Source organism: Kitasatospora sp. NPDC004614, from assembly GCF_042873675.1.
Classification (GTDB): Bacteria; Actinomycetota; Actinomycetes; order Streptomycetales; family Streptomycetaceae; genus Kitasatospora.
Map to the genome: position 1 here is coordinate 1 of NZ_JBIALR010000022.1, position 57671 is coordinate 57671.

General features: G+C 72.6%; 35 protein-coding genes (1 of these 35 running past the window's edge). 17 read left to right on the forward strand and 18 right to left on the reverse strand.

The window, feature by feature from the left end; genetic code table 11:
• Positions 1-469: 469 nt before the first annotated feature.
• Positions 470-1423: an acyl-ACP desaturase gene (locus ACFYST_RS31310; protein ID WP_387649170.1), complete on the reverse strand. Its 954-nt coding sequence runs from the start codon at positions 1421-1423 to the stop codon at positions 470-472.
• Between the two features lie 262 nt (positions 1424-1685).
• On the opposite strand from ACFYST_RS31310, the gene ACFYST_RS31315 reads away from it, so the two are divergent.
• Positions 1686-2150, forward strand: a complete 465-nt coding sequence (locus tag ACFYST_RS31315; protein ID WP_387867218.1) for a calmodulin-binding protein — start codon at positions 1686-1688, stop codon at positions 2148-2150.
• A gap of 477 nt (positions 2151-2627) precedes the next feature.
• On the forward strand, positions 2628-4040 hold the full coding sequence (locus ACFYST_RS31320; RefSeq protein ID WP_387867220.1) for a multicopper oxidase family protein: 1413 nt from the start codon (positions 2628-2630) through the stop codon (positions 4038-4040).
• A 75-nt stretch (positions 4041-4115) separates the two neighbouring features.
• On the opposite strand, the gene ACFYST_RS31325 is transcribed toward ACFYST_RS31320, so the two are convergent.
• Positions 4116-5678, reverse strand: a complete 1563-nt coding sequence (locus tag ACFYST_RS31325) for an MFS transporter (RefSeq protein ID WP_387867222.1) — start codon at positions 5676-5678, stop codon at positions 4116-4118.
• A 246-nt stretch (positions 5679-5924) separates the two neighbouring features.
• Here ACFYST_RS31325 and ACFYST_RS31330 point away from each other — a divergent pair, with 246 nt between their 5' ends.
• Entirely contained in the window at positions 5925-6854 is a 930-nt protein-coding gene (locus tag ACFYST_RS31330) for an SDR family oxidoreductase (protein WP_387867224.1), read from the forward strand.
• Between the two features lie 97 nt (positions 6855-6951).
• Here ACFYST_RS31330 and ACFYST_RS31335 read toward each other — a convergent pair whose 3' ends face one another.
• From ACFYST_RS31335 to ACFYST_RS31370, 8 genes are all read right to left on the reverse strand, one after another.
• A complete protein-coding gene (locus ACFYST_RS31335) occupies positions 6952-7782 on the reverse strand; it encodes a methyltransferase domain-containing protein (protein ID WP_387649156.1) in 831 nt (276 codons plus the stop codon).
• Positions 7783-7961: 179 nt separating this feature from the next.
• Positions 7962-9566 (reverse strand): FAD-binding oxidoreductase, encoded by a 1605-nt coding sequence (locus ACFYST_RS31340; protein WP_387867226.1) that lies wholly within the window; start codon positions 9564-9566, stop codon positions 7962-7964.
• 106 nt (positions 9567-9672) lie between these two features.
• Complete coding sequence (locus ACFYST_RS31345; RefSeq protein WP_387649151.1) at positions 9673-10725, reverse strand: methyltransferase; 1053 nt, start codon at positions 10723-10725, stop codon at positions 9673-9675.
• Between the two features lie 100 nt (positions 10726-10825).
• Positions 10826-11896, reverse strand: coding sequence for a methyltransferase (locus ACFYST_RS31350; protein WP_387649148.1), 1071 nt, complete (start codon positions 11894-11896; stop codon positions 10826-10828).
• Between the two features lie 69 nt (positions 11897-11965).
• Entirely contained in the window at positions 11966-13009 is a 1044-nt protein-coding gene (locus ACFYST_RS31355; RefSeq protein ID WP_387867227.1) for a hypothetical protein, read from the reverse strand.
• Between the two features lie 4 nt (positions 13010-13013).
• Positions 13014-13742 (reverse strand): GPR1/FUN34/YaaH family transporter, encoded by a 729-nt coding sequence (locus tag ACFYST_RS31360; RefSeq protein WP_387867230.1) that lies wholly within the window; start codon positions 13740-13742, stop codon positions 13014-13016.
• An 83-nt stretch (positions 13743-13825) separates the two neighbouring features.
• On the reverse strand, positions 13826-23014 hold the full coding sequence (locus ACFYST_RS31365) for an amino acid adenylation domain-containing protein (RefSeq protein WP_387867232.1): 9189 nt from the start codon (positions 23012-23014) through the stop codon (positions 13826-13828).
• 85 nt (positions 23015-23099) lie between these two features.
• Positions 23100-25052 (reverse strand): AMP-binding protein, encoded by a 1953-nt coding sequence (locus ACFYST_RS31370; protein ID WP_387867235.1) that lies wholly within the window; start codon positions 25050-25052, stop codon positions 23100-23102.
• 382 nt (positions 25053-25434) lie between these two features.
• Here ACFYST_RS31370 and ACFYST_RS31375 point away from each other — a divergent pair, with 382 nt between their 5' ends.
• The 8 genes from ACFYST_RS31375 (at position 25435) to ACFYST_RS31410 (ending at position 42225) form a co-directional block, all read left to right on the forward strand.
• Positions 25435-26226 (forward strand): thioesterase II family protein, encoded by a 792-nt coding sequence (locus ACFYST_RS31375; RefSeq protein ID WP_387867237.1) that lies wholly within the window; start codon positions 25435-25437, stop codon positions 26224-26226.
• Complete coding sequence (locus ACFYST_RS31380; protein ID WP_387867240.1) at positions 26223-29294, forward strand: condensation domain-containing protein; 3072 nt, start codon at positions 26223-26225, stop codon at positions 29292-29294. Before ACFYST_RS31375 ends, ACFYST_RS31380 begins: the two co-directional genes overlap by 4 nt.
• 52 nt (positions 29295-29346) lie before the next feature.
• On the forward strand, positions 29347-29547 hold the full coding sequence (locus tag ACFYST_RS31385; RefSeq protein WP_387649134.1) for an MbtH family protein: 201 nt from the start codon (positions 29347-29349) through the stop codon (positions 29545-29547).
• A gap of 69 nt (positions 29548-29616) precedes the next feature.
• Positions 29617-34077 carry an amino acid adenylation domain-containing protein gene (locus tag ACFYST_RS31390; protein ID WP_387867243.1) on the forward strand — a complete coding sequence of 1487 codons (4461 nt, stop codon included), beginning with the start codon at positions 29617-29619 and terminating at the stop codon, positions 34075-34077.
• Positions 34074-35078, forward strand: coding sequence for a guanitoxin biosynthesis L-enduracididine beta-hydroxylase GntD (gene gntD / locus ACFYST_RS31395; protein WP_387867246.1), 1005 nt, complete (start codon positions 34074-34076; stop codon positions 35076-35078). Before ACFYST_RS31390 ends, gntD begins: the two co-directional genes overlap by 4 nt.
• Positions 35079-35122: 44 nt before the next feature.
• Positions 35123-37612 (forward strand): amino acid adenylation domain-containing protein, encoded by a 2490-nt coding sequence (locus ACFYST_RS31400; RefSeq protein ID WP_387867248.1) that lies wholly within the window; start codon positions 35123-35125, stop codon positions 37610-37612.
• Positions 37613-37877: 265 nt separating this feature from the next.
• Positions 37878-39857 (forward strand): BTAD domain-containing putative transcriptional regulator, encoded by a 1980-nt coding sequence (locus tag ACFYST_RS31405; protein ID WP_387867250.1) that lies wholly within the window; start codon positions 37878-37880, stop codon positions 39855-39857.
• On the forward strand, positions 39838-42225 hold the full coding sequence (locus ACFYST_RS31410) for a M20/M25/M40 family metallo-hydrolase (protein WP_387867253.1): 2388 nt from the start codon (positions 39838-39840) through the stop codon (positions 42223-42225). The genes ACFYST_RS31405 and ACFYST_RS31410 overlap by 20 nt, the downstream gene beginning before the upstream one ends.
• Before the next feature lie 64 nt (positions 42226-42289).
• Here the strand turns inward: ACFYST_RS31410 and ACFYST_RS31415 are convergent, their stop codons facing one another.
• Genes ACFYST_RS31415 through ACFYST_RS31435 form a run of 5 tightly spaced genes read right to left on the reverse strand, consistent with a single transcriptional unit; the run spans position 42290 to position 47113 of the window.
• A complete protein-coding gene (locus ACFYST_RS31415) occupies positions 42290-42784 on the reverse strand; it encodes a hypothetical protein (protein ID WP_387867255.1) in 495 nt (164 codons plus the stop codon).
• A 51-nt stretch (positions 42785-42835) separates the two neighbouring features.
• Positions 42836-43867, reverse strand: coding sequence for a 3-oxoacyl-ACP synthase III family protein (locus tag ACFYST_RS31420; RefSeq protein WP_387867258.1), 1032 nt, complete (start codon positions 43865-43867; stop codon positions 42836-42838).
• Positions 43864-45909: a 2-oxo acid dehydrogenase subunit E2 gene (locus tag ACFYST_RS31425; protein WP_387649114.1), complete on the reverse strand. Its 2046-nt coding sequence runs from the start codon at positions 45907-45909 to the stop codon at positions 43864-43866. Before ACFYST_RS31425 ends, ACFYST_RS31420 begins: the two co-directional genes overlap by 4 nt.
• The gene (locus ACFYST_RS31430; protein ID WP_387649111.1) at positions 45906-46142 is read right to left on the reverse strand and encodes an acyl carrier protein; all 237 of its coding nucleotides are present in this window, start codon (positions 46140-46142) and stop codon (positions 45906-45908) included. Before ACFYST_RS31430 ends, ACFYST_RS31425 begins: the two co-directional genes overlap by 4 nt.
• Positions 46143-46171: 29 nt before the next feature.
• Complete coding sequence (locus tag ACFYST_RS31435; RefSeq protein WP_387649108.1) at positions 46172-47113, reverse strand: thiamine pyrophosphate-dependent dehydrogenase E1 component subunit alpha; 942 nt, start codon at positions 47111-47113, stop codon at positions 46172-46174.
• 300 nt (positions 47114-47413) lie between these two features.
• On the opposite strand from ACFYST_RS31435, the gene ACFYST_RS31440 reads away from it, so the two are divergent.
• Complete coding sequence (locus ACFYST_RS31440) at positions 47414-48883, forward strand: FAD-dependent monooxygenase (protein ID WP_387867260.1); 1470 nt, start codon at positions 47414-47416, stop codon at positions 48881-48883.
• Positions 48884-48902: 19 nt separating this feature from the next.
• A complete protein-coding gene (locus ACFYST_RS31445; protein ID WP_387649102.1) occupies positions 48903-50057 on the forward strand; it encodes a metallophosphoesterase in 1155 nt (384 codons plus the stop codon).
• Positions 50058-50104: 47 nt separating this feature from the next.
• On the opposite strand, the gene ACFYST_RS31450 is transcribed toward ACFYST_RS31445, so the two are convergent.
• Entirely contained in the window at positions 50105-52582 is a 2478-nt protein-coding gene (locus ACFYST_RS31450) for an excinuclease ABC subunit UvrA (protein WP_387867262.1), read from the reverse strand.
• Positions 52583-52788: 206 nt separating this feature from the next.
• Positions 52789-53307 (reverse strand): winged helix-turn-helix transcriptional regulator, encoded by a 519-nt coding sequence (locus ACFYST_RS31455; RefSeq protein WP_387867264.1) that lies wholly within the window; start codon positions 53305-53307, stop codon positions 52789-52791.
• A gap of 107 nt (positions 53308-53414) precedes the next feature.
• Here ACFYST_RS31455 and ACFYST_RS31460 point away from each other — a divergent pair, with 107 nt between their 5' ends.
• Positions 53415-53918: a hypothetical protein gene (locus ACFYST_RS31460; RefSeq protein ID WP_387867267.1), complete on the forward strand. Its 504-nt coding sequence runs from the start codon at positions 53415-53417 to the stop codon at positions 53916-53918.
• 1 nt (position 53919) lies between these two features.
• On the opposite strand, the gene ACFYST_RS31465 is transcribed toward ACFYST_RS31460, so the two are convergent.
• Positions 53920-54858 (reverse strand): DMT family transporter, encoded by a 939-nt coding sequence (locus tag ACFYST_RS31465; RefSeq protein ID WP_387867365.1) that lies wholly within the window; start codon positions 54856-54858, stop codon positions 53920-53922.
• Between the two features lie 82 nt (positions 54859-54940).
• Between ACFYST_RS31465 and ACFYST_RS31470 the strand changes: the two genes are divergently transcribed.
• The 3 genes from ACFYST_RS31470 to ACFYST_RS31480 form a co-directional block, all read left to right on the forward strand.
• Positions 54941-55882, forward strand: a complete 942-nt coding sequence (locus tag ACFYST_RS31470; RefSeq protein WP_387867269.1) for a LysR family transcriptional regulator — start codon at positions 54941-54943, stop codon at positions 55880-55882.
• 225 nt (positions 55883-56107) lie between these two features.
• Entirely contained in the window at positions 56108-57337 is a 1230-nt protein-coding gene (locus tag ACFYST_RS31475) for a hypothetical protein (protein WP_387867272.1), read from the forward strand.
• Positions 57321-57671, forward strand: the 5' end (the start) of a protein-coding gene (locus ACFYST_RS31480; protein WP_387867275.1) for a hypothetical protein. It continues 426 nt past the right edge of the window; 351 of the gene's 777 nt are visible here — the first part of the coding sequence; the start codon lies at positions 57321-57323; the stop codon falls past the right edge of the window. Before ACFYST_RS31475 ends, ACFYST_RS31480 begins: the two co-directional genes overlap by 17 nt.

Sequence of the window (57671 nt, forward strand, 5' to 3'; positions counted from 1 at the left end):
GTTGACTTTTGGCACGCTGTTGAGTTCTCAAGGAACGGACACTTCCTTCGGTCTGCCTTCCAGCAGGCCCTCCGGGCGCTTCGTTCTTTCGTGTTTCCAGCTTATCAGATGTTTTCCGCTCCGTTTTCCGGAGTTTCATTCGATCTGACTCGCTTTCGTCTTCCCGACCTGACGGCCCGTCCGACGTTTCAAACTCTAGCCGATCCCCGCTCCGAAAAGCGAATCCGCCGCAATCTCCGAAAAAGCGCACAGCAAATACGAACGGAGACGCGAAAAGGACGCGACCCGCCACGGATCTACTGGGTGGTTCTCAGGGATTGGCCGCCCCGGGACCGTCCACACAGATTGCGTGTCCGGTGCTCCCTGCCGAGCGACCAGTGAACACTACGCCGGATCCGCCCCAGGTGCAAACCTCGCAGCCTCCGCCGGCGTCTGCGGGCGAAGGCTGCGGGCAACCCAAGCGCCGGCGTCAGCCCTTCGCGGCGCGCCGGGCCCGGATCGCCGCCTGTCGTTCGTCGAACCGGGTGGCCTGGGCGGCGAGGCCGTCGAGCATCAGGCCGAGCTCCATCTGGGCCCGGACGCCGTCCGGGCCGAAGCCGCTCATCTCCATCACCTTGAGGTGGCGCAGCACGGGGAGCAGCACGTCGTCGAGGTGGACGCGGAGGTTGTAGACGCCGTCGACGGCGATCCGTGCGGCGGCCCGTTCGAAGCCGGGCATGCCGTGGCCGGGCATGCGGAAGTTGGTGACGACCTCGTTGACGGCCTGCATGGCCTGGTCGGGGGCGAGTTCGAAGGCGGCCTTGAGGAGGTTCCGGTAGAAGATCATGTGCAGGTTCTCGTCGTTGGCGACCTGCGCGAGCATCCGGTCGCAGACGGGGTCGCCCGAGGCGTGTCCGGTGTTGCGGTGGGAGATGCGGGTGGCGAGCTCCTGGAAGGCGACGTACGCGACGGTGTGGAGCGGCGAGTGCCGGTTGTCGGAGACGAAGCCGTTCTGCATGTGGGTCATGCGGGCGCGCTCGAGTTCCACGGGGTCGACGGCACGGGAGGCGATGAGGTAGTCGCGCAGCACCATCGAGTGCCGTGCCTCTTCTGCTGTCCACTGGTGCACCCAGGTGCCCCAGGCGCCGTCGCGGCCGAAGAGCGTCGCGATCTCGTGGTGGTAGCTGGGCAGGTTGTCCTCGGTCAGCAGGTTCACCACGAGCGAGACCCGGCCGACTTCGGTGAGCGGCGACTGCTCTATTGACCATGCTTCGCCGCCGAGCGGCCCGTCGAAGTCCCGTCCGCGGCTCCAGGGGACGTACTCGTGGGGCATCCACTCCTTGAAGACGCTCAGGTGGCGGTTGAGTTCGCGCTCGACCACCTCTTCCAGGTCGTGCAGGAGGCGGGCATCGGTCCACTGGGCCGGGGAGGAGGTGCTGCTCACGGGTCCAACTCTCGATCGACGAACAAACCTACGGTCCCGTAGGTAACGCAACCGTAGGTTGGCGACCCCGACGCTGTCTGGGGCCATTCGGCCCCATTCGCCGTGGCCGGTGAGGACCATCTGCGCGGTCGGTGAGGACCACCGGCGAGAACCACCCGGACGCGAGCCGCATCGCCCGCACGGTGACCGATCGTGACTGATTCAATGCGCACGGTGCTCAGTCGTGATGTGCACGACACCCGGACAGAAAGAGAGAACCCCCATGCCACGTGTGTTCACCAAGGCGGTCGGCCTCGCCGCCGTCGGTGTGCTGGCGTTCGCCACCGCGCAGCCCTCGCAGGCCGTGGCCCCGACAGGCTCGCCGGTCCGCGCGGCCGCCGCGGACCGGGCCTACTTCGTGATGACCGACGTCACGCATGAGGAGTTCGTCATCGAGCTGACGAAGAGTGAGGAGATCGAGCACGCCCGGAGGCTCATCAGCGGGGAGACCACCGACCGTCCGCATGTGATGGCGCGGATCGTCCCACGGCCGGCTCCGTACAACCCCCGCTGGAGCTATCACACCAACCCCGAGAGCACGGAGTTCTTCGACTTCGCCACCGAGGTCTGCGACGCGACCATTCCGTATGTCGAGGAGCACCTCGACGAGGCCGGTGGCGCATTCCTGCCCGGTTACCGCTGGTGCGACTGGTCCTCGCGCCTGGTCAGGGAAATTCCCGTCCGGTAGTCGTCGGCGCCGCCGTCACAACGCCGGTTCTCCGCAGGGCTGTTGGGGTCGACTGTCACGGTCGGCCCCGTCCTCGCCGGAGCTGCCCCTTCCCGATACCGGTGCGGTACCGGTGTGATACCGGCCTGATACCGGGACTTTGCCGACGGCGGGTCAGGTCATTGCCGACGACAGGTCGGTCATTGCCGTCGCCCGGACATATCCAAGGTCTTGTCTGGTGCAGGTCAATCGGCGAGGCTTGGGCTCGCAACGCTCTGTTCGCCCAGACAGTCTGGATATGGAGAGCCGATGCCCCACCCAACCGGAACGGCCGCCGAATCACAGCGGCAGCAAATACGGCGCACCAGGCGCATCATCCACGTGTTGACTGCGGTCTCGATGCTTTTCTCGGCCGCCGTCTTAGGCACCCGGGCCCTCGCGGCCCCGGCGCCGACCGATCCTCCGCAGCCGCCGACGACCGCCCAGCAGGAGGCGGGGATGCGGACGGGTGACCCGTTCCGCGATCCCGTGACGGCCGACGCGACCGGCGACAACCAGAACCTCAACATCACGCTGGACGTCGGCCAGAGCGTGTTCGACGTGTCCGGCCGCCCGGTGGCCGGGCAGGTCTACAACAACGGCACGGTCGTCGCGCCCACGCTGAAGGTCTCCGCCGGGTCGACCGTCACCATCAAGCTGGTCAACCGGCTGCCGGTCGCCACCAACCTGCACTTCCACGGCATGCACGTCTCGCCGACGGACGACTCCGACAACTCCTTCAGCTGCGTCTCCCCCGGCGCCACCATCACCTACCGGCTGGCTGTCCCGGCCGATCATCCCCAGGGCACGTTCTGGTACCACAGCCACGCCATGGGCACGATGTGCGCGGCCAACGGGGCCCACAACATGTCCGACATGGCCTTCGAACCGGGCCAGACCCAGAACCAGATCTTCGCCGGCCTCTCCGGCGCCATGATCGTCGGGGACAACCGCAGCCTGCTGCCGGTCGGCCTGCGCAACGCCACCGCGCACACCCTCGTCCTGAAGGACGCCCAGATCGACGCCGCCGGGCGCATCGTGCAGAACACGATCAGCCCGGCCAACCCCACCGTGCGGCTGGTCAACGGGCAGCTCCGGCCCACGCTGACGCTGAAGCCGAACGAGACCCAGCTGTGGCGGCTGGTCAACGCGGGAGCCGACATCCCGTACCAACTCCGGCTCGACGGCTACCGGTTCACCGTCGTCGCCGAGGACGGCATTCCGGTCGCGCAGGTGAGCACGCGCGACACCCTGGTGCTGCCGCCGGGCAAGCGCTTCGACGTCCTGGTCACCGCCTGCGCCGTGCCGGGCCAGGCCGTGCTGCGCACCACGACCTACACCAACGGTCCGCAGGGCGGCACCTATCCGGACACCCAGCTGGCCACGATCAAGGTCGACGGCTGGCCCGTCACCCGCCAGCCGGCCGTCACCGGCGCCATCCCCGGTGCCCCGGCCGACCTCGCCCCGGCCGCCGTCGCGGGCCGCCGGACGGTCGAGCTCGGCGAGCTCCAGGAGGGCGACAACTTCTACTTCGTCCTCAATGGACGGAAGTTCGCGGCGGACAGCTCGCTCTTCGACACCCCGGCCCGGCTCGGGACCGTCGAGGAGTGGACGATCGTCAACACCACCGAGGAGAACCACCCCTTCCACCTGCACACCAACGCGTTCCAGGTGATGTCCGTGAACGGGGTGCCGCAGCCCTACACGCACCGCGAGGACACCGCCATGGTGCCCGCCTCGTCCGGCGGGGTGCCGGGGAAGATCGTGATCCGGATCCCGTTCGCCGACTACCCGGGCAAGTGGATGTTCCACTGCCACATCGCGGCCCACGAGGACCTCGGGATGATGAGCTACCTCGACGTCGTGCGCTGAGGTCCCGTCAAAAAGACAACCGCCGCCCGGCCCGTGGGAGGTTCCACGGGCCGGGCGGCGGGCGTCCACGGGGGTTCAGGTCTTCTGCGGGTCCGCGGTCTTCAGGAGCGGGGGCACCGCCTCGTCGGAGTCGGCGCTCTCGGCGCCGGTGCCGGGCGGCACCGAGCGGAGCAGCAGGGGTGCCATCAGGACGGCCAGCGCGGTGAGCACCAGGCAGATGGTGCTGACGTACTGGAGTGCGTGGGTGAAGGCCTCGCGGGCGGTGGACAGCGCCTGGGCGCCGACCTCCTGCGGCAGGCGGGAGACCTCGGCGACGGCGGAACCGATGGTGTCGCGGATGGCGGACTCCGACTCCGGGGAGAGCCCGTCGGACGCGAGGCCGTCGGCGACCTGGGTGCGGTAGACGGCCGTGCCGACGCTGCCGAGGATCGCGATGCCGGTGCCGAGGCCGATCTCCTGGAGCGTCTCGGAGACGGCGGAGATCGCGCCGGCCCGTTCCGGCGGTGCGGAGGCGATCATCATGTCGGTGCCGAGCGCGATGGTGGGCGCCACACCGAAGTTGAGCAGTCCGAGCGCGACCATGACGGTGACCAGGCCGCTCCCGGCGGAGACCTGGGTCAGCACGCCGAAGCCGACCAGGGCGATCGCCAGGCCGATGGTCATCACGTACGCCGAGCGCATCCGGGTCAGCGCGAGCGGGGCGAGCAGCGAGCCGACCACGCCACCGATGCTGGCGGGCAGCGAGCTCAGGCCGGCCTTCAGCGGGGACAGTCCGACCACCATCTGCAGGTACTGGGCGACGAACAGCTGCGAGCCCGACATCACGAACAGGGCGATGCCCATGGTGGTCATGGAGGCGGAGAAGCTGCGTTCGCGGAACAGCTTCAGGTCGATCAGCGGGTGGCTCAGCCGGCGCTGCCGGACGGCGAACACCGTGCCGGTGGCGAGGCCGAGGAGGAGCGCCGCGACGGACAGCGGCGCGAAGCCGTCGGCGGCGAGCTTCTTCAGGCCGAAGACGGTGGCCAGCAGGGCGAGGGTCAGCAGGCCGACGCTGGCGAGGTCGATCCGGCCGGGGTTCGGGTCGCGGTACTCGGGCAGCAGGATCGGGCCGAGGATCAGCAGCAGGACCATCGCGGGCACGCCCAGCAGGAAGACCGAGCCCCACCAGAAGTGTTCCAGCAGCGCGCCGCCGACCAGCGGGCCGATCGCGCCGCCGACCAGGAAGCAGGCGATCCAGATGCTGAAGGCCAGGGCGCGCTGCTTGGCGTCGAAGAACATGTTGCGGATCAGCGACATCGACGACGGCATCAGGGTCGCCCCGGCGATGCCCAGCAGGGCCCGGCTGAGGATCAGCATCTCGGTGTTCCGGGAGAACGCCGTGAGCAGCGAGGCGGCGCCGAAGCCGGCGGCGCCGAGGAGGAGCAGGCGACGGCGGCCGATGCGGTCGCCGAGGGTGCCTGCGACGATCAGCAGGCCGGCTATCAGGAAGCTGTAGATGTCGACGATCCACAGCAGTTGGAGTCCGCTGGGGTGGATGTCGGCGCTGAGGTGCGGCACCGCGAGGTGGAGCACGGTGTTGTCGAGGGTGATGAGCAGCGCGGGTAAGGCGAGGACGCCAAGGGCCGTCCACTCGCGCATTCCGGCACGCTTCACGGGCGGCTGGGATGTCGAAACGGGAGTCATATGAGCAGCCTATTCACTCGTGAACCACGTCATGTCCGGTTGAGCCCGAAGTGGCTGAGGAACGGCCCCGACCCGTCGATCGTCGGTAAATGTGGTGAAAAGTCCAGCACAAGGCACCGTCTTTTGAAAGGATCGTGGCGTCATTGGCCGGCCCGTCGATGACGGACGCGGGCCTGGTTGTTCTAATGGACGAGGAAGTCAATGGAACTCGACACATCGGCACCGGACCTTCACGGAAAAATCGTGTTGGTCGCGGGTGCCACCCGGGGAGCCGGGCGGGCCATCGCCGTTCAGCTCGGCGCGGCGGGCGCGACGGTCTACGTCACCGGCCGCACCACCCGGGAGAAGCAGTCGGAGTACAAGCGCTCCGAGACGATCGAGGACACCGCGGACCTGGTCACCGCGGCGGGCGGCAAGGGCATCGCGGTGCCCACCGACCACCTGGTGCACGAGCAGGTCCGGGCGCTGGCCGAGCGCATCGACGCCGAGCAGGGGCGGCTCGACGTGCTGGTCAACGACGTCTGGGGCGGGGAGAAGCTGTTCACCTTCGACCAGTCGGTCTGGGAGCAGAACCTGGACAACGGGCGGCGGCTGTTCGAGCTGGGCGTGCAGACCCACGCGATCACCAGCCACTTCATACTGCCGTTGCTGGTGCGCAACCCGGGCGGACTCGTGGTCGAGATGACCGACGGGACGGCCGAGTACAACGAGACGCACTACCGCAATTCGTTCTTCTACGACATGGTCAAGAACGCCGTGGTGCGGATGGCCTTCGCGCTCGCGCACGAGCTGAGGCCGCACGGCGGGACGGCGGTGGCGCTCACCCCGGGCTGGATGCGTTCGGAGATGATGCTCGAAACCTTCGGCGTCACCGAGGAGAACTGGCGCGACGCGCTGGCGGTGGAACCGCATTTCTGCATTTCGGAGAGCCCGGCGTTCGTCGGCCGTGCGGTCGCCGCGCTGGCCGGTGACCCGGACGTCGCCCGCCGGAACGGCAAGTCCGTCTCCAGTGGGCAGCTGGCCCGCGAGTACGGCTTCACCGACCTCGACGGCTCGCAGCCCGACTGCTGGCGGTACCTGGTCGAGGTCCAGGAGGCCGGCAAGCCGGCCGACCCGGCCGGCTACCGGTAACCGGCAGGCGGCACCGGTAACCGCCACGCGGGGCCGGTGCCGCCCAACTCCCGCCGTCAGGAAGGGAGTCGGGCGGCACCGGCTCGGCAGCACCGAATCAGGCGCCGCGCGTCGCGACGATCACCAGGTACCCGATGTCCGGGCTGGCCGCCGCGCGTCGCATCAGGTCGATGTACTGGTCGACCGGTTCCGGGCCGTCGATCCGGGCGAGTTCCTCGCGCCGGGCCGCAACGGCGTCGGCCATGATCGACCCGGTCCGGACCACCTTGTCGCTGATGTCGCGGATCTCGACGTCGACGAACCCGTTGCCGGCCAGCAGCCCGGCGTACTCGTCCGCCGTGGCGTACGGGCTGACGTGGTAGGCGGCGCGGATCTCGTCCAGCACCTTGCGGCCCTCGGGGCTCATCGGCGGGCGCTCGACGGTGTCGGCGATCACCAGCCGCCCGCCGGGGCGCAGCACCCGGGCGGTCTCGGCGAGGGCCCGGTTCCGGTCCGGCACGTGGAGCAGCGATTCGAGCGCCCACGCGCCGTCGAACGAGCCGTCCTCGAACGGAAGGTCCGTCACGTCGGCGTTGCGGAAGGTGGCCACGTCCGAGCGGCCGGCCTCCTTGGCGCGTTCGTTGGCCTGCTCCACCTCGACGTCGGCGATGGCGATGCCGGTGACGCGCACGTCCCTGGCCGCGACGAGCTGGAGCGCGGGCTTGCCGACGCCGCAGCCGATGTCGAGGATCGCGGCGCCGGGGGCGGGGTCGAGCAGGGTGACCATCAGGTCGTTCAGCCGGGCGGTGGCGACCTCGACGGTGCTGGTGTCGGCGTCGTCCTCCCAGTAGCCGTAGTGCAGGTTCTCGCCCCACACGTTGTTGAGAACCTGGGCGAGCCCTTCGTAGAAGCTCGCGACGCCTTCAACACCCGATAATTCCGCAGCCATCTTGGTCTCCCTGTCGTATCTGCGGCACTGTGCCCCCGGCAATTTCGAACCGGCCGGTAACACCGCGGCGGCCGTGGCGGTCCGCGGTGGAAGAACGGCCGGGAAGCTCCCCCCGGGGTTGATCGGAATCCTGCCCTCGCGCAGGAGCAAACTCAAGACCCGGACAGTGCCGGTGCCGATCAGACGGGTCGGATCGACAGGGCGTGGCGGAACACATTGCGCGGATCATAGGTGTTCTTGACCTGTTGCAGACGTGCGTAGTTCAAGCCGTAGTACAGCGTGGACCACGGGGTGCCGGAGGTGTTCCACGCTGGGTCGGCGAGGTCGGAGTCCGCGTAGTTGATGTACGCCCCGGCGTTGATGGCGTTGGGCGCCGGAACGCCGCCGGTCGTGGCGTAGACGTCCCGGTAGATGTTGCGGATCCACGCCGTGTGGACGGCGTCCTCCGCCGCGGTACGCCAGATGCCGGGGGTGAAGTAGACGCGCAGGATCGAGTCGCGGTGCGAGTAGGCGGTGGCGTCCGTGGCGACGCTGTTGATCTTCCCGCCGACGGCGGCCAGGTTCACCTGGGCGCCCGGGTTACTGATCGAACTGTCCGTCAGGTACTGGTAGATCGTTCCTATCTGCGCGTCGGTGTAGCTCTTCTTCAGGTCCGCGGTCTTGTCCTTCTGCCGCCCGGCGCCGCCCCAGTACCAGTTGTCCCGGTCGAGCCACGCCAGCGAGTACTTCTCGTCCGAGGCGACCGTGAGGGCGGCGCCCGCGGTGACGGTCGCGAAGAACGCGTCGAGCATGGCCTCGCCGCCCACGACGGTGTCCTCGATGCCGGCCATCAGGCCGATCACGCCGGCCGCCTGGTGCGAGGCGGAGAGCGACGCCCAGATCTGGACGCCCGGCATCCCGGGGGCGCTGTTGTACTCGAACCACTGGCTGTAGTTGCGGACGAGGGTGGTGAACGCCTGCTTCGACAGGTTGTTCCACGACCACTGCACGTTCCGGACCTTCTGGTTCCCGGCCCGGGGCATGATCTTGCTCGGGTCGGTGGAGGTCACGCCCGGCGAGCGCAGCCAATACCGCGTCACCACACCGAAGTTGCCGCCGCCACCGCCGGTGTGCGCCCACCACAGGTCCCGGTTCGGGTCGTTGGCCTCACGCGTCGCCACGATGGTGCGGGGCAGCCCGTCGGCGCCGACCACGACCACCTCGACGGCGTAGAGGTGGTCGACGGCGATCCCGTGGATCCGGGAGTAGAAGTTGTAGCCGCCGCCGAGGATGTGCCCGCCGAGGCCCACGTCCGAGCAGCCCGCGGACGGGATCTGCACGCCCCATCCCATGAAGAGGGTGTGCTGTGTCGGCGACACGATCGCGCCCGGTCCCACGCAGAACGCGTTGCGCGAGGCGTCGTAGTAGACGTCCGACATCTGGGAGAGATCAATCAATTCCTTGATGTCGGAGTTCGCCGTGAAGTTCTCCAGGCAGTGGCCCCCGGAGCGCACCGCGACCCGCCGGCCGGCCGCGACGGCGTTGCCGAGCGCGGTGGCGACGTGGTCCTTGGTGGTCGCGATGGTCACCCGGTCCGGCTGGCCGACGAACCGGGTGTTGTGCGCGCGCAGGAAGCTGTCGTACCGGGCGTCCCCGGGCTGAACGAGGGTGGACCCGAACGGCGGTGTGCAGGCTCCCGCGGCGGCTGCGGGCCCGGCGCCGGCGACGAGGTCCGCCGTGACCAGGCCGGCCCCGGCGATGGCGGCGGCACCGGTGAGCAGTCCCCGGCGGCTCAATCCAGACATGGCTGCGACTCCTTGCTGTGTGGTGACGTTCCTGTGTGGTGACGTTCCTGTGGTGACGTTCCTGTGTGGTGACGTTCGTGATGGCGGATGAGAGGTGCGGCGGCGGTCAGCGCCGGCGGGCCGTGATCACGGCCATGCCGCTGGGCAGGACCTTCGTCTCCTCGGCCTCCAGTCCGGCGTCGGCGAGCAGTGCGGCAAAGGCGGCGCGGGTGCGTTCGCGCCCTCCGGAGGCACCGAAGAGGGAGAGCATGTAGAGGTCCATGACGGCGGGCAGCCGGTGCGGTACGGACTGCCCGGTGCCCGGGTCGACCGTGGTGGCGTCGGTGACGAGGTCGACGACCATCAGGCGGCCGTGGTCGGGCATCGCGGCGGCGCAGGTGCGCAGGATGTCCGTCGCCCGGTCCTGGCCCCAGTCGTGCAGGATGTGGCTGAGGATGTACAGGTCCGCGCCCGGCGTGACGTGCGCGAAGAAGTCCCCGGCGACGGCCGTGCAGCGGCGGGTGAGGCCCTCCTCGGCGATCCGCTTCTCAGCGAGCGGGACGGTGCCGGGCAGGTCGAGGACGGTGCCGGTGCTTCCCGGGGTGCGCTTGAGGAGTTCGCACAGCAGGTGGCCGTTGCCGCCGCCCACGTCGACGATCCACGGGTAGCGTTCGAAGCCGACCGCGTCGAAGACCTCGTCCAACTCCAGCCGCAGGCCCGCCTCCTGGGAGCGGTCGAACACCTCGCGGCGGTCGGGCCGCTGTTCCAGGTGGTCAAAGAGGTCGCGGTCGAAGTGCCGGCGGAACGCCGAATCGCCGGTCCGGACGGTGTGTTCGAGGTCGGTCCAGGTCAGGCCGACCTCCTGCGCGAGCAGCAGGGCGGTGGGCTGCGCGGTGCCGGGGGTGGTCGGCAGCAGGGTGGCGCCGAAGGGCGTCAGGGAGTAGCTGCCGTCGGTCTCCTCGGCGAGGACGCCGAACGGCACCAGGCCGCGCAGCAGGCGGTCCAACGCGACCGGGTGGGCGCCGAGTTGGTCGGCCAGCTGCTCGGCGGAGCGGGCCCGGCCGGCCAGCGCCTCGGGGACGCCGAGGCTGACGGCCGTGCAGAGCGTGCGCGACACGAGCTGGCCGTAGAGCAGCATGCGCATCCGGGTGGCGTTGTCGTGCGTCGTGGGGTCGAGCATGCCGTCACCTCGATCAGGGGGATGGGGACTTGGGTACGGCCGGGCCGGGGCCGCCCCGGGAGGGCGGCCCCGACGGATCCGGGCTTCGGGCGGGCGGTGGCTACTTGGTCGCCACGATGACGCCGTGCGGGGTCCAGCCCGGGAACGCGATGCGCTCGACGGTGCTGAAACCGGCGTCGAGCAGGCACTTCTCGTGCTGCGCCCAGGAGTAGATCATCCCGCCCTCGGCCGGGATCGCGGCGAAGTAGACGCTGTCCAGGGCGGCGACCACGGGGCCGTCACCTTCGTCGTTGGACATCGAGTTGAAGATCACCAGCTGGCCGCCCGCGGGCAGGGCGTCGTAGGCGCGGCGGAGCAGCTCGGTGTTCTCGTCCAGCGTCCAGATGACCAGCTGGTGGGCGAACATCACCACGTCGCAGCCGGTGGGCAGCGCGTCGACGAACATGTCGCCGGTGATCACCGAGACCTGGTCGCTGACGCCGGCCTGGGCGATCTTCTTCTCCGCGATGGTGCCGGAGGCGGGGATCTCGAAGACCGTGACCTTCAGGTCCGGGTTGGCCTTGGCCAGCGCGATCGCGTTGACCGCGTCGCCGCCGCCGCAGTCCAGCAGGTGCTTGCGGCCGGACAGGTCGAGCTCGGTCACCAGGTGCTTGTTCGCCAGCTCCGACCAGGACCGCATGTACTTGTAGAAGACCTGCTCCATGTGCGGGTTCTCGGCCAGCCGGTGGTACAGGTCGCGACCGGAGCCGCGCACCCGGCGCAGGCCGACGTTGCGGTTCTCGCGCAGCGAGTCGGTGAAGTCGAGCTGGCCTTCGTAGACGATGTACTGCTCGAACGCGACGGTGTCCTTGAAGCGCTCCCAGTCGCCCTCGTCCATCAGGTCCAGGACGACCTGGGCGAGGCGGTAGCGGCCGTTCTCCTTGACGACGATGCCGAGGGAGGTGCAGCCGAGCAGCAGGATCTCGACCGCGCGGTCCTGGAGTTCGAGCGCGTCGCGGATCTCCTCGCGGGTGAGGTCCGTCCGCTCGGCGAGCAGGTCGGGCAGGCCCAGCTCGCAGGCGGCGTTGAGGTACTGGAAGGCCGCGTGGCCGAAGAGGATCCGGGACAGGCCGTCCATGTCCAGTGCGGGGACGGAGGTGGTGCCGTGCGTTTCGGGCGCGGTGGTGGTCATGGATACCTTGCCTTTCGGGGACGGGTCGGAACTGCTCGGGTCTTGTTGATCGGATCGGATCGGGTCGGGTCACGCGTCCGGGGCGTCCGGGAGCGAGCCCGCCCGGAGGCGGTGGAACTGCTCGATGACGCCCACCGCGGGGCGGCTCGAGCGGCTGGTGGCGAGGAGACTCGGCGACTGGCGGCCCACGAAGTGCTCGCACACGCCCTTGTGCGCGTCGTAGGTGTCGTCCAGCGCCGACCGGAAGTCCGCCAGGGTCTCCGGGCGGCGGGCGGCCAGCCAGGACCACGCGTCCCGGGAGTCCGTCAGGTCGGCCACCAGGGCCTCGTGGTCGCGCCAGCGCAGTCCGCTCATCTGCGGGGGTGCGACCGGCGGCATCAGGGTGGGCCGGATCTCGGCCTGGTACTGGTCCGCCGTGGCGTCCCCCGCGAAGCGCAGGGCGGCCCGGCAGGCCCGCATCACCCGGGTCGCCACGGCGGCTGCGGTGGCGGCGAGTTCCTCGTCGCCGGCGTCCGCGGCGGCCCGCAGGCTGCGCAGGGCGATGGTGCCGCCCTGCGCGAACACCATGAACACGTGGTGTCCGCGCACCCAGCGCCGCAGGCCGTCCAGCGGCGCCGGCTCGCCGGGGCTGTCGGGCTCGGGCGTGGCGAGCTGCGCGGGGAGGCGGGCCGGGTCGGCCAGCCAGCCGTGCAGGACGTCGAAGCCGTCGATGAGCTCGCCCCAGTCGGGTGCGTCGAGGTTGGTGCCCCGCTCGTCGGCCAGTTCCAGGACGCCGAGTTGGGCGTTCAGCAGCGCGGCGGAGAGCAGCGCGACCGGCTCGCCGTGGTGGCGTTCGATGCCGAACGCCAGGTCGTTGTCCCGGTTCGGCCGCGACTCGCGCGGGTCGTCGCCGACCGGGTCGCTCGGCACCGTGCCGAGCAGTTCCCGGGCCGCCCGGGCGGCGGCGTGCAGCCCCGCCGACCCGGCCCGGTTCGCCGGGTCCGCCAGCCGGGCGGCCACCTCGGCCAGCACGGCCGGGCGGGCGGCCACGAGGGCCGGCGCCGAGTCGGGAAGCTCCTCCGGGCAGGCCATCGGGAACGGGACGGTGGCGACCTCGGGCAGGTAGTCCGTCATCGGTTCACCGGGACTTGAGCAGCGGCTTGCCGAGCGGGAGGCGCTTGGCACCGGTCGCGCTGTGCATGGCGCTCGCGAAGATGTACATGCCGAGCGCGATGAACAGGAACATGGTCCCGATGCCGATGTAGACCAGCCACGGGTCGCTGGGCTTCAGCGGGTGGTTGATGGTCTGGTCGATGGCCTGCTCGATGGCGCCGAAGATGACCATCAGCGTGAGCGAGACGACGATGAAGAGGAAGGTGAACGCCCGCGGCAGGCGCAGCGTCGTCACCGTCAACAGGATGATCACGATCGCCCAGACCAGCACGAAGTTGGCTGTCGCCTGGCGCTGTTCGACGTTCTCGAAGGTGCCCATCCAGTTGTTGTTCAGCGCGATGCTGAGCACCGAGAAGCTCAGCCAGAACGTCCCGAACAGGCCGTAGACCGCGGCGAACACACCGTCGCCCAGGCGCATCGACCAGGCGGCGGCCATCAGCAGAAGGATCGCGCTGCTGAACACCATGGTCGGCAGCGAGGCCACCAGGGAGTTGGCCGGGATGCTGACGTCCTTCAGGTAGAACGCGAGGGAGAGCGAGCCCAGCAGGAAGCCGCCGAAGCCGATCATCGCGGCCTGGGGCGAACGGGGGCCGGTCGACGACTCGTCCTCCGGTGCGGGGGCGGGCGTCACAGCGGCGGAAACGGAGGCGGAGGCGGATACGACCGCCTCGAGGGTCGGGTTTTCCTGCTTCATCGTCGGTTGTCTCCTGGTCGTGGTCGTCTGGTCGTGGTTCGTCGGGACCGCGGACGTGGTCGAAGCCGCCGGGTGGCAGCAGGTCAGCCGGCGCTGCCGCCGAGGACCCGGCGCACCCGCGGGATCGCCGCCGGGGCCTGCCAGGACGCCGGCTCCGGTAGTCGGCGGGCCAGTTCGGCGAGGACGGGGTGCTCGAAGATCAGGTCGAGCGGGACGTCCGTGCCGGTGCGTGCGGAGAGCCTGGAGGCGACCCGGGTGGCGAGGAGGGAGTGGCCGCCGAGGTCGAAGAAGTCGTCCTCGGCACCGACCTCGGGGACGCCGAGCAGCTCGCGCCAGATCTCGGCGACCAGCTGTTCGGACGGCGTCTGCGGTGAACGGCCGCTCCGCCTGAGGGAGTTGGGGTCTATGGCCGGGAGTGCGCCGCGGTCGATCTTGCCGTTGGGGAGGAGGGGGAACTCGGGCAGCTCGACGAAGCTGCCCGGGACCATGAACTGGGGAAGCCAGGTACGCGCGTGGGCGGCAAGGGCGGCCCGGTCCAGCTCGGCGCCGGCCGGCACGAGGTAGGCGGCGAGGCCGAGGACGCCGGAGGCATCCTCGCGGGCCACCACCACCGCACCCGCCACATCGGGGTGACGGCGCAGCACCTCCTCCACCTCGCCGAGTTCGACGCGGTGGCCGCGCACCTTCACCTGGCCGTCGGCGCGGCCGAGGTAGTCGAGCTTGCCGTCCGGACGCCAGCGGACGAGGTCGCCCGTGCGGTAGAGCCGGCCACCGCCGGGCGCGGGCAGATACCGCTCCGCCGTCAGGCCCGGACGGCCGAGGTAGCCCCGGGTCACACCCGCGCCAGAGAGGTACAACTCCCCCACCGCGCCCAGCGGGACCGGCCGGAGAGCCGCATCGAGCACCAGCGCCGAGGTGCCGTCGACCGGCACGCCGATCGGGGTGCGAGCATCGGCCGGGTCCGTCGCCGTCCAGGTCGAGTAGGTCGTGTCCTCGCTGGGGCCGTAGAGGTTGTTGACCTTCTCCACGCCCGGGAGTGCGTACAAGTCCCTTACCAGGCCCGGCGCCAGAGCCTCACCGGCCAGGTTCACCCACCGCACCGACGCCGGCATCGCACCCGCCAGAGCCAGCTCACGCGCGGCCGACGGCACGGTGTTCACCAGCGTCAGCCCCGCGTAGCGGGAAGGGTCCGTCACCAGGTCCAGCACACCAGTGGGCGCCAGCACCGCGCACCCGCCCACCGTCAACGGCGCGAAGATCTCGAACACCGACAGGTCGAAGGAGACCGAGGTCGCCGCCAGAGTCCCGGCCAGGATCTCCGCCGGGAACACCCGCCCGGCCCACGACAGCATCGCCGCCACCTGCCGGTGCTCGATCACCACACCCTTCGGCCGACCCGTCGAACCCGACGTGTAGATCACGTACGCCGCATCGTCGATCGAGCCCACCTGCGAGGGCCTGGCCGCGCCGGCCGGCGGAAGGTCGTCCAGCGAACGCAGCACCACCGAGGCACCGGAGTCCGCCACCATGAACGCCACCCGCTCGTCCGGGTAGCCGGGATCCACCGGCACGTAACCCGCGCCGGACTTCAGCACACCCAGCAGCGCCACGATCAGGTCGGACGTCCGGGGCAGGCACACCCCCACCAGATCCCCGGGGCCAACTCCCTGCTGCCGCAAGGCATTCGCGACCCGGTTCGCCCGCGCCTCCAGCTCGCCGTACGTCAGCTCACCGTCAACGGCACGCACCGCCACCGCACCCGGCGAACGATCGACCTGCGCCTCCACCAACTCCTGCACGCGGCAGCCGCGTTCGGGAGTCGTCGACGCCGTGGTCCAGCCCTGGCGGCGTGCCGTCTCCACCTCGCCCGCCACGTCCAGCTCGGCCAGCGGCGTCCCCGGGCGGGCGGCCAGGGCCTCGATCACGACCGTCAGGCGGTCCGCGATCAGCTGGGCGGTGGACGGCTCGAACAGGTCGGTGTTGAAGACCAGGTGCCCGATGATCCGGCCGTCCCGCTCCTCCGCCTGGACCACCAGGTCGTACGGCGTGGTGCGGATCGGCATCGGCGCGGGCTCCATCCGCAGGCCCGACAGTTCGTAGCGCGGCGGTGTGCCGTTGACCGCGAGCAGCACCTGGAACAGCGGGCTGCGGCTCCGGTCGCGCGGCGGGCGGACGGCCCGGATCAGCTCCTCGAACGGGATCCGCTGGTGCTCCCGGATTCCGTCGACGGCCTCGCGCGCCGCGCCGAGGGCGTCGGCCAGCGTGCCGTCCGGGGCCAGCGTCAGGCGCAGCGGCACGGTGTCGACCAGGTAGCCGACCACGTCCGCGGTGGCGGGGTGGTCGCGGCCGGCGGCCGGGGTGCCGATGGTGACATCACACTGACCGACCGCCTTGGCGAGGACGACGGCCAGGGCCGTCGCCAGGACGGTGAAGGCGGTCGTCCCGCCGGCCCGGCACGCGGTTGCAAGGGCGTCGTCGGGCAGCGCCAGAGCAACCCCGGCGCCGTCGTAGGTCTGCTTCGCCGGGCGCGGCCGGTCGGTGGGCAGGTCGAGCGCCGGCGCGCCGGCCAACTGACCGCGCCAGAAGTCGAGTTCGGCCGGGGCCTCGGCCCGCTGCCAGTCGGCGACGTCCGCGTACTGAACAGCCGGGAGGACGGTGGGCGCGGCGGGCACGGAGCCGTACAGCGCGGCGATCTCGCGCAGCAGGAGGTCCAGCGACCAGCCGTCGGCGATGACGTGATGCAGGCTCATCACCAGGACGTGGTGTTGCCGCTCAGTACGCACCAGCGTCACGTGCCACAGCGGCCCGGAGGTGGGATCGAAGGCCCGCCGGCTCTCCGCCTCGACCACCGAGCGCCAGTCGGCGGTGTCGACGCTGGTGAGCGGGACCTCCACGGTGGGCGAGACCACCTGGCGCACCTCGCCGTCCACCTCGCGCAGCGACGTCCGCAGCACCTCGTGGCGGCGGGCGAGCTGTTCGAGGGCCGCGCGGAACGCCTGCACATTCAGGTCGCCGTCGATGTGGACGGCGCCGCGCACGTGATAGGCGAGGTTCGCCCCCGCGTCCAGGCGGCACAGGACCCACAGGCGTTCCTGGCCGAGGGAGGCCGGGAGAACAAAGGTGCCGTCGGGGCCCGGGATGCGGGGGACGACCGGGATGGCCTCGCGCTTTCCGCCGGAGACCGGGAGGTGGCCGGCGAGATCGGCGAGGACGGGGTGCTCGAAGACCAGGTGCAGCGGGACGTGGGCGTCCAGGGCCTCGCCGAGGCGGTGGGTGAGGCGGGTGGCGAGCAGGGAATGGCCGCCCAGCTCGAAGAACTCGTCCTCGGCACCGACCTCCGGGACGCCGAGCAGCTCGCGCCAGATGTCGGCGACCAGCTGCTCGGACGGCGTCTGCGGCGAACGGCCGCCCTGCCGAACGGAGTTGAGGTCCACGGCCGGGAGTGCACCGCGGTCGATCTTGCCATTGGGGAGAAGCGGAAACTCGGCCAGCTCGACGAAAGCACCCGGCACCATGAACTGCGGCAGCCGACCACGGACGAACGCCGCGAGCGCAGCGGGGTCGAAGCCCTCGTCGCTGAGCACTACGTAGGCGACCAGGCCCAGGACGCCGGAGGCATCCTCGCGGGCCACCACCACCGCACCCGCCACCTCTGGGTGACGGCGCAGCACCTCCTCCACCTCGCCGAGTTCGACCCGGTGGCCGCGCACCTTCACCTGACCATCGGCCCGGCCCAGGTAGTCGAGCTTGCCGTCCGGACGCCACCGCACCAGATCACCCGTGCGGTAGAGCCGGCCACCGCCGGACGCGGGCAGATACCGCTCCGCCGTCAGGCCCGGACGACCCAGATAACCCCGGGTCACACCCGCGCCAGAGAGGTACAACTCCCCCACCGCGCCCAGCGGGACCGGCCGCAGACCAGCGTCCAGCACCAGCGCCGACGTACCGTCCACCGGCACACCGATCGGCGTCCGCACGTCGGCCGGATCCGTCGCCGTCCACGTCGAATACGTCGTGTCCTCGCTCGGACCGTAGAGATTGTTGACCTTCTCCACACCCGACAGCAGGTACAAGTCCCGCACCAGGCCCGGCGCCAGAGCCTCACCCGCCAGGTTCACCCACCGCACCGACGCCGGCATTGCACCCGCCAGCACCAGCTCACGCGCCGCCGACGGCACCGTGTTCACCAGTGTCAGCCCCGCGTAGCGGGAAGGGTCCGTGACCAGGTCCAGCACACCAGTGGGCGCCAGCACCACACACCCGCCCACCGTCAACGGCGCGAAGATCTCGAACACCGACAGGTCGAACGACACCGACGTCGCAGCCAAAGTGCCCGCCAGCACCTCCGCCGGGAACACCCGCCCCGCCCACGACAGCATCGCCGCCACCTGACGGTGCTCGATCACCACACCCTTCGGCCGACCCGTCGAACCCGACGTGTAAATCACGTACGCCACATCGTCGATCGAACCCACCCGCCCGGGCCGCGAAGCACCCGCCGGCGAAAGCTCGTCCAGCGAACGCAGCACCACCGAGGCGCCGGAGTCCGCCACCATGAACGCCACCCGCTCGTCCGGGTAGCCGGGGTCCACCGGCACGTAACCCGCGCCGGACTTCAGCACACCCAGCAGCGCCACGATCAGGTCGGACGTCCGGGGCAGGCACACGCACACCAGATCCCCGGCACCGACACCCTGCGCCCGCAAAGCATTCGCGACCCGGTTCGCCCGCGCCTCCAGCTCCCCGTACGTCAGCTCACCGTCAACGGCACGCACCGCCACCGCACCCGGCGAACGATCGACCTGCGCCTCCACCAACTCCTGCACGCACAACGGCGATCCGGCCACGGCGGGCGCAGCCGCCAGCGCCTCGCGCCGCGCCGCCTCCACCGCGCCGGCCACGTCCAGTTCGGCGACCGACAGGTCGGGGCAGTCGGCCAGTGCGGCCACGGCGGCGGCCAGCCGTTCCGGGAACAGTTCGGCGGTGGAAACGGAATACAGGTCGGTGTTGTAGGTGAGGTGGCCGGTGATGGCGGCCTCCCCGCGCTCCAGGTGCAGCGAGATCTCGAACTGGGTCTCTGCAGGCGGGAGTTCGATCCGGTCGACGCGCAGGCCGGGGAGGTCCAGCGCGCGGGCCGGGGTCTCGTTGACGGCCAGCATGACCTGGAAGAGCGGGCTGCGCCCCTGGCCGTGCGAGGCGGCTCGAGCAGTTCGGACGATCTCCTCGAACGGCGTCCCGGCGTGCCGGTGCGCCGTCATGAGGGCTTGGTGGGTGTCGCGCAGAGCAGTGCCGAGGGTGGCGGCGGGGTCCAGCGAGCAGCGCAGCGGGAGGGTGTTGGTGAAGAAGCCGAGGAGTGCTGCGGTGTCCGGGTGGGTGCGTCCGCTGGTCGGGATGCCGATGGTCAGGTCGCGGTTGCCGGAGACGGCGCCCAGGACGAGCGTGACGGCGGTCGCGACGACTGCGAAGGCGGTGGTGCCGGTGGTCCGGGCGAGCCGGTCGACGGTGTCGGCGGGCAGGATGACGGGCACAGCAGCGCCGTGGTGGGTCGTGCGGGCGGAGCGGGGGCGGTCGGTCGGAAGGTCGAGGTCCCGGGCCCCGGCGAGGTGTTCGCGCCAGTGGGCGAGCCCGGCGTCGTCCGGGGGTGCGGCGTTCTCCCACGTGGTGAAGTCGCCGTACTGGAGGGCGGGCAGCGCGCGGCCGGACGGGTCCTGGTACTCGGCGGCGATCTCGCGCAGCAGGAGGTCCAGCGACCAGCCGTCGGCGATGGCGTGGTGGAGAGAGAGCAGGAGGAGGTGTTCGCCGGCGGCGCGGCGCACGATGCGGGCGCGGAAGAGCGGTCCTTCGGCGAGTTCCACGGTGGAGTGGCGCCACTGGTCGAGCAGTTCGGCCTCGGTCTGATCCGGGGTGTCCGGCTCCACCGTCGGGTCCCACTGCCAGGTGGGGTGCACGACCTGGACGATGTCGCCGTCCTCCTCGCGCAGGGTGGTGCGCAGGATCTCGTGCCGCCCGGCGACCGAGCGGACGGCCTCCGCCATCCGTTCGGCGTCGAGCGGGCCGGTGATCCGGGCGCCGCCGTTGAGCAGGTAGGCGAGGTTGGCGCTCGGGTCCAGGGAGCAGAGCAGCCAGAGGCGCTTCTGGCCGGACGACGCGGGGAAGACGAGGGTGCCGTCGGGGCCCGGGATGCGGGGGACGACCGGGATGGCCTCGCGTTTCCCGCCGGAGACCGGGAGGTGGCCGGCGAGATCGGCAAGGACGGGGTGCTCGAAGACCAGGTGCAGCGGGACGTGGGCGTCCAGGGCCTCGCCGAGGCGGTGGGTAAGGCGGGTGGCGAGCAGGGAGTGGCCGCCCAGCTCGAAGAACTCGTCCTCCGCACTGACCTCCGGAACACCCAGCAGCTCGCGCCAGATCTCGGCGACCAACTGCTCGGACGGCGTCTGCGGCGAACGGCCGCTCCGCCGAACGGAGTTGAGGTCCACGACTGGGAGTGCACCGCGGTCGATCTTGCCATTGGGGAGAAGCGGGAACTCGGACAGCTCCACGAACGCACCCGGCACCATGAACTGCGGCAGCCGGCCACGGACGAACGCCGCAAGCACCCCAGAGGCGAACTCCGCACCGCTGAGCACGACATAGGCGACCAGACCCAGTGAACCGGAGGCGTCCTCGCGGGCCACCACCACCGCACCCGCCACCTCGGGGTGACGGCGCAGCACCTCCTCCACCTCGCCGAGTTCGACCCGGTGGCCGCGCACCTTCACCTGACCATCGGCCCGGCCCAGGTAGTCCAACTTGCCGTCCGGACGCCACCGCACCAGATCACCCGTGCGGTAGAGCCGGCCACCGTCGGACGCGGGCAGATACCGCTCCGCCGTCAGGCCCGGACGACCCAGATAGCCCCGGGTCACACCCGCACCCGACAGGTACAACTCCCCCACCGCGCCCAGCGGGACCGGCCGGAGAGCCGCATCGAGCACCAGCGCCGAGGTGCCGTCGACCGGCACGCCGATCGGGGTGCGAGCATCGGCCGGGTCCGTCGCCGTCCAGGTCGAGTAGGTCGTGTCCTCGCTCGGACCGTAGAGGTTGTTGACCTTCTCCACACCCGACAGCAGATACAAGTCCCGCACCAGGCCCGGCGCCAGAGCCTCACCCGCCAGGTTCACCCACCGCACCGACGCCGGCATCGCACCCGCCAACACCAGCTCACGCGCCGCCGACGGCACCGTGTTCACCAACGTGACCCCCGCATACCGCGACGGATCCGTCACCAGATCCAACACACCAGTGGGCGCCAGCACCACGCACCCGCCCACCGTCAACGGCGCGAAGATCTCGAACACCGACAGATCGAACGACACCGACGTCGCCGCCAAAGTGCCCGCCAGCACCTCCGCCGGGAACACCCGCCCCGCCCACGACAGCATCGCCGCCACCTGACGGTGCTCGATCACCACACCCTTCGGCCGACCCGTCGAACCCGACGTGTAAATCACGTACGCGACGTCATCGACCGAACCGGCAACCGAGGGCCGGTCGGCTACGGGCGCATCAGGAACTTCAAGAACATCCGCCAGAGACCGAATGACCAGTGCCGCATCCGCGTCCTCCACCATGAACGCCACCCGCTCATCGGGGTAGCCAGGGTCCACCGGCACGTAACCCGCGCCGGACTTCAACACGCCCAGCAGCGCCACCACCAGGTCGGAGGTCCGCGGCAGACACACCCCCACCAGATCCCCGGCACCGACTCCCCGCGCCCGCAAGGCATTCGCCACCCGGTTCGCCCGCGCCTCCAACTCGCCGTACGTCAGCTCACCGTCAACGGCACGCACCGCCACCGCACCCGGCGAACGATCGACCTGCGCCTCCACCAACTCCTGCACACACAGCGGCAGTTCACCCACCGCAGGCGCGACGGCCCAAGCCTCGCGCCGCGCCGCCTCCACCGCGCCGGCCACGTCCAGCTCGGCGAGCGGCGCGTCCGGCCGCGTCACCACGGCCGCCAGGGCGGTGCCGAATCGCGCCGCGAGCAGCTCGGCGGTGTCGGGCTCGAAGAGGTCGGTGTCGTAGCCGAGGAAGCCGGTGATGGCGTCCTCGCCCTGCCAGAAGTAGAGCTCCAGGTCGTTGCGCGCCGTTCCGGGCGCGGTGACCAGGGGGTGCACGGGCAGGTCGCCGAGGCGGAGTTCGGGGAGTTGCGGCTGGAGCACGAACAGCACGTCGAACAGCGAGCCGCCGCCCTGCCCGACCTGTTCCGCGACGGTTTCGAACGGCACGTGGGAGCGCCCGTAGGCGTCGAGGCAGGTGTCGCGGACGGCGCGCAGGACGTCGCGGGCGGTGTGCGCGGCGGAGGTGTCGGTGCGCAGCGCGAGCATCGTGGCGAGCGGGCCGACGGCGCCGGGGGCGCGGTGGCGTTCGCGGGTCGCGATGGGTGAGCCGACGGTGATGTCGTGCTGTCCGGCGGTGCGGGCGAGGGTGAGGTGCAGTGCCGCGAGCAGGACCATGAACGGCGTGGCGTGCTCGGCCTCGGCGAGGCGCCGGACTTCGCGCAGCTGGTCCGCTTCGACGCTCAGGCCGACGTGGGCGGAGCGGAAGCGGCGGGCGGCGGGGCGGGGCCGGTCGGTGGGCAGGGAGAGCGGTTGGGCGCCGGCCAGGCGTTCGCGCCAGGCGGCCAGGTCGGCCGGGTCGGCGGTGGCGGGGACGGCGGGCAGCGGGGTGGCGGGGCCCGGCTGGTGGCCGGTGTAGAGGGCGTCGAGTTCGGCGAGGGCGACGCCGAGCGACCAGCCGTCGGCAACGATGTGGTGGGCGAGCAGTTGGAGTCGGGCCGTGCCGTCGGGCAGTTGCCAGAGGGCGGTGCGCCAGAGCGGCCCGGTGGCGAGGTCCATGGGGGTGGCGGCGCGGGTGTCGGCCTGGGCGCAGGCGGTGCGGCGGGCGGTGGCCGGGTCGTCCGGGGTGAGGTCGACGACGGTCAGGGCGGGGCGGGCCTCGGTGGCGACGGTGGCGCGGTCGACGGCCGGGAAGGTGGTGCGCAGGGCGGCGTGGCGGCGGGCGAGTTCGGTGAGGGCTGCGGCGAGCCGGTCGGGGTCGACGGTGCCGGCGATCTCGGCGTCGAAGCGGAGGACGTTGGCGGCGGTGCCGGGGTGGATCTCCTCGAAGAGGCGCAGTCCGTGCCGGATCGGGCCGATCTCCGTCCCGGTGTCCGCTTCGGCCGGGAGGGCCCGCCACTTGGCGAGCAGGGTGCGGCCGAGGTCGGCGGGAATCCGGGAGCTGTCGGACACGGTCGGGGCCTCCGTCTCGTCACCATGGCGGGCGGGCGTGCGAAGCATTCGCGGCGTGCGGTTCGTTCAAGCGGGGCTGTGAGGGTCAGCTACCGGCGAGCAGGGCCTTCGCCCGGTCGACGGCGTCGGCGGGTCGCATCCCGCCCTCGGTCCAGCGTTCGTTCAGCCGGGCGGTCAGTTCGCGGGGGGTCTGCGCGAGCAGGACGTCCTCGACGGGCACGGGCAGGGTGAGCGCGTCCTCGGCGACGGCCGCGATCTCGGCGGCGCGCAGCGAGTCGCCGCCCATCGCGGTGAGGGCGTCGTCGGGGCCGCAGTCGGAGACCTGGCAGACGGCGGCGAAGACGGAGGAGAAGAAGGCGGTGAGCGCGCCGGCCTCTTCCGCGCCGATGGCGGCCCGGTCGGGGGTGACGGTGCGGCCGACGAGTTCGCCGGCGAGGTGGCGGGTGCGGGCGAGGCCGTGCTGGATCTTGCCGCTGGTGGTGCGCGGGATGGTGCGCGGCGGGCAGAGCACGACGGTGTGCACGCGCGCGCCGGTGGCGGCCAGGACGCGGGCGCGGAGGTCGGCGGCGAGGCGCTCGGGGTCGTGGTCGTGTCCGGCGACCTCGACGGCGAGGACGATCTCGTCGTCGGCGCCGTGGAAGGCGGCGGCGGTGGGCCGGACGGCGGGGTTGTCGCGGACGGCGGCGGCGCACAGGTCGTGGGCGTGGTGGTTGACGCCGTTCTGGATGAGCACCTCTTTGCGGCGGCCGGTGACGGTGAGCCGGCCGTCGCGGAGTCGGCCGAGGTCGCCGGTGCGCAGGTGGCGGGTGCCGTCGAGGTGGCCGTAGCCGTCGGTCGGGGTGCCGGTCTGCCAGGTGTCCCAGTAGCCGTCGCTGATGCTCGGTCCGGCGAGCCAGATTTCGCCCTCGGCGCCGTCGGGCACGGCCGTGCCGGTATCGGGGTCGACCAGGGCGAGCCGGTGGCCGTCGACGACCGGCCCGCAGTCGACCCGGCCGTCCGCGTCGGTGTCGTCGTGTCCGGTCCAGTGGCGGCCGGTGACGATGAGGGTGGCCTCCGCGAGTCCGTAGCAGGGCAGGAAGGACTCGGGGCGGAAGCCGTACGGGGCGAACCGTTCGGCGAAGCCGGTGATCGTCGCGGGGCGGATGGGCTCGGCGCCGTTGAAGGCGAGCCGCCAGGTGCCGAGGTCGAGGCCGGTGAGGTCGGCGCGGTCGGCGCGGCGGACACAGAGGTCGTAGGCGAAATTCGGTCCGCCGGTGTGGGTGATGCCGAGTTCGCTGATCTGCCGGAGCCAGCCGATCGGGTCCTTGAGGAAATGCACGGGCGACATCAGGCGTACCGGGAATCCGCCGTGGATCGGGGTGAGAATGAATCCGATGAGCCCCATGTCGTGATAGGGCGGCAGCCAGGAGACCACCCGCGCGGTTTCGTCCAGACGGAAAACCTCGGTAATGGACCGAATGTTGGCCAGGATATTCCGGTGGCGCAGTACGACGCCTTTCGGCTTTCCGGTGCTGCCCGAGGTGTACTGGATGAGCGCGACGTCCTCGGGGTCCGGCGCGTCGGCCAGCAGGCGCTCGGGGTCGGCGGGGCCGGCGCCGGTGGCGTCGCCGAGGGTGACCACCGGGGGCAGGTCCTCGGGGCGCAGTCCGGCGGTGAGCAGGCCGAGCACGGCGGGGTCGGCGAGCAGGGTGGTGGCCCGGGAGTCCTCGAGGATGCGGGCGAAGCGGGCGGTGATCCGCTCGGTGGAGCCGAAGATCGGCGGGTAGGCGGGCACCGCGGGGACGCCGGCCAGGAAGCAGGCCCACAGCGCGGTGACGAAGTCCAGGCCGGGCGGGAAGAGCAGCAGTGCGGGGCCGCCGCGTCCGTCCGCGCCGCGCAGCAGCGGGGCGAGGGCCGCGGCCCGGTCGAGCAGTTCGCGGTAGCCGATGGTGTCGACCCGGCCGTCGTCGTGCAGGTACTCGTAGGCCTGCCGGCCGCCGCGGGCGAGGGCCTGCTCGACGAGCGTGTGGACGAGCGTGGGGCGGGCGGGGATCGACATCGGCGAGCTCTCCATTTCCCTGGTCCGGCCGGTCGTTCGGCATTCCGGTGGGTACGGCTGCGGGCTGCACCGGCGGCCAAGAGAAATTAAAGATGTTCGGTCTCTCAGCCAGGTCTCACTTCCTTATCCGCCGCCTCTCACGCCGAACGGTTGTCATTGACGGGCCCTGCGGCAGAAATGGTAGGTATTGAGGGCCGCGCGGTGGCCGGGCCGGATTCGACGGTCCGGCGGAGTGCCGCCGGCGCTTTTCCGCGGCCGGTTTCCGGGCCGTACCGTTCCGGGCCCCGCCGGCCCGAAGCATGCCGGTCCGAAGCCCGCCGTTCTCACGGCCCGCCGTTTCTTCGAATTTCTCCGAGTTCCGCCGTCCCCGAGGGAGGTACGGGTGCGCCCGGTCCGACCAAGTTCCAGCTGGTTCACGTCGTTCGGCGCGCCGGCCGATCCGGAGTGCGAAGTGGTGTGCTTCCCGCATGCCGGCGGGGCGTCGGCGCTGTTCCGGAACTGGCAGCGGCACACGGCGGCGCTGGCCGTCACGGCCGCTCGCCTGCCGGGCCGGGAGGGGCGGCTCGGGGAGCCGCCGCTGCGGGAGATGTCGGCGCTGGTCGACGGCGCGGTGGCGGGCCTGCGGGCGCCGCGCACCGGGCGGCGGTACGCGCTGTACGGGCACAGCATGGGCGCCCTGGTGGCGTTCGAGCTGGTGCGGCGGGTGCGGGAGCTCGGGCTGCCGCTGCCGGTGGCGCTGTTCGTCTCGGGCCGGGACGCCCCGCAGTACGGCGACGCGGAGCAGGTGCACCGGCTGCCGGACGGCGAGCTGCTCGACCGGCTGCGGGAGTGGGACGGCATGGAGTCCCAGGAGCTGCCGCAGTACGACGAGTTGGTGCGGCTGATGCTGCCGACGATCCGGGCGGACCTGACGCTGGCGGAGACCTACCGGTATGTGCCGGGGCCGCCGTTGCCGGTGCCGATCCGGGTGTTGCGCGGCTCGCACGATCCGCTGGTGCGGCCGGGGAACGCCGGCTGGGACCGGCAGTCCTCGGTGGACTGCGCGGTGCGGGAGTTCACCGGCGGTCATTTCTTCGTGCAGGACCACGAGAGGAGCGTCGTGGAGTTCGTGGAGACCTCGCTCGCCGGGTTGCCGGCGCGGGAGCCGGCCAGGAAGGGGAGCGGGGCCCGATGAGCAGTTCGTCCTATGTCGGCGGCGTCGGCGGCGGGGAGGCCCGCGACTACGGCGACCACTTCGTGCTGCCGGCCGCGCCCGCCCAGCGGAGTCTGTGGTTCGTGTGCCAGCTCGATCCGTCGAGCAACGCCGCGTACAACGTGTGCAGTGCGGTGCGGCTGGTCGGTGAGCTGGATGTGGTGCTGCTCCAGCGGGCCGTCAACGCGGTGGTGGCGCGGCACGAGAGCCTGCGCACCGGTGTCGGTCTGGTCGACGGGGATCCGCGCCAGGTGGTGCTGCCGGAGGCGCTGGTGCCGCTGCCGGTGGTGGACTGCTCGGGGCTGCCGGAGGACGGGGCGCGGGCCCGGGTGACGGTCCTGGCCCGGGAGCAGGCGGCGATGCCGTTCGCGCTGGACGCCCCGCCGCTGCTGCGCCTGGTGCTGGTGAAGGAGTCGGAGCGCCGGCACACGCTGCTGGTGACGATTCATCACCTGGTGTGCGACAGCTGGTCGATGGACGTGTTCTACGCCGATCTCGCCGCCGCCTACCGCGGCCTGTGTGCGGGCGGCGACGCCGGTCTGGTCGAGCCGCCGGTGCAGTACGCGGACTATGTCGGCTGGCTGGAGCGGCAGTTGACCGGGGAGCGGATGGAGAGTCTGCTCGAGTACTGGCGCACCGCGCTGGCCGGGACGGCCCCGCTGGAGCTGCCCGTGGACCGTCCGCGCGAGCAGCGCGGCGGTGCCGGCGGCCGGCTGGAGGAGCGGCTGGATGCGGCGACGGTGGCCGCTCTGGAGGGGCTGGCGAAGGATTCCGGCGGGACGCTGTTCATGACCCTGCTGACCGGGTTCATGGCCGCGCTGTCCCGGGTGACCGGTCAGGAGGACGTCGCGGTGGGCACGCCGGTCGCGGGCCGCCACCACCCGGATGCCGAGCAGCTGGTCGGTTTCTTCGCCAACACGCTGGTGCTGCGCGCCCGCCTGGCGCCGCACCAGGGGTTCGCGCGGGCCGCCGAGGTGGTCCGGGACGCCTGTGTCGGCGCGTTCTCGCACGACCGGATGCCGTTCGACCGGCTGGTGCAGGAGGTGCGGCGGGCGGGCGCGCTCGACCGCAACCCGCTGTTCGACGTGATGTTCTCGATGCCGGGCCCGCCCGCGCCGGGCGCCGAACTGGCGGGCCTGACCATGACGCAGGTCGAACTGCCCGTCACCGCCGCCAAGTTCGACCTGTGGCTGACGGTGCTGCCGGACGGCGACGGGCTGCGCCTGCAGCTCGACTACGACCGGGGCCTGTACGACGAGCCGACCGCGGCCGGCGTCCTGGAGCTGTACCGCCGGATCCTGCTGGAGGCGCTGGCCGCGCCGGGCACCCCGGTCGGCGCGCTGCCGGCCGGCCCGTCCGGCGGCCCGGGGTCGGTCCCGACCGCCGCGCCCGCCGATGGCTGTACGGTCCCGCAGCTGCTGGACGTCCGGGGCGCGGACGACGTGGTGCTGTCCTCGGCGGACGCCGTGCTCACCCTGGGCGAGCTGCGCGAGTGGTCGGCCGCGCTGGCCCGGCGGCTGCGCGCCGAGGGGATCGCCGGGCCGGGCGTGCGGGTGACGACGCCGCCGGTGCCGTCGGCGGGGCTGCTCGCCGTCGTCCTCGCGGTGTTCGAGGTGGGCGCGTCGGTCGGGTACGGCCAGCGGCACGACCGGGCGGGCGCGTTCGTCCGGCGGGCCGAGGACGAGCCGGGCGGCTGGCTGATCACCACCGGCCCGCGCTTCGACCCGGCCACCCCCGCCGTCCCGGGCCCCGACGACCCGGCGTGGCAGCCCGCCGACGGCGGCCCCGCGCTGACCCACCGGGCGCTGGTCGCCGGGCTGACGGCCGTCGCCGAACGGCTCGGGGTGACCGCGGACGACGACGTCCTGCTGCTCGACGGCGGCACGCCGCCCTCCCCCGTGCACCTGCTGATGCCGCTGGTGCACGCGCGGAGCCTGATGCTGTCCGGGCTCGACCCGGCGCCGGCCGGGCCGCCCTCGGCCTTCGTCCTGGCCGACCCGCCGACCTGGCGCCGGGCGCTCACCGACGGCTGGGCGCCGCCCGCCGGGACCAGGCTGGTGTGCGTGGGCGAGGTCCTCGAGCCCGACCTGGTCGACATGCTCGCCCGCACCGGCCTCCCGGTGGTGCTGGGCCGCCCCGCCCCCGCGCCGCTGGCCGTCCCGCCCGCGCTGGCGCCGCTGGACGCGTGGCGCGGCAGGCGCCTCGGGCCGCCGCTGCCGGGCACCGCACACCTGCTGCTGGACGCCCTGGGCGGGCCGGTGCCGGACGGCGTGGTCGGCGAACTGCACCTGGCCACCGCCGCCGGGCCCGGGGTGCCGGTCGGGCTGCGCTGCCGGCGGGCCCGGGACGGCGCGCTGGAGGTGGTCGGCCCGGGCGCCGGGTGGCTTTCGGTCGGTGACCGGGGGGTCCGCGCGGCGGAGGTCGAGCAGGCGCTGCGGGCCGTGCCGGGCGTGCGGGACGCGGCGGTCACCACCGACGCCGACCGCCGCCTGATCGCCTGGCTGGTCCCGGACCCGACCGTCCCCGCGGGCACCGAGCGCGAGCGCGACGCGTTCGGGGCCATGGTGCGCGCCCGCGCCGGAACAGCTCTGCCCGGGTCCGCCGCGCGGGCCGTGCTGGGCGTCCTGGACGCGCTGCCGACGGCCCCCGACGGCACGCCGGACCGCGGCGCGCTGCCGCCGCCGCCCGCACAGGTGCCGAGCGGCCCCGTCGAGAAGACCCCGCCGCGCAACGGGGAGGAGCGCCGCACCCTGGCGATCTTCCAGGAGGTGCTGGGCCGGCCCGCGGTCGGCGTGCACGACGACTTCTTCGGCCTCGGCGGGTACTCGCTGCTCGCTGCGAAGCTGCTGAGCCGGGTGCGCGCCGAGTTCGGCATCCAGGTGCCGGTGCGCGACTTCTTCCGCCGCCCGACCCCGGCCGGGCTGGCCGAGGCCCTGGCGGAGCTGGAACGCGCCCGCGACCGGCGGCCCACCTCGGACCAGGCGGTGCTGGCCCAGCTGGCCGACATGTCCGACGAGGAGATCGACCAGCTCCTGCGCCACCTGAACTGAACCACCTCATACCGGAACCACCACCGGAACCCACCACCACGAGGAGCCAGCGATGGGAATCGACGACGCCGACACGGTCTTCCAGGTCGTCACCAACGAACAGGACCAGTACTCGATCTGGTTCGCCGACCGCGCCCTGCCCGCGGGCTGGGCCACCACCGGGACGACCGGGACCAAGCAGGAGTGCCTCAAGCACATCGAGCGGGTCTGGACGGACATGCGGCCGCGGTCGGTCCGCGAACGCTCCGCCTGACCACCGCCGGCAGCGCCACCGACCGGTCACCGACAGCGCCACCGACACCGAGGACGGGAGTCCCCCCACATGAGCACACACGACGGCACCGCCGCCCTGACGCCCGACGAGAAGCGCGCGGTCCTGGCCGGCCTGCTCGACGGCTCGGCCAACGCCTTCACCAGCAACCTGACCCTGGAGCAGCGCCGGCTGTGGCTGCTCGTCCAGCTCGACGAGAAGCGCCCCTGGCAGACCAGTGACGCCGTCCGGCTCACCGGCCGGACCGACCCGGCGGTGCTGCAGCAGGCGCTCGCGGCCGCCGTCCAGCACCACGCGGTGCTGCGCACCACCTTCCGCACGGTGGACGGCAACCCGCTGGCGACCGTCAAGCCGGTGGCCTCGCTGCGCCTGCCGGTGGTCGAGCTCGACCCGGAGCGGCTCGACGAGGAGCTGGCCCGGGTCGCGGCCGCCGAGAGCCGCCGCCGCTTCGACCTGGCGCAGGGCCCGCTGGTGCGGGCCAGCCTGCTGCGGCTCGGCGCCGAGGACCACGTCCTGCTGCTGACCGTCCACCAGCTGGTCGCCGACCGCCCGTCGGTGCGCCGGCTCACCGACGAGGTGCTGACCCGGTACGCGGCGCTGCTGGACGGCGCCGACGCTCCGGCCACCGCCGCCGCCGTCGACCTGCCCGCCGTGTTCGCGGCCCAGCGTGCCTGGCTGGAGAGCGACGACGCCGAGAAGGACATCGAGTTCTGGCGGGCCCGGACGGCCGCGCTGACCACGCTGGAGCTGCCCACCGACCGGCCGCGCCCGCCGGTGAAGACCATCGAGGCCGACGCGGTGTCGGTGCCGGTGCCGGCCGCCCTGCACACCATGCTGGGCGACTTCGCCGCCACGACCGGCACCACCCTGCCGGAGCTGCTGCTCAGCGGGTACGTGACGGCGCTCGCCCGGCACGCCCAGCAGCAGGACTTCGCCGTCGGTGTGCCGGTGCCGCCGGCCTGGCAGGACAGTGACGGCGGCCTGGTCGGGCCGCTGGAGAACACCCTGCCGCTGCGTTTCGAGCTGGAGGCCGGCGAGTCGCTGACCGGCCTGCTGCGCCGGTCCGAGTCGGTGCTGGCGGAGGCGCTGGTGCACGCCAGGCTGCCGTTCGAGCAGATCGTCGAGGCGGCCCGGCCGACCCGCGACCTGAGCCACACCCCGCTGTTCCAGGTGCTGTTCGGCTTCGAGGAGCAGTGGGCTTCGCGCGAGCTGCCCGGCGCGGTCGCCCGCCCGCTCGACCTGCCGACCACCTGGACGCCGCACGACATCGACCTGTACGCGGTGCGCAGGGACGGCGAGTTGACGCTGCGCGCGCAGTTCAACACCGCGCTGTTCGACCGCGACACCGTCACCCGGCTGCTGGAGCGCACCCTGCTGCTCCTGGAGTCGGCGCTCGCCGAGCCCGACCGCCCGCTCGCGGACTTCCCGCTGCTGAGCCGGGAGGAGCGCGACCACCTGGCCGCCTGGAACGCCACCCGTACCGAGCACGACGCCCCGCAGCTGCTGCACGAGCTGGTGGAGCAGGCCGCCGCCGCCCACCCGGACGCGGTCGCGCTCACCTCCAGCACCGCGGAACTCTCCTACGCCTCGCTGGACCTGCGCGCCGAGGCGCTGGCCGCCGAGCTCACCGCGCAGGGCGTCGGGGTGGAGACCCCGGTCGGTGTGCTCGCCGACCGCTCGGTGCACACCATGGTCGCCCTGCTGGGCGTGCTGAAGGCCGGCGCCGCGTACGTCCCGCTCGACCCGTCGTACCCGGCGGACCGGATCGCGACCATCGCCACGGACGCCGGGATCGGCCTGGTCACCGGTGACGCGGAGGCGCTCGCCGCGCTGGCGGCGAAGGTGCCCGCGCTGCGCACGCTGCCCGTCCCGACCGCCGACCCGGCGGGCCCGGTCACCCGGCCCGCCGTGCGCCCGGCCCCCGACAGCCTGGCGTACGTCATCTACACCTCGGGCTCCACGGGCCGCCCCAAGGGCGTGGCCGTCGAGCACCGGCAGATCGTGCACTCCACCCTGGCCCGCTCCGCCTGCGAGGGCCCGGGCCTGCCCGAGCGCTACCTGGTGCTCGCGCCGTTCACCTTCGACGCCTCCGGCGGCGGCCTGTACTGGACGCTGCGCCGCGGCGGGACGGTCGTGGTGCCGAACGAGGCCGAGGTGCTCGACCCGCGGCTGCTCGGCGCGCTGATCCAGGACAAGCAGGTCACCCACGTCGACGGCGTGCCCTCGCAGTACTCGGTGCTGCTGGAGTCCGCGCCGGAGGCGTTCGCGTCGGTGCGCACCACCGTGCTGGCCGGCGAGGTGCTGCCGCCCGGACTGGTCGGGGAGCACTTCCGCCGCTCGCCCGGTGTCGCGCTGTTCAACGAGTACGGCCCGACCGAGGCGACCGTCTGGGCGTCGGTGCACCCGGTGACCGCGAAGGACGGCGAGAGCGGCCGGGTGCCGATCGGCCGGCCCATCCCGAACACCCGGATCCACCTGCTGGACAAGCGCCTCAACCCGGTGCCGCCCGGCGTGCCCGGCGAGCTGTGGATCGGCGGCGACGGCGTGGTGCGCGGCTACGTCAACCGCCCCGGCATGACGGCGGCGGCCTTCCTGCCCGACCCGTTCTCCGAGCAGCCCGGTGCCCGCCTGTACCGCACCGGTGACCTCGCCCGTTACCGGGCGGACGGCACCATCGAGTTCCTCGGCCGGGCCGACACCCAGGTGAAGATCCGCGGCTTCCGGATCGAGCTCTCCGAGATCGAGAACGTCCTGCTGCGCCACCCGCTGGTCGCCGAGACCGCGGTGATCGCGCGGGAGGACCAGCCGGGCGTGCCGCGGCTGGTGGCGTACGCGGTGCCCGTGGTCGGCCGGGTGCTGACCAAGGAGGCGCTGGTCAAGCACGTGCTGGCGCAGGTGCCGGACTACATGGTGCCGAGCGCGTTCGTCACGCTGGAGAAGATGCCGCTCACCCGCAACGGCAAGATCGACACCGCCGCGCTGCCCGCGCCGGACCTCGGCACCGAGGACTTCGTCGAGCCGGGCAGCGAGCTCGAGGCGGAGATCGCCGAGACGTTCTGCGCGCTGCTCGGACTGTCCCAGATCAGCGCCACCGCTGACTTCTTCGAGCTCGGCGGCAACTCGCTGCTGGTGGCGCGGCTGACCGCGCAGCTGTCCCGCGAGCACGACGTGACCCTGCCGGTCGAGCAGATCTTCCGGGTACCCACCGTGGCCGGCATCGCGCAGGCCATCGAGGAGGACCGCCGCCAGCGCGACAACATCGACAGCGAGGTGCTGTACGCGCAGCAGCTCGCCGAGCTGCACGCGGAGATCACGCTGCCCGAGGAGATCGCCCCCGGCGACCTCCCGCACGCGGAGTGGTTCGCGCCCCGGCACGTCCTGGTCACCGGTGCCACCGGCTACCTGGGCGCGTTCCTCGCCGTGGAGCTGATCCTGCGCACCGAGGCCACCGTGCACTGCCTGATCCGCGCCGAGAACGAGGACGCGGCCTGGGAGCGGATGGAGCAGACCCTGCGCACCTACTCCGCGTGGGACGAGTCCTACCGTTCCCGGATGCGGATGGTCGTCGGTGACCTCGCCAAGCCCCGGCTCGGCCTGGACCAGCACGAGTTCGCGGCCTACGCGGGCCTGCTCGACGCGATCTACCACAGCGGCGCGGTGGTCAACTTCACCTACCCGTACGAGGCGGCGCGTCCGGCCAACGTCGAGGGCACCAAGGAGGTGCTGCGGCTCGCCACCACCACGACGCTCAAGTCCGTCCACTTCGTCTCCAGCGTGGACGTGTTCATGGGCACCGGCGCCGAACGTCCGTTCACCGAGGAGGACCTGGACGGCCGGCCGATCCGCATCCCGACCGGCTACCCGCGCAGCAAGTGGCTCGCCGAGAAGATCGTCTACCTGGCGCGCGACCGCGGCATCCCGGTCACCGTCCAGCGCCCGTGGATGATCACCGGCCACACCCAGACCGGCGCCTCGCACCACACCGACTACCTGTACGTGTACCTGCGGGGCTTCCTCGACCTGGGCGTCCTGCCGCTCTACAACGACGTCATCAACGCCGTGCCCGTGGACTTCACCGCGCAGGCCATCGTCTACACCTCGCTGCGGGCGGAGAACTTCGGCAAGAACTTCAACATCACCAACCCGGCGCCCACCACCATGACCCAGTGCTACCAGTGGCTGCGGTCCTTCGGCTACGACCTCAACGTCGTCGACGAGGAGGACGCCCGCCAGCGGGCGCTGGGCGTCGACGAGGACCACATCCTGTTCCCGATGACGCCGCTGCTGCGGGTCGCCTCGATGCGGCACGCCGCGCTCGACCCGGAGCTGCAGAAGCAGATCAACCCGCAGGACGAGTGCCGGGTGCTCACCGAGGCGCTGGAGGGCTCCGGCATCGCCTGCCCGCCGGTCAACGAGGAGTGGGCGCACGACTGCTTCCGCTTCCTGGTCGAGGGCGGCTACCTGCCCGCGCCCGAGGACGTGGTGGTGCCGCCGGCGAGTGAGCGCCCGTGATCCGCCGCCTGGACATCGATCCGGCCGACGGCGCGGCGCTCGCCACGCTCAGCCGGTCCGTGCTGCACGAGTACGGGTCCAGCACCGCTCCGGCCCTGCTCGACGACCTGCCCGCGCTGGCGCAGCAGTTGCCGTCGCGGCTGGTCCGGGAGCTGCGGGCGTTCCGGACCGCCGAGTCGGCGTCGGCGCTGGTGGTGCGCGGGCTCAAGGTGGACAACACCTCGATCGGCCCGACGCCGCTGGACTGGCGCGAGACGGAGCGGCCGGCCGCGGTCGCCGCGCACGAGGTGTTCCTGGTGCTCGCCACCGCGCACCTCGGCGACATCTTCGGCTGGTCGACCCTGCAGGACGGCCGCCTGGTCCACGACGTGCTGCCGATCCCGCAGCACGAGAAGGACCAGAGCGGGCACGGGACGGTGGAGCTGGCCTGGCACACCGAGGACGGCTTCCACCCGTACCGCTGCGACTACCTGCTGCTGCTCGGACTGCGCAACCACGACGCGGTGCCGACCGTGGTGTCCGGGATCGAGGACGTGGAGCTGACGCCGCGCCACCGCGCGGTGCTGGCCGAACGGCGGTTCCTCATCCGCCCGGACACCGAGCACCTCAAGTACGCGCGGTCGCTCACCGAGAGCACCGGGCGGCTCCACCCGATCCAGCGGATGGAGGAGGACCCGGAGCCGTGCGCCGTGCTGTTCGGCGACCCGGACCGCCCGTACCTGCGGGTGGACCCGGCGTTCATGTCGCCGGTGCCGGGCGACCGGGAGGCGGCGGCGGCGCTCACCGCGCTGACCGGCGAACTGGAACGGCACCTGGTCGGGGTCGCGCTGGGCGCCGGGGACCTGCTGGTGGTCGACAACTACCGGGCGGTGCACGGGCGCAGCGCGTTCGAGGCGCGCTTCGACGGCACCGACCGGTGGCTGAAGAAGGCGGTCGTCACGCGGGACCTCCGCAAGTCCCGCGACCACCGGAACGCTCCCGAGGAGCGCATCCTGCGGTGACGGCGGCCCGACCCCGCTGAATCCCCTCACGATCAGGAGGAACCGTGTCCGACCACCCCGCCCTCGCCATCGGCACGTGGCTCGTCACCGGCCCGCCGGACGTCCGCGCCCTGCGGGCCCGGATCGCCGGGCTGCGGCCGCCGGTGCGGCTCACCGTGCACGACCCGGCGGCGGGCGGGGAGACGGACGCGTGGGGCGAGCTCGTCCGCGACGAGCTCGCCGCCTCCCGCGCGGACGACGGCGAGGCCCGGGTGCTGCTGGCCCGGCTCGCCGAAGGCCGGTTCCTCCTGATCGTGGTCGCTCCGGGGCCGGACGGGCCGGAGCGGTTGCTGCGGTGGCTGCTGGACCCGTCCGAGACGGCGGCTCCGGAGACGGCAGCTGCCGATCCGGCCGGGTTCGGTGAACTTCCCGCCGTCCTGCGCACCGGTTCCGCGCCCTCCGGGTACGCGGCGACCGTGCGCGTCGAAGCGGGACACCTCGCGTCCCGGCTGCGGGCCGCCGGGGTGTCCGCCGAGGCGGCGCTGGCCGCCGCCTCGGCGATCCTGCTGGCCCGCTGCGGCGGACCGGCCGAGGCCGACCTGCTGGTCGCGGGCCCGGAGCCGGTGGCCGTGCGGCTGGCGGTGGACGAGGCGGGCTCCGGTTCCGCCGCGCTCCGGGCCGCCGTGCGGGCCGTCGCCGCCGGCACACCGGCCGGACCGGAAACCCGGGCGGCGCTCGCGGTGGCCGCCGCCCCGCGGCGCGTGCCGGAGCGGATCGGCGCGTTCGAGGTGACGCCCGTCCGGGTCGCCGACGGCGTGAGCCGGCACGAGCTGCTGGTGCTGCTCGGCCCCGACGGGCTCGAACTCGACTACGACACCGGCCTGTTCGAGGAGGAGGCGGCGGAGGCGTTCGCCCACCGGCTGCTCGCCGTCCTCGCCGCGCTCCTCGACGACCGTCCGGTGCGCACCGTCACCGGTCTCGCGGAGCGCGAGCACGCCGAGCTCGGCGCCTGGTCGCGCGGCGCGGACCTCCCGTTCGAGGACACCTGTCTGCACACCCTCGTCGGGCGTCACGCGCAGCGGTCCCCGGACGCCGTCGCGGTCGTCTGCGGGGAGCGGGAACTGACGCACCGGGAACTCGACACCCGGGCCGCCCGCCTGGCCGCGCTGCTGCACCGCCACGGCATCGGCCGCGGTTCGCTGGTGGCGCTGATGGCCGGGCGCAGCGCCGATTCGGTGGTCGCGATGCTCGGCGCGCTGAAGGCCGGCGCCGCGTACCTCCCGATCGAGCCGACCCACCCGGCGGAGCGCATCCGCCACATCCTGCGCGACTCCGGCGCCCTGGCGCTGATCGCGGACGAACCCCCTGGCTTCGACCTGCCGGTGCCGCTGATCCGCCCGGCCGACGCCGCCGGGCTTCCGGCCCGTTCCCCGCTGGTGCGGGTGACGCCGGACGACACCGCGTACGTCATCTACACCTCCGGTTCGACCGGCGCGCCGAAGGGCATCGCCGTCCACCACGGGGCGATCGTCGCCTCCACGGCCGCCCGGGCCGCGGCCGGTCCGGCTCCCGGGCGGGATCTGGTGCTGCCGCCGCTGTGCTTCGACGGCGCGGCGGGCGGCATGTTCTGGGCGCTGGCCAACGGCGGCGCGGTCGTTCTGCCGACCGAGACCGAGGCGCACGATCCGCACGCCCTGCGCGGCCTGCTGGAGCGGGCCGCCGTCACCCACGTGCATGCCGTGCCCTCGCACTACCGGATCCTGCTGCAGGTCGCGGACCCGGCGGCGCTGGCCCGCCTGGCGATGGTCGCGGTCGGCGGCGAGCCGCTCACCGCGGACCTGGTGGCCGAGCACCTGCGGCGCTGTCCGGGTGCCCCGCTGTTCAACGACTACGGGCCGACGGAGTGCGCGGTGTGGGCCACCACGCACCGGTGCGGGCCCGCCGAGGCGGCGGGGGCGACGATCCCGATCGGCCGCCCGGTGCCCAACTACCGCGTCCATGTGCTCGATTCGCAGCTGCGGCCGGTGCCGCCGGGGGTGGCCGGGGAGATCTTCCTCGGCGGCCCGGGGGTGGCGCTCGGCTACCACGGCCGGCCCGCGCTCACCGCGGAGCGGTTCCTGCCGGACCCGTTCGCGCCGGGCCGCCGTCTCTACCGGACCGGGGACCGCGGTCTGTGGTCGCCCACCGGCCGGCTGCTCATCCTCGGGCGGGTCGACCACCAGGTGAAGGTGCGCGGGTACCGGATCGAGCTGGGCGAGGTCGAGTCCGCGGTGGGCCGGCATCCGGCGGTCGCCGAGTGTGCCGTGCGGCTGCACGGGCAGGGCGCGGCGGAGCGGCTGGTGGCGTTCGTGGCCCTGCGGCCCGCGGCGCCGGACGGCGGGGCCTCGGGCGCCGCCGGTGCGGCCGCCCTGCTGCGCCGGGCGCTCGCCGAGTCGCTGCCCGCGCCGATGCGGCCGGACCACATCGTGGTGCTGCCCGCACTGCCCCGGACTCCGGGCGGAAAGATTGACTCACAGGCGCTTCGGGGCATGGCGATCTCCGGCACGCGGAATTGACGTCCGACCGATTCGAACAAACGAACAAACAGCGGCGCCGCAGGCAGCTGGAAGGTAAAGTGATGGATCGGGACGAGCAAAGCCCGAGGGCCACAGCCATCGACCTACCCCGCGCCAACCTGCTTCATGCAGGGAACCTCACTGACCGTTGACACTACGTCAGTTGACGGAGTCAGGTGCCAACCTGGGTATGGACATGACAGCTTGTCCATTCTAGGATCCCTTTTCGGCCGCGCATCCCACGCACCGTGGAGGATTGGCTCCGATGCAGCAAAAGGCTCTCTCCCCGACGTCCGGCCTTTTCACCGAGGAAACCCATCGCAATGGCCGCGACATATCATTTCGAATTCTCGGCCCCTTACAGGTCGTCATTGGCGGAAACACCGTCCGGGTCGGACGGAACCGCCAGCTGACCGTCCTCGCCGTACTCCTGCTCAACGCCAACAAGATCGTCCCGGTCAGCTCGCTGATCGACGCCGTCTGGCGCGCCGAACCACCGGCCACCGCCGACAAGCAGATCCAGACCTGCGTCTGGCGCCTGCGCAACGCCTTCGCCGCCGCCGGCGCCCCGGTCGACCTGATCGAGACCGAACAGGGCGGCTACCGCATCCGGCTCGGCGCCGAGGACCTCGACGCGGACGCTTTCGAGAAGACCGTCCGGCGGGCCCGCGACCTCGCCGCCGCCGGCCACCTGGAGGACGCCGCCGACGAGTACCAGAGCGCCCTCGCGCTCTTCCGCGGCCAGCCGCTCGCCGACCTCTCCGGCCCGCTCACCTACACCGTGGCCGCGCACTGGGAGGAACGCCGGTTCGCCGTCCTGGAGGAGTGGCTGGACGTCGGGCTCGCGCTCGGCCGGCACGCCGAGCTGATCAGCGAACTCAAGCCGCTGGTCGCCGAGTTCCCGATGCGCGAGCGGCTCTGCGCGCAGCTGATGACGGCGCTCTACCAGTCCCAGCGGCGGGCCGAGGCGCTGCACGTCTACCGGGCCGGCCGGCACGCGCTGATCACCAAACTCGGCCTCGAACCCGGCGCCCGGCTCCAGGAACTGCACCAGCAGATCCTGGCCGGCGAGGGCGTGGCGCCCCCGCCCACCGCCCACCGGACCCCGCGGCCCGACAAGACCCCCGCCCAACTCCCGCCCCGGGTCACCGACTTCGCGGGCCGAAGCGACCTCTCCGAACGGATCGCCCGGGACTTACAGGCCGCCGGCGCCCCCCGGGTGATCGCCCTGGTGGGCTGCGCCGGTTCCGGCAAGACCGCGCTCGCCGTGCACGTCGGGCACAGCCTCCAGCAGCACTTCCCCGACGGCCAGCTCTACGCGGACCTGCGCGGCCAGTCCGAGCCGGTGCCCCCGCAGGAGGTGCTGCGCGGCTTCCTCGACGCCCTCGGCGTCCCCGTCCAGCGGATCCCCGCCGGACTCGCCGCCCGTGCCGCGCTGTTCCGCAGCGTCACCGCCTCCAAGCGGCTGCTGATCGTGCTCGACGACGTCTCCGAGAGCACCCGCTACGAGGCGCTGCTGCCGAGCGGCGAGAGCGCCGTCCTGTGCACCGGCCGCACCAGCCTGCTCAAGATCCCCGGCCTCACCGAGTACTGCCTCGACGGCCTGCCCGGCAACGAGGCGGTGGACCTGCTCGCCTCGCTCGTCGGCGTGGAACGGGTCTTCGCCGAGGTGGACAGCGCCCGGCGGATCGTCGACCTGTGCGGCCGCCTGCCGCTCGCCATCCGGGCCGCCGGCGCCCGGCTGCGCGCCCGCCCCCGGCACAGCCTGCGCAGCTTCGTCGACCGGCTCACCGGCAGCCGCGACCGGATCGCCGAACTCTCCATCGGCTCCCTGGACATGGGCGCCCGGCTGGCCTCCACCCTCGACCAGCTGCCGCTCGGCGGCTACCGGCTCTGGCTGCGGCTCAGCCTGTGCGAACTCGCCTCCATCCCGGAGTACGTGGCCTACGCCGTCGCCGACCGGCCGGAGGAGGACACCCAGCGGCTGCTCGACCAGCTGGTCGGCCAGCACCTGCTGACCGTCGCCCCCGGCGAGGTCGCCGACGGCCCCCAGTACGCGTTCAACCCGCTCGTCCGCGACCACGCCCGGCAGCGCGCCGAGGCCGAACTCGGCGCCGCGATCGGCCGGGACGTCGCCGAGCAGATCGCCGACGCCGTGTTCCACCGGCGCGAGCCCGCCCATGACAGCCACCGACCGTACCGCCGCCGCGAGGAGCCCACCGTCTATGACAGTCAAGCGGTCTGACCTCACGCCGGTCGAACCCGTCACCCCCACCGGGGCGCCGCCCGGCCCGCCCCGCCGCGGCTCGCCCGCGCCGGCCGCCCGCTGGGCCTTCCCCGTCACCGTCCTGGTCCTCGCCGCGCTCTGCGCGGCCCTGACCGCCTGGCAGGACCGGCTGCCCGCCCCGCGCGACGAGAACGCGCCCGCCCTGAGCTTCTCCGCCGCCCGCGCCGTCGACCAGGTCCGCGCGATCGCCACCGAGCCGCGCCCCAGCGGCTCCCCCGCCCACACCCAGGTCCGCGCGGACCTGGTCCGCAAGCTCACCGAACTCGGCCTGGAGACCCGGGTGCAGACCGGCTCGTCCGTCGCCCACATGCCCGACCTCTCCCCCACCGGCGCCGACTCCCGCTACGCCGGACTGCGGGTGGACAACGTGGTCGCCCGGCTGCCGGGCTCCGCGAACACCCGGCCCATCGCCCTGGTCACCCACTACGACTCCACCGAGGCCGGCCCCGGCGCCAACGACGCCGGGGTCCCGGTCGCGGTCCTGCTGGAGACCGCCCGCGCACTGCGCGCCGGACCGGCGCCCCGCAACGACGTCCTGTTCGTCTTCACCGACGCCGAGGAGAGCGGCCTGCTCGGCTCCCGGGCCCTGGTGGACGCCCCGGACTTCCTGCCGCCCGACGCGCTGGTGCTCAACTTCGAGGCCCGCGGCAGTCGCGGCCCCAGTCTGATGTTCGAGACCGGCCCCGACGCCGCCTGGCTGGTCGACACGCTCGCCGGCCACGTGCCGTCCGCCCGCACCAGCTCGCTGCTCGACGCCGCCTACGGCTACCTGCCCAACCTCACCGACTTCACCGTCTTCAAGCAGGCCGGCCACCAGGGCCTCAACCTGGCCTACCTGGACGGCTACACGGCGTACCACAGCGCCGACGACACCCCCGACCGGGTCGACCCGGCGACCGTCCAGCACCAGGGCGAACAGGCGCTCGGCCTGGCCCGCGCCCTCGGCTCCGCCGACCTCGCACACCCGCCCTCCGGCGACTCCGTCTACTTCCAGGCGGCCGGCCTGTACCTCGCCTACCCGGCCGGCGCCGCACTGCCCGCCGCGCTCGCCACCGCGGCCCTCGGGCTGTTCCTGCTGCTGCGGCTGCGCGCCCGGGCGGGCCTCTCGCTCGCCCGGACCGCCGCCGGGCTGGCGCTGGCCCTCGGCCAGCTGCTGCTCGCCGCCGGCGCCGCGTTCGCGCTGGCACCCCTGGTGGCCTCCCGGCACGCCGAGTTCGGCGCCTACGGCGACATCGCGGACCACGGCCTCGCGCTCGCCGGGTTCCTGCTGCTCACCCTCGCCCTGGGCGCGGCCGCCACGCTGCTCGCCCGGCGCCGGATCGACGCCCGCCACCAGGCCGCCGGGGCGATCGCGCTCTGGGTGCTGCTGGCCTGCGCCTCCGCCGTCGTCCTGCCGGGCGGCAGCCACGTGTTCACCTGGCCCGCGCTCGGGCTGGTCGCGGCCGCCGCCCTGCTCACCTCCCGCGCCGGTGCGACGGTGGCCGGACGGGTGGCGGGCGCCGCGCTCGCCGTCCTCCCGCTCGGCCTGCTGGTCGTCCCGCTCGTGCCACTGCTCACCGACGCCCTCGGGCTCGGCCTGGTGGCCGTGCCGGTGGCGGTCGCGGCCCTGATGACGGCCCTGCTGCCGCCCGTCCTGCCGCCGCTGCCCCGGCGCGCCCGGCCGCTGGTTCCGGCCGCGGCGGCGCTCGTCGCCGCCGCCGTCCTCGCGGCCGGTGCGCTGATCCCGCCGCCGCAGCCGTACCGGGAACGGGCGAACGCGCTGTACCTGCTGGACGCCGACCGGGGCACCGCCACCTGGCTGAGCGACTCGCCGCCGGACGCCTGGAGCGACCGGCTGCTGCCGGACCCCGATCCGGTCTCCGTCGCCGACCTCTGGCCCGGCTGGCGCGTCCCCGTCCGGCGGGCCGGGGCGCCGGTGCTGCCGCTCGCGGCGCCGGAGGTCACCGTGACGCCCGTCCCGGGCGGGCCGGGGGACGGGCGGCGGGTCTCCGTCCGGGCGGTGTCGAAGCGCGGCGCCCCCGAGCTGGTGCTGCTGGTGACGGGCGCGGCGGTGCGCGGCTACGCGCTCGACGGCGTGCCGGGGTGGCACGCGGACACCCCGGCCGGGAACCCGCCGTGGGAACTGTGGATCCACCGGGTACCGGCGGAGGGCGCCGGGCTGCTGCTCGACCTCGGGCCCGGCCCGGCCACGCTGAAGGTCATCGACCGCACCCCGGGCCTGCCCGCACCGGACGGCACACCGCTCGCCGGGCCGCGCCCGCCGGCCCTCGGCGTGGCCGCGTTCGGCGAGGCGGCGATGGTGTCCGTCACCCGCTCGCTGGACTGAGCCCCCGAAACACACCGTGGCCCGGCCGCCGACTTCGGCGACCGGGCCACGGTGTACCCGCGGGTCAGGAAACGGCGCCCGGCAGCCGGGCGGCGACCTTCTCGGCCGCCGTCTTCACGTCGGTGCACACCTGCGGCGTCATCGCGGTGGTGCGCCCGAGGCGCAGCTCGATGCTGGAGTGCTCGCCGCTGTCCAAGAACACCTTGCAGACGCCGTTCAGGGCGCCCATCAGCATCACCGCGGATTTGCCGTGGAACTGCAGTTCCGTCCGGGTGCCGTCGCCGGTGGCGGCGTCGGCGAGCGGGCGGTCGTCCAGCATCAGGGTGAGGGTGCCGAAGCGGTACTTGTAGGAGGAACAGCCGCGGTCGCTCAGCCCGCTCACCGAGGGTTCGCCGAGGCCGAGTTCGACGGAGACGGGCCGCAGCATCTGGCAGGCCGGTGGCTCGTCGGGGTGTGCCTGGTCGGTGGCGGGCGTGGCGGTCGAGCAGGAGGCCAGGGTCAGGGTGGCGGCGGCGACGGCTGCCGCGGTGAGGACGTTCCGGGCGCGGGGACGGTCCATGGGGTGGTTCGCTCCGATCTGTCCGGTGAGCGGGTGGGAGGTTCGTGCGGGTCAGCGTTCGAGGACGGCGCAGGCCCAGTGCATCCCCCGGCCGTTGGCCGCGAGCGCGACGAGGTCGCCGGGCGCGAGTGCGCCCGTCTCCTCCAGCCTGGCCAGGCAGAACAGGTGGTCGGCCGCGCCGAAGTGCCCGTTCTCGGCGGCGGTTTCGGCGTTGGTGCGCTCCAGCGGCACGCCGACCAGTGCGGCCTGTGCGGCGAGCACGCGGGCGTTGTCGTTGAGCAGGACGAGCCGCGCGAGGTCCTCCTCGGCGCAGCCGGCCCGGCGGCAGGCGCGGTGCACGGCGCGGGCGGTGCGTTCGTCGATCTCCTCGGCGAACGCGGCGACTTCCTCGGCGTCGTTGCCGAAGTGCTCGACGACGTCCCACGCGTCGCGCACGGCGGGTGTCTCGGTGCCGGGCGCGAAGGGCCGGCGGGCGCCGCCGATGTCCATCCGGAAGAAGTCGGCGTAGCGGCCGTCGCTCTCCGCGTAGGAGGCCCGCCAGCGCAGGCCGGGCGCGCCGCGCACGGCGAGGGCCGCGGCGGCGCCGTCGGAGAACAGCAGCGAGTGGGTGTCGAGGCGGTTCCAGTAGGCGTCGACGGTCCGGTTGGCGCCGATCACCAGCGCGGTGCGGTAGTCGGGGTGGGTGGCGAAGCGTCCGGCCACGGTGTCCAGGGCGGTGACGCCGCCGACGCAGCCCTGGTCGACCAGCACGGCCTCGGCCCGGCTCAGACCGAGGGCCCACTGGACCCGGGCCGCCGCGTCCCAGTACAGGTGGTCGGCCAGGTCGGTGAGGGCGACGACGAGCAGGTCCACGTCGCGCGGCTCGACACCCGCGAGGGCCTTCGCGCCCGCCTCGATCGCCAGGTCGGTGACGCTCACCTCGGGCCGGGCCCGGTGGATGTGCCGGTAGCCGTAGCCGAGGACGCGCTCGACGTCCTCGGTGTATTCGGCGACGACGTCCCGGACGGCGGCCTTCTCCCCGGTGGCGACGCCGAAGGCGGTCAACCCGTAGTCCACTGGCACTCCTCTCCTGGTCTGGTTCATTCGGTGAGTTTGGCGAGTTGCTGGGGGTCGCTCAGGCCCTCGGCGACGGTGCGCAGGAACGCGACGGCGTCCCGGCCGTTGACCACCCGGTGGTCGTGGGCGAGGCCGAGGGTGACGACGTTCGCGGCCACCGGCCCGTCGTCGGACGGGACGAGGCGGCGCACCGGGCCGGCGATCGAGACCATGCACAGCTGGGGCCACATCACGATCGGCCGGACCAGCAGCACGCCGGGTTCGAGGTTCAGCGAGACGGTGAGGGCGCCGCCGGAGAGCTCGCCGGCGGTGAACTCGCCCCGGTAGGCCTTGAGCCTGAACTCCATGAGGTCGTCGGCGAGTTCGGCGAGCGGTCGGGCGGCGCAGTCGCGCAGGACGGGCGTGTAGAGGCCGTTCCCTGTGTCGACGGTGACGGCGATGTCGGCGCGTTCGGCGAGTTCCACGGTCCGCTCGTCCAGCAGGGTGCCGAACAGGTGCGGGAAGGCGGGCCGGGCGGCGGCCACCGCCCGGACCAGCAGTTCGGGCAGGCCTACCTCGGCGTCGGTCTCCTCGGACACCGCCCGGAGCCGTTCCAGCGCCGCGTCCACCCGCACCTCGACGGCGGCGAACGCGGCGGGCACCTCGCGGTGGGCCCGGGTGACGACGGCCGCGGTGCCCTGCTGGACCCGGTCCAGCCGGTAGGTGCGGTCGGCGGGCGCGGCCGACTCCGGTTCCTCGGCCGGGAGTTCGGCCGGAGCCGGTTCGTCCTGCGGCGCGGCGAACAGTTCGGCCAGCGGCTCCGCCACCCCGAGTTCGCTGCCGGTCTGCGCGAGCACCCGCAGGTACCCCGACGCGGGGGCGGTGATCTCCTCGACGGCCTTGGAGGTCTCCACGTCCAGCAGTGGCTCGCCCTCCTCGACGTACCCGCCGTCGGGGACGTGCCACTCCAGGACCAGGTAGGCGGTGTCGTTGTTGTTGAGCTTCGGCATCACCACCGGCACCCCGGCGAGCCGCCCGGCTTCCTCAACAGCCTCCGGCCTCAACGGAGTTGGCGTGACCTCGGGCAGCGCCCGGCCCAGCTCCGCCGCGATCCGCGCCGCCCCGAGCAGCACCTCGGCCTCCAGGTGCGGCGCGGTCGGCACCACCGAGTCGGCCGAGGAGAGCAGCAGCACGGGGGCGCGCAGCTCCGCCCACGCCTGCCGGTGGATCCGGGCCGCGACGTCGGCGCCCCAGGTGCCGCCCTCGGTGCTCTCCTCCGCCACGGCAACCAGCCGGGCGCCGGTGATCAGCGGCAGCACCGGCTCCAGGTCCAGCGGGTGCAGCCGTGCCGGGACCAGCAGGTGGACGGTGGCGCCGCGCTCGCGCAGCAGGTGCGCGGCCTCGATGGCCCGGTGCGCCATGCCGCCCGGACAGAGCAGCACGACGTCGGCGGGGCCGCCGTCCGCAGGCGCGACGTGCGCCCATCCGGCCGGGCCGCCGAGCAGTTGGAAGGCGAAGTGCCCGTCCACCACGCCGTCGCGGTACAGCCGGCGGGTGTAGAGGACCTTGTCCTCGAACAGCATCGACGGGCCCCGGTCGAGGCCCTCCTTCAGCAGCGCGTACGGGTCGTGGAACGGCGTCGTCTCGTACAGCGCCAGGTTCGGGATGCCGAGGAAGTGCTTCTGCACGCTCTGGCTGTGCGTCGGCCCGTAGCCGCGGTTGCCGCCGACCGGGCAGCGGACCACGACCGGCATCGGCACCCGCTCGCCGTACATGGTCACCGACTTGGAGATCAGGTTGAGCACCGGGTCGAAGGCGAGCGCGGCGAAGTCGCCGAACATCATCTCGACCACGGCCTCGTCGCCCGCGAGGGCCAGCCCGCCGGCGACGCCCGCGATGCCGCCCTCGCTCAGCGGTGTGGTCAGCACCCGGTCGGGGTGGCGGGTGGACAGGCCGCGGGTCGCCTTGAAGGCGCCGCCGTAGGGGTCGAGGACGTCCTCGCCGAGCAGGTGGAGGGTGGGCCGTTCGTCGAAGAGCCGGTGCAGGGCCCGGTTGAGCGCCTCCACTACGCGGGGTGCGGGCCCGGTCATGACGCCTTCTCCCGTCCGTCGCGGGCGAGCACGTCGCGCAGCGCGCGGACGGAGCGGCAGGCCCGCGCCTCCCGGGCGGTGAGCCGCAGGCCGTACTCCTGTTCCACCCGGGCGACGATCTGCACCTGGGTCAGGCTGGTCCAGGCCGCGGTGGTCGCGGCGCCGGTCTCCTCGGTCACCTCGGTGGCCGGGATCCGGAGCACGTCGGCCACCAGGTCGGTCAGTTCGGTCATCGGTACCACCCAGCTCCTCGTGTCCGGTGTCATGCCTGCGCGTCGGCCGTGCCGGGGCCCGCCGCGGTCCACACGGACGGTGGCCGCGCCTCGACTTCGCGGGCCATCTGCTCCAGGTCGGCGCGGATCAGCTCGTCGAGTTCCCGGAACGGCTCGCCGAGCCGTTCGGCCAGCTCCCGGTGCCAGTCGTCGACCCACAGCGCGGCCACGTCCGCGTCCGGCCGGGTGTCGTCGCCCTTGCTGTGCGGGCCGAGCCGGCGGGTGGTGAACTGCACGACGGCGGGCCGGTGTTGCTCCCGTACGCGGCGGACCAGCGGGGCCAGTCGAGCGCGGATCGCGGGGATGTCGTGGCCGGTGATCTCCAGGAAGTCCAGCCCGAACGCGGCGGCGCGGTCGGCGATGCTGCCCGCCAACTGGAGCTCGGTGGGCGTGGATTGGGCGATCCCGTTGTGCTCGACGATCACCAGCACCGGCACCTGCCACAGCACGGCCATGTTGAGCGCCTCGTACACCGCGCCCTCGCCCCAGGTGCCGTCGCCGGTGAACACGGCGGCGATCCGGCCGTCCCCCACCCGCTTGCAGTGCAGGCCGAGCCCGACGGCGAGCGGCAGGCTCTCGCCCTGCACGCCCGTCGACAGGTAGCGTCCGCGCCGGATGTGCTGGCTGCCGCCGACGCCCGAACACACCGCGCCCGCACGGCCGGTGATCTCCGCGAGCAGGCCGGCCGGGTCGCGGAACAGCGCCAGGTAGTGGCCGTGGCCGCGGTGGTTGCTCAGCACGAAGTCCTCGGCCAGCAGCGGCGCGAGGGCCACCGGGACGTACTCCTGGCCGAGGCAGGTGTGGGTGGTCCCGTTCAGCCGGCCCTCGGAGAACATCCGCAGCAGCAGCGTCTCGAAGTGCCGGATGCCCAGCAGCGCTTCGAGGTCCTCGGCGTCCGGCACACCCGCCGGCGACGACGTTTCAGCGGTCATGGCGCGACAACTCCCGCGAACTGGGCGGCCCGGACGCCCGGACGGCCTCGACGACATGCACTCCACCTGCGCACCACTTGATCGGCCGCCACGCTAACGGCCGCCGTTCTCAATCCGGTTCACGAACCGCTCTCACCGTGCCGACCCCGGCTCTCCGGCAACTCTCACCCCGATCTCAGCCCGTTGCGCCCGCCGTGAGCGGCCGCCTTAACTGATCGGGCGGCGGCGCGCCGGCAGCGGTCCCACCTGCCGGCGCGCCGCCGCCTCCGGTCCGCCCCGCCGATCCGTAGGAGTCAGCAGATGCCGCCCTCCCCCCAGGTGCTCGTCGTCGGCGCCGGCCCCACCGGACTGGCGCTCGCGGCGGAGCTCGCCGCCTTCGGCATCTCCTGCCACGTCGTCGACAAGCGCGCCGGCCGCAGCCCGCTGTCCCGGGCCTGCACCGTCGAGCCGCGCACGCTGGAGCTGCTGGACATGCGCGGGCGCGCCGACGACGTGCTGAAGTGGGGCCGGGAGTGCCCGCACCCGCCGCTCGGCAACGAGGACGGCCACCTCGACTACGGCCTGCTCGACACGACTTTCCCGTTCAGCCTGTCCATCCCGCAGACCCGGACCGAGGAGGCCCTGCAGCTCGCCGCCGAGAAGGCCGGCGCGGTGCTGCTGCCCGGCACCGAGCTGACCGGGCTGCGCCAGGACGACACCGGCGTCGAGGTGGAGCTGACCGGCCCGCACGGCCCGCGGGTCGAACGGGCGCGGTACGTCGTCGGCTGCGACGGCGTCAACAGCACCGTCCGGCAGGTGATCGGCGTCGAGTACGACGGCTGGCACTACGACGAGTCGCTGATGATGGGCGACGCCCGGCTGTCGAACCCGCCGGGCCCGGCCGAGTACGCGCGGATCACCCGGCGCGGGATGGCGGCGCTGTTCCCGTTCCAGGACGGCACCTACCGGGTGATCGTGCTCGACCGGCAGAAGTTCTCCGTTCCCGCGGACGAGCCGCTGACCCTGGAGGACCTGAGCGAGAGCTGCGCGGCCGTCCTCGGGACGGACATCGGCCTGCACAGCCCGCTGTGGCTGTCGCGTTTCCGCAGTTCGCAGCGGCACGCGAAGCGCTACCGGGTCGGCCGGGTGCTGCTGGCGGGGGACGCGGCGCACACCCACATCCCGTCCGGCGGGCAGGGGTTGCAGACCGGTATCCAGGACGCGTTCAACCTCGGCTGGAAGCTGCGGGCCGTCCTCGCCGGGTGGGCGCCGGAGGAGCTGATCGACAGTTACGAGGCGGAGCGGCACCCGATCGCGGCGGAGACGCTGCGCAAGACCGACCTGTCGTTCCGCTTCGAGACCTCGGACAGCGCGACGGCCCGCCTGATGCGCCGGGCCGCCATGTGGTCGATGCGGATCCGCCCGGTGCACCGGCTCAACGTCGAGCACCTGTCGGGCCTGCGCCTGCGCTACCCGTCCGGCGGGCAGGGCCGGTGGGCCGGCCGACGCGTCCCGGACCGGCCGCTCGCCTCGCCGCAGGGCCCCCTCTACGGGCTGTTCCGCGACGGCGGGTTCGTCCTGCTCGGCACCGACAACTGCCCGCCGGCCGCCGCCCCGTGGGCGGACCGGCTGCGCACGGGCGTGCTCGCCGAACCGCTCGGCGGCGGGTGGCCCCGGTACGTCCTGGTGCGGCCGGACGGCTACGTCGCCTGGGCCGGGCCGGTGGCGGACGACGGGCTGGCCGCGGCACTGCGCCGCTGGTGCGGTACGCCGGCGCCGGCCGCCCGCTGATCCGGGCCGGGAGTCCGCCGTGTCCTCCGCGCTCTTCACCGCCCTCGTGGTCCCCGCCCTCGCCGCCGTCCACTACTGGGTGTGGCGGCGCGTCGTCCGCGACACCACCGCCCCCCGCGGCTGGCCGCGCCGGGCCGGGACGGCGCTGCTGGTGCTGCTCGGCCTGCTGCTGGTGGCCGCTCCGCCGGCCGACGGCGCGCTGCCGAAGCCGCTGGCGCAGGCCGTCGGCTGGCCGGGCTTCGTGTGGATGGCCGGGATCCTGTACCTGGGCTTCGCGCTGCTGGTCGCCGAGGCCGTCCGCCCGCTGCTGCTGCGCGCCGCCCGCCGCGGCGCCCCCGGCCTGGACCCGTCCCGCCGGCTGTTCGTCAACCGCTCGCTCGCGCTGGCCGCCGGCGCCGCCGCGGCCGCGACCGTCGGCTACGGCGCGGCCACCGCCCTCGGCCCGCCCACCATCAAGCGGCTGACCGTTCCGCTGGCCCGGCTCGACCCGCGGGCCGACGGCTTCCGGATCGCGGTCGTCAGCGACATCCACCTCAACAGCCTGGTCGGCCGCGCCCGCGCCCGGCAGATCGCCGACCTGGTCAACGGCACCCGGCCCGACCTGATCGCCGTCGTCGGCGACCTGGTCGAGGACGCCGGCGTGGCCGAGTTCGGGCCGGAGGTGGCGCCGCTCGCCCGGCTCAGCGCGCCGTACGGCGCGTACTTCGTCACCGGCAACCACGAGCACTACTCGGGCGCCCGGCAGTGGATCGACTTCGTCCGCGGCCTCGGGCTGCGCCCGCTGGTGAACGAACGCGTCGCACTGCCCGGCTTCGACCTCGCGGGCGTGAACGACGCCAGCGGCACCGACGAGGGACTCGGCCCCGACTACGCGGCCGCGCTCGACGGCCGCGACCCGGGCCGGGCCGTGGTGCTGCTCGCCCATCAGCCGGTGCAGGTCCACGAGGCGGTGAAGCACGGCGTCGACCTTCAGCTGTCCGGCCACACCCACGGCGGCCAGCTGTGGCCGTTCAACCACCTGTCGCGGCTGGCCAATCCGGCCGTCGCCGGGCTGCACCGGTTCGGTGACACCCTGCTCTACGTCACCCGCGGCACCGGCTTCTGGGGCCCGCCGGTGCGCCTGGGCGCGGAGCCGGACATCACCGTCATCACGCTGACCGTTCCCCGCCCCTGACCGGCCGGGCCCGGCGGCGCCGGAGCCGCCGAGCCCGCCCGCTCCGCTCAGCCCAGCAGCGGCTCACCGGCCATGTACCGGCGGAAGAAGCCCGCCGTCGGCGTGTCGGCCCGCGCGACGTCCTCCGGCGTGCCCTCCGCCACCACGGCCCCGCCGGCCGGGCCCGCGCCCGGCCCGAGGTCGATCACCCAGTCCGCCGACGCGGCCACCGGGATGTCGTGCTCGGCGACGACCACGGTGTTGCCGGAGTCCAGCAGGACGTCGAACGCGTCCACCATCCGCTGGATGTCGGACGGGTGCAGGCCCGAGACCGGCTCGTCGAGCACCACCAGACCGGCCTTGCCCTTCGCCGAGCCGCGCTGGATCGCGGACGCCAGCTTCAGCCGCTGCGCCTCACCGCCCGACAACTCGGTCGCGCTCTGGCCGAGTTGCAGGTAGCCGAGGCCGACCCGCTCCAGGGCCTCCAGCGTCTCGGCGAGCTGCTTGGGGCCGGTCAGCCGCTTGACCGCCTCGGCGATGGTCAGCTCCAGCACGCCGTCGACGGTCAGGCCCTGGTAGGTGATCTCCAGTGCCTCCGGCTTGTACCGGCGGCCGTCGCACTCGTCGCACACCACCCACACGTCCGGCAGGAAGTGCATGTCGACGAGCTTGCGCCCGTACCCCGTGCACACCTCGCAGCGGCCGCCGTTCGCGGTGTTGAACGAGAACCAGGAGGCGTTGACCTTGCGCCGGCGGGCCTCCTCGGTCTCCGCGAACAGCTTGCGCACCAGGTCGAAGGCCTTGCTGTAGGTGGCCGGGTTGGAGCGCGGGGTGCGGCCGATCGGCTCCTGGTCGACCACGGCGACCCAGCTGAACGCGTCGGTGCCGCTCACCGTGCGCACGGTCTCGGCCGCCTCGCCGCTCAGCGCCGCCTCGACGCCCGCGCCGAGCGCGCCGAGCAGGCTGCTCTTCCCGCTGCCGCTGACGCCGGTCAGGCAGGTGAGCCGCCCGACCGGGAACCGGACCCGCTCCGCCGTCACGTTGTGCGCGCGCAGCCCGTGCAGCTCGACCCAGCCCGACCGTTCGCCGACCGGACGGCGCTCGCGCCGCAGCCGAGGACCGTCCCCGGCCAGGTAGCGGCCGGTCAGCGACAACGGGTGCGCGGCCGCCTCGGCGGGCTTGCCCGACACGATCACCTCGCCGCCGAGCCGGCCCGCGCCCGGACCCATGTCCACCACCCAGTCGGCCCGGGCGATCAGCTCCGGGTCGTGCTCGACCAGCAGCACGGTGTTCCCGGCCTCGCGCAACTCCAGTGCGATGTCCAGCAGATGCGCCTTGTCGGCCGGGTGCAGGCCGGTACCCGGCTCGTCCAGGACGAAGATGATCCCGCTCAGCTCGGTGCTCAACTGCGCGGCCAGCCGCGTCCGCTGGAGTTCGCCGCCGGACAGCGTGGCCGCGCTCCGGGTCAGCTGGAGGTGCGAGAGGCCGAGGCGGTCCAGCACGCCCAGCCGGCGGACCAGGTCCAGCAGCAGCGGCTCGCCCACCTCCCGCTGCGCCGCGCCCAGTTGGGCCACCACGTCACCGGCCCACTGACGGACCGCCCGCACGTCCACCTCCAGCAGCTCGGGGTAGGTGAGCCCGCCCAGCCGGATCGTCCGCGCCGCGTCGCCGTACCCGGTGCCGCCGCAGGCCTCGCACGCGACCTTGCGCATGTACGGCAGATACCGCTGCTTGGCGCTCGGCGTACTGGCGTTCGCGAAGACCCGCTCCACCTCCGCGAGGGCGCCGCGCAGCGGCTGGGTGGAGGTGTACGTCCACGACGCCGACTCGTTCTTGTTCGGCATGTCGACGGTCGCCTCGATCACCTCGTCACCCGTGCCGTACAGCACGCAGTGCCGGAACTCCTCCGGCAGCTCCCGCCACGGCTGCTTGAGGTCCACCCCGCGCTTCTCGGCCAGCGCCGGGACGAACGCGTGCTCGCCGGAGCGCCACTTGGCGTACCAGGGCGACGCCCCGTCGAACAGCGGCCGGTCCGGATCGGTGATGACCAGCTCCACCTGCGCCTGCCAGCGCCCGCCCACACCATGGCAGTTGGGGCAGTTTCCCTCCGGCGAGTGACGGTCGAAGTGCGCGGTCGACAGGTGCTCGGGCAGCCCCTCCGCATCCGGCCCGATCCCCGGCAGCCGCGAGTACAGCAGCCCGAGGTGACCGTCGATCCCGGTGATCGTCGCCACCGTGGACCGCGGATTGCGGTTCAGCCGCCGCTGATCGACCGCCAGGGTCGCGCCGAGCCCCAGGATCCGGTCCACCTTCGGCCGGTTCCGCTGCGTGATGTACTGCCGCACGAACGGCGAAAGACCCTCCAGGTAGCGCAGTTGCGCCTCGCTGTGGATGGTGTCGATCGCCAGCGAGGTCTTCCCGCTGCCGCTCACGCCCGTGAAGGCGACCACCTGCCCCTTGGGGATTCTCACCGTGACATCGCGGAGGTTGTTGGTACGCGCGCCCACCACGTCGATGGTGTCGTTCTGCCGTGCGGATCCAGTCATCGTTGCTGCCTCATCTCGCAGCGGTGACTTTTCCGTGTGGCGAAGTCACCGCAATCGGAAATCCCGGGGATGCTCGCCCCGAACGCCCCGGGCGCGCCGAAGGGCGCCTACCGGTCAAGGCACTCACTCTACCCAAGACTTGGCAAAGCCCCGCCACCTCACCCTGCGGGCCAACTGCCTTGATCCACACCATCACTGACGTCACGTCAGTCGCCGGGCAGGAAGCGGGCACCCGGGCCGGGAGAGCGCTGGACCTCGCCGGGCGGCAGCCGGGTGTGGCCGCCGGCGCAGGCCAGAACGAGGGTGACCGGCTCGCCGCACCCGTCCCCCTCGGCGCCGCGGTGCCGGACGACGACCGACGGCCCCTGCTCGTCGGCGAGGTACTTGTCCCCCCACTCCAGCAGGGCGATCACGGTGGGCCGCAGGTCCGCCCCCTTCGCGGTGAGCCGGTACTCGAACCGCTGCCGGTCACCGGGCTCCCGGTACGGCACGCGCTCCAGCACGCCCGCCTCGACCAGGCCGTCGAGCCGGGTGGAGAGCAGGTTGCTGGCGATGCCGAGCCGGGCCCGGAAGTCCCCGAACCGACTCGCCCCGTCGAGGGCCTCGCGCACGATGAGCAGCGACCAGCGTTCGCCGACCACCGCCAGGGCGCGCCCCATCGAGCAGTTCGCCGGGTCGATCCGCCGCTGTTCCTGCTGCTCCTGGCGCTCCTGGTGCTCCGTCATCCCTCGATCCTAGCCCTCCGCGCCCACCTGGGTTGACAATCTCCAGCCAGCTCCGACTAGGCTCCAAGCCACCTGAGTTGAGAAAATAAATCCAGGAGGCCATGGCCATGCCGATGCTCGATGTCCACATCCCGCAGGGCGCGCTGCGCCCGGAGGCCGAGGCGGTGCTGCTCGACCGGATCACCGAAATCCTGATCCGTCACGAGGGCTTCGACCCCGCCGACCCGGTCACCCGCTCCGCGTCCTGGCTCTTCCTGCACCGCCCCGCCGCCGTCTACATCGGCGGCCGGCCCGCGGACGCCCCGCACTACAAGGTCGTCCCGTCCGTCCCCGAGGGACAACTCGACGCCGCCAAGCGCGCGGGCGTCGTCGCCGACGTCACCGAGGCCATCCTCGACGCCGAGGACGGCGCCTGGCCCCGCGACCCCGCGCGGATCTGGGTCTTCCCCACCGAAATCCCCGAAGGCCACTGGGGCGGCTTCGGCCGGATCAGGCCCCTCGCCACCATCCTCGCCCGCCTCACCGGCAACGACCCCGCCCGGGCCCGCGCCCTGGCCGCCGAGCGCATCACGGCCAGCCGCACCGAGCGGTCCTCAACGCCCGCGCGGTAGGTCACCCGTGGGCCGTCCCGGCCTCGGCCGTCCCGACCCGCCGCCGCTCGCGCGCGATGCCGGTGCGGTGGGAGCGTTCAACGGCCTGGCCCCAGTACGTTCCGGCGATCATGAGCACGGCGCCGAGGGCGGCCCACACGGTGAGCCGTTCGCCGCCGAGACCGATCCCGATCACGACGGCCCAGACCGGTTCGGTGCCCAGCAGGAGGCTGGCCCGACCGGGGGAGGTGCGCTGCACCGCCCAGGTCTGGGCGAGGAAGGCGAACACGCTGCAGAACAGGGCGAGATAGACCAGCTGCGACCAGGTGCCGACGCTGCCGCCGGCCAGTTCGGGCAGCCGGGTGGCGGCAGGCACCAGGAACAACGCCGAGCCGACGACGGTCTGAACGGTCGTCAGGTGGAGCGGGTCCATCGGGCTCCGGGCGGTCAGCCGCCCGACGAGCACCACGTGCCCGGCCCGCACCACAGCGGCGGCGAGCACCAGGGCGTCACCGGACCGCAGGGCGTGCAGCCCGGTGCCGGCGGTGAGCAGCCCGACGGCAAGCACGCACAGGCCGGCGGCGACGAAGAACGTCCAGGGCAGCCCGCGACTGCCCGTCGTCCGGTCCAGCAGCGGTGTCAGCACGATGGTCAGACTGATGATCAGTCCGGCGTTCGCGGCGCTGGTGTACGCGACGCCGTAGGTCTCCAACACCAGGACCGCCGCCTGCGTGACTCCCAGCAGCACCCCGGCACGGACCTCCGCGCGGGTCCAACGGCGCGCCCCGCGACGGGCGGTGAGCAGCAGAGCTGCACAGGCGAGTGCCGAGATCGCGTACCGCGCGAACAGCACGCCGGTGACGGGGAGCGCACCGGTGGTCGTCTTGGCCACCAGGTAGCTGGAACCCCAGACCAGCGCGATCAGGAACAGCACCACATCGACACGGCGTGCAGAAGGCATGCCCTCACGCTGCACCACCAGGACGTTGAAGACCATCACGAGCTCCTCAAACGAAGCTGTAGCGGCCCTACACTGTCCGTCCATGGACGAGCGGCAACTCCGGATCCTGCGGGAACTGGGAGAACTCGGCAGCGTCAGTGCGGTCGCCGCGGCCCTGCACGTGACCCCGTCCGCGATCTCCCAGCAACTGCGCCTGCTGCAACGCTCGTTGCCCGTCCCGCTCACCGAACGCGCCGGACGCCGGGTGGTGCTGACCGAAGCCGGCAAGGCCCTGGCCCGCGCGGCCGTCGAGGTGGAGACGGCCCTGGCCCGGGCCCGGCACAGCGTCGACGAGTTCGCCGACCAGCCCGACGGCAACGTCTCGCTGGCGGCGTTCCACAGCGCGGCCACCACCTTCTTCCCCCTGCTGCTGCGCAGCTTCGCCGGGCCGGGCCGACCGCGGCTCCGCCTCGCCGACGAGGACGTCGCCCAGGAACGCTTCCCCGTCCTCACCCGCGACTACGACCTCGTCCTCGCCCACCGCCTCGACCACGGCCCGCCCTGGCCCCGCACCGTCACCGCGAACACCCTGCTCCAGGAACCACTCGACGTCGCCCTGCCGACCGGCCACCCGCTCGCCACCAAGACCGTCCTCACCCCGCAGGACGTCGCCGACCAGCCCTGGATCACCGTCCACGACGGCTTCCCGCTCATGTCCACCGTCGAAGCCATCGCCGCCGTCGCCAACCGCCGCCTCGACATCGTCCACCGCGTCAACGAATTCACCGTGGTCGCCGAACTCGTCGCCGCCGGCGGCGGCCTGGCCCTGCTGCCACGCTGGACCACCCGCAAACACCCCGACGTCGCCCTGCGGCCACTCACCGCAGTGCACGCCCGCCGCCGCATCGACGTCCTCCACCGCCCGGAACGCACCGCACGCCGGGCCGTCCGCACCGTCCTCGCCGAACTCCACCGCGCCGCCACGGAAATCCGCACCCACGACGCCCAGCCACCGCGGCCCGGCACCGGACCGCGCTCCGGCTGACTCGTGCGCTGCCGGTGCAGCAGAACCCGTTGCCCACGGTCCGGCCCCCGTGAGAGCATCAAGATTCAGCCGCGTAAACGACTTCACGCAATCCACCAAGACGCGTGGAGGGCGCGAACGAAAAGACCGTTCGGAAGTTCATGGAATGGGCCGGACAGGTGGGCAGGCCATCTGGTCGGCCCTGCCGGTTCGTGCCTCGGGGTGAGAAATGGCAGGTACGGCTTGATGGACGCGACAGGGCCGGAAGAAGCCCGCATCGACGATTCGGGCAACACCTTGGTTGCGCCGTCGACCTTGCAGGATCATGAATTGGTCCGGGACTTCTTCGGGTCCACGATCACGCCGGAGGAACTCGCTTCCGGTTCACCCGACCTCGCCCAGAAGACCGTCTACCTGTGCGGCGACGCATCCGGGATCAGCGCCCACCGACTGCGGGCGGCGGCCCGGGTGTTCGTCGTCCGGGAGCTGTCACACGGTTACCCGGAGGACGCCGACGGGCCTTGGCCCCTCGTCGACCTCGGCCGGGTTCCCGTCCGCGTACACGGCACCGGCGTGTACTACCGCCGCTTCTTCGACCTCGACACCGATCACTTCGGACGAATCCGCGCAGAGCACGATTTCCAGTCCCTGACGGAGTCCACCAAACCCGGAACGGCCCATCGCAGCGGAATCTATCTGACGCCCGTCACACGAGACGGTGAGGAACTGCATTTCCGTCTGCTCCGGTGCTCCACGAACCTCTCGGGGCCGACCGAGAACTTTCGCCCGACCGACACGCGCATCGTCGAGGCTCTGAACCGCGAGGCCGCCGCCGTCTTCCGGAACCAGGTAGCGCTGAATCACGTCCTCGCTCAGATCTACCACAACGCCGGCGCCACGGCCGAGCGCAAGCAGTCAAAGGCCAGGATCTCGGCCCATGCCGACAAGACCAAGGACATGCCCGTCAATGGCATCATGGCCTTCTGCACCTTCTACGACCGGCTCGACAAGCTGCACCCCCTGACCGAGAACGAATTCGACTACGGCGTGGGGGGCACCAGCGGGCTGACCAGACTCCGCTTTCGACTCAAGGAATCGGCCGGGAAGCGCAACGAATTCGCACTCCCCCTGCAATTCAGCCTGACCCTCTACCCCGGCTCCGTGTTCTTCATGCCGCTGTCCACCAATCGCCTGTACACCCATGAAATCCAGCCTCCGCCACTGGACGCCGAGTTGCTGCCGACCCGCCTGGGATACGTGGTGCGCTGTTCGAACTCCGAAGCCGTTCACAAGAACGGCCGCACGTTCCTCAAAGCGGCCGGAGATCTGGTGGAAATGGAGCCGCCCACGCCGGCAGGCATGGAAGAACTGCGAAGGCTGTACGCCGAGGAGAACAGGACCTCGTCCTTCATCGATTACGGCGACGAGCTTCTCTTCAGCATGAACACGGGAGACTACCTTGCCCCTCGAGCCTAGGATCTCGGACGAGATCCTCTCGTGCACCCTGCGCACTGAGGAGAATCTCTTCACGGAGCTTTCCGCGTCGGCCCGCCTGGAAGAGGTGGGAAGGGGTCGACGAGGCGCCGTGGTCACGAAGGTCCATGAGGCGCACGGCGTGCCTCTCGTACGGACCACCACTCGATACGGCAGCCCGGCGCAGCACTTCGGTGACGTGCACGAACGCCTGGCACAGCAGATTCAGGAAGCCGCGGCGCTTTCGGTCGGATTCAACAACGCTCTCATGGAGATCTACACGAACTCCTGCACAACGATGGGAAGCCACTCCGACCAAGCCCTCGATCTGGCCGAC

What these genes read in the sequence shown, in the direction of transcription:
- ACFYST_RS31430 (WP_387649111.1), bottom strand. Translation starts at nt 46,142, where the DNA reads ATGACCGAACTGACCGACCTGGTGGCCGACGTGCTCCGGATCCCGGCC.
- ACFYST_RS31390 (WP_387867243.1), top strand. Translation starts at nt 29,617, where the DNA reads ATGAGCACACACGACGGCACCGCCGCCCTGACGCCCGACGAGAAGCGC.
- ACFYST_RS31315 (WP_387867218.1), top strand. Translation starts at nt 1,686, where the DNA reads ATGCCACGTGTGTTCACCAAGGCGGTCGGCCTCGCCGCCGTCGGTGTG.
- ACFYST_RS31440 (WP_387867260.1), top strand. Translation starts at nt 47,414, where the DNA reads ATGCCGCCCTCCCCCCAGGTGCTCGTCGTCGGCGCCGGCCCCACCGGA.
- ACFYST_RS31455 (WP_387867264.1), bottom strand. Translation starts at nt 53,307, where the DNA reads ATGACGGAGCACCAGGAGCGCCAGGAGCAGCAGGAACAGCGGCGGATC.
- ACFYST_RS31340 (WP_387867226.1), bottom strand. Translation starts at nt 9,566, where the DNA reads ATGTCTGGATTGAGCCGCCGGGGACTGCTCACCGGTGCCGCCGCCATC.
- ACFYST_RS31355 (WP_387867227.1), bottom strand. Translation starts at nt 13,009, where the DNA reads ATGACGGACTACCTGCCCGAGGTCGCCACCGTCCCGTTCCCGATGGCC.
- ACFYST_RS31475 (WP_387867272.1), top strand. Translation starts at nt 56,108, where the DNA reads ATGGACGCGACAGGGCCGGAAGAAGCCCGCATCGACGATTCGGGCAAC.
- ACFYST_RS31470 (WP_387867269.1), top strand. Translation starts at nt 54,941, where the DNA reads ATGGACGAGCGGCAACTCCGGATCCTGCGGGAACTGGGAGAACTCGGC.
- ACFYST_RS31370 (WP_387867235.1), bottom strand. Translation starts at nt 25,052, where the DNA reads ATGTCGATCCCCGCCCGCCCCACGCTCGTCCACACGCTCGTCGAGCAG.
- ACFYST_RS31330 (WP_387867224.1), top strand. Translation starts at nt 5,925, where the DNA reads ATGGAACTCGACACATCGGCACCGGACCTTCACGGAAAAATCGTGTTG.
- ACFYST_RS31405 (WP_387867250.1), top strand. Translation starts at nt 37,878, where the DNA reads ATGCAGCAAAAGGCTCTCTCCCCGACGTCCGGCCTTTTCACCGAGGAA.
- ACFYST_RS31380 (WP_387867240.1), top strand. Translation starts at nt 26,223, where the DNA reads ATGAGCAGTTCGTCCTATGTCGGCGGCGTCGGCGGCGGGGAGGCCCGC.
- ACFYST_RS31420 (WP_387867258.1), bottom strand. Translation starts at nt 43,867, where the DNA reads ATGAACCAGACCAGGAGAGGAGTGCCAGTGGACTACGGGTTGACCGCC.
- ACFYST_RS31360 (WP_387867230.1), bottom strand. Translation starts at nt 13,742, where the DNA reads ATGAAGCAGGAAAACCCGACCCTCGAGGCGGTCGTATCCGCCTCCGCC.
- ACFYST_RS31425 (WP_387649114.1), bottom strand. Translation starts at nt 45,909, where the DNA reads ATGACCGGGCCCGCACCCCGCGTAGTGGAGGCGCTCAACCGGGCCCTG.
- ACFYST_RS31415 (WP_387867255.1), bottom strand. Translation starts at nt 42,784, where the DNA reads ATGGACCGTCCCCGCGCCCGGAACGTCCTCACCGCGGCAGCCGTCGCC.
- ACFYST_RS31450 (WP_387867262.1), bottom strand. Translation starts at nt 52,582, where the DNA reads ATGACTGGATCCGCACGGCAGAACGACACCATCGACGTGGTGGGCGCG.
- ACFYST_RS31320 (WP_387867220.1), top strand. Translation starts at nt 2,628, where the DNA reads ATGCGGACGGGTGACCCGTTCCGCGATCCCGTGACGGCCGACGCGACC.
- ACFYST_RS31350 (WP_387649148.1), bottom strand. Translation starts at nt 11,896, where the DNA reads ATGACCACCACCGCGCCCGAAACGCACGGCACCACCTCCGTCCCCGCA.
- ACFYST_RS31460 (WP_387867267.1), top strand. Translation starts at nt 53,415, where the DNA reads ATGCCGATGCTCGATGTCCACATCCCGCAGGGCGCGCTGCGCCCGGAG.
- ACFYST_RS31335 (WP_387649156.1), bottom strand. Translation starts at nt 7,782, where the DNA reads ATGGCTGCGGAATTATCGGGTGTTGAAGGCGTCGCGAGCTTCTACGAA.
- ACFYST_RS31410 (WP_387867253.1), top strand. Translation starts at nt 39,838, where the DNA reads ATGACAGTCAAGCGGTCTGACCTCACGCCGGTCGAACCCGTCACCCCC.
- ACFYST_RS31465 (WP_387867365.1), bottom strand. Translation starts at nt 54,858, where the DNA reads ATGCCTTCTGCACGCCGTGTCGATGTGGTGCTGTTCCTGATCGCGCTG.
- ACFYST_RS31345 (WP_387649151.1), bottom strand. Translation starts at nt 10,725, where the DNA reads ATGCTCGACCCCACGACGCACGACAACGCCACCCGGATGCGCATGCTG.
- ACFYST_RS31325 (WP_387867222.1), bottom strand. Translation starts at nt 5,678, where the DNA reads ATGCGCGAGTGGACGGCCCTTGGCGTCCTCGCCTTACCCGCGCTGCTC.
- ACFYST_RS31435 (WP_387649108.1), bottom strand. Translation starts at nt 47,113, where the DNA reads ATGACCGCTGAAACGTCGTCGCCGGCGGGTGTGCCGGACGCCGAGGAC.
- ACFYST_RS31385 (WP_387649134.1), top strand. Translation starts at nt 29,347, where the DNA reads ATGGGAATCGACGACGCCGACACGGTCTTCCAGGTCGTCACCAACGAA.